The sequence below is a fragment of the Blastococcus sp. SYSU D00669 genome (assembly GCF_054050715.1).
In genome coordinates, this window is sequence record NZ_JBJGZV010000001.1 from 391754 (window position 1) to 448800 (window position 57047).

Here is a 57047-nt window from a genome sequence, read left to right on the forward strand (position 1 = left end):
CGGTGACCCGGGTGCCTGCGCCGAGGCCGGGGCGCTCGCCGCGCGCAACGGGGCGGAGCTGACCGCGTGCGCCGTCGGCGCCGACGCCGTCGTCACGGTCACCGTCGCGGTGCCGGTCCGCCTGGGACCCCTCGGCCTGTTCGCCGCCGAAGGCCGGGCCCGGGCCGGACCGGTCGCCGGCGGGGCGCTCGACTGACCCCGGCCGCTCAGGCCGGCGCGGGGGACAGGTGCTCGTGCACCGCCAGCCACAGACCGCCGTCGCTGCGGGTGAACACGATCGTCTCCCGCTCGTGGAGCTCCTCCTCGCCGCCCGAGGTGGACACCGTGGTCCGCACGGAGTGCGTCAGCACGGCGACGTCCCCGTGCACCTGCACGTGGGTGCCGGTGGTGGTGCACCCGAGCACGCGGAAGCCGTCCTCGGCCTCCCCCCGCTGCGACAGCCGCCGGTGCTCGTCGGTCGAGGACAGCGGCCCGGGCGGACGGCGCACCGGTGGGCGCCGTCGCCCTCGAGCTCGACGCCTGAGCCCGCCGGGTCAGAAGACCAGGTCGTCCTCACCCCGCGCAGCCGGACCCGGCTCGTCCACCGGCCCGTCGTCCTCCCGGCCGCCCTCCTCGGCGGCGGCCAGCTCGTCCAGGACGACGTCGAGCACCCGGACGGCGCCGGCCTTGTCCAGCGGGTCGTTGCCGTTGCCGCACTTGGGCGACTGCACGCACGACGGGCAGCCGCTCTCGCACTCGCAGGTCGCCACGGTCGCGCGGGTGGCCTGCAGCCACCGGCGCAGCACCGCGAAGCCCCGCTCGGCGAAGCCGGCCCCGCCCGGGTGGCCGTCGTAGACGAAGATCGTCGCCGCCCCGGTGTCGGGGTGCAGGGCCGTGGAGAGCCCGCCGAGGTCCCACCGGTCGCAGGTGGCCAGCAGCGGCAGGATGCCGATCGCCGCGTGCTCGGCGGCGTGCAGCGAACCCGGCAGCGAGATCTCGTCGACCCTGGCTCGGTCGACCGCGCGGGAGTCGAGGGTGAACCACACCGCCCGCGTGCGCAGCTGCCGCGGCGGCAGGTCCAGCGGGAACTCGGCGAGCACCTCGCCGGTCACCAGGCGTCGGCGCTGGTAGGCCACCACCTGGTTGGTCACGTCGACCACCCCGGTGTGCGCGGTGACGGTCCCGAGCCGCCGGGTCCGGTCGGTGCTCGCCACGGCCAGGTCGGTCACGTCGCGCGCCACCGTCGTCCACTCCGGGCTCTCGGCGTGCACCACCGCCACCGCGTCGTCGACGTCGAGCTCGTCGACGACGTAGGTCTCGCCGCGGTGCACGTACAGGGCGCCGGTGTGCACCGTCGAGTGGGCGGCGTCGCCGTCCACGGTGCCGAGCAGGCGGCCCGTGTCCCGCTCGATGATCGACACCGGCTCCATGCCGCTGCCGCGGATGTCCACGTCCGGCCGGCCCCGCCCGGCCCAGTACCAGCCCGCCGGCCGGCGGCGCAGCCGGCCCTCGGCGACCAGGGCCTCGAGCTGCGCCTCCGCCGCCGGGCCGCCGAAGTCGGGCAGGTCCTCCGGCCGCAGCGGGAGCTCCGCCGCCGCGCAGCACAGCTGGGGCCCGAGCACGTAGGGGTTGGTGGGGTCGGTGACCGTCGCCTCGATCGGCCGGCCGAACACCGCCCGCGGGTGGTGCGCCAGGTAGTGGTCCAGCGGGTCGTCGCGGGCCACGAAGACGACCAGCGACTCGCGCTGGGCGCGACCGGCCCGCCCGGCCTGCTGCCACATCGAGGCGAGCGTCCCGGGATAGCCCGCCAGCACCACGGCGTCCAGGCCCGCGATGTCGATGCCCAGCTCCAGGGCGTTGGTGGTGGCCACCCCGAGCAGCTCGCCGGACGACAGCAGGCGCTCGAGCTCGCGGCGCTCCTCGGGCAGGTAGCCGCCGCGGTAGGAGTCGACGCGTGGCACCAGGTCGGCGCGGCCGCGCTCGGCCAGCAGGCGGCGGGCCTGCTCGGCCACCGACTCCGCGCTGCGCCGCGACCGGACGAAGGCCAGCGTGCGCGCCCCCTGCTCGACCAGGTCGGCCAGCAGCGACGCGGAGTCCGCGGCGGCCGACCGGCGCAGCGGGGCGCCGTGCTCGCCGGTCCGCTCGGTCAGCGGCGGCTCCCACAGGGCGAAGGTGGCACCCGGCCGCGGCGAGCCGTCCTCGGTCACCGCCCGCACCGGGGCGCCGACCAGCCGGCCGGCCGCCTGGGCCGGGTCGGCGACCGTCGCCGAGGCCAGCACGAACACCGGCTCGCTGCCGTAGCGGCGGCAGATCCGCCGCAGCCGGCGCAGCACGTGGCCGACGTGCGAGCCGAAGACCCCGCGGTAGGCGTGGCACTCGTCGACCACGACGAACGCCAGCCGCCGCAGGGTGCTCGACCACCGCTGGTGGGCCGGCAGGATCCCGCGGTGGAGCATGTCCGGGTTGGTCACGATCCACCGGGAGTGGCGGCGGACCCAGTCCCGCTCCTCGCCCGGGGTGTCGCCGTCGTAGGCGGCGGGGCGCACCGAGGGGTCGGCGAGCGCGGCGACGGCGCCCAGCTGGTCGCGGGCGAGCGCCTTGGTCGGCGCCAGGTACAGCACGCAGGCCCGGTCGTCGGCGGCCAGCCGGGACAGCGCCGGCAGCTGGTAGGCCAGCGACTTGCCCGACGCCGTGCCGGTGGCGACGACGACGTGCTCGCCGGCCCAGGCCAGCTGGGCGGCCTCGACCTGGTGCCGCCATGGCGAGGGGACGCCGCGCTCGGTCAGGCGGGCCCGCAGCTCGTCGGGCACCCACTCGGGCCACTGCCGCGACTGGCTGCGCCGCATCGGCAGCCGGTGGACGTAGGTGACGGGCTGCTCGTCCTCGGACGTGCCGGCCAGGAGGGTTGCCAGCAGGTCCGCCCCGGGAAGAACCTGGTCCGCGCCGGGAGGGGGAGCCGGCCGGACCGGGTGGAGCGTGGTCACCCCACCACTCTCACACCCCGGGGCAACCGCCGGACCGCCGCGCCGGAACCAAATGTGACCAAATCAACACACAGTCGCGGGTTCCTGCACAGCCTGTGACCTCCCTTACACTCACGCGGCGTCCACAGGTCGACGGAGCCCTCCGACGCCCGGGCGTGACCTCCGCCGGCCGGCGCACCGCGCCGGCCCGGCAGCCGACCGCTTGGAGGAATACATGCCCGACAGCTCGCTGTCCGGCGGGGACGTCACCCTGGTGGTGGTCGTCCTCGTCGTCGCCCTGGCCGCACTCGGCTTCGCCGCCTACCTGGTACGGGCGGTGCTCGCGGCCGACCAGGGCACGACGACGATGCGCGACATCGCCCGGGCGGTGCAGGAGGGCGCCGCTGCCTACCTGCGACGGCAGTTCCGGACGCTGGGCGTGTTCGCCGTGATCGTCTTCCTGCTGCTCCTCGCCCTGCCCGTCGCCGAGGGCGGCTGGGGCACCCGGATCGGCCGAGCGCTGTTCTTCCTCGTCGGCGCGCTGTTCTCCGCCGCCGTCGGCTTCATCGGGATGACGCTGGCCACCCGCGGCAACGTCCGGGTCGCCGCCGCGGCCCGCACCGGCGGCTACCGGCCGGCCTTCCGCATCGCGTACCGCACCGGCGGCGTCTGCGGGATGATCACCGTCGGCCTGGGCCTGTTCGGCTCCGCGCTGGCGCTGCTGCTGTTCGACGAGACCGCCCCCGTGGTCCTCGAGGGCTTCGGGTTCGGCGGCGCGCTGCTCGCCATGTTCATGCGCGTCGGCGGCGGCATCTTCACCAAGGCCGCCGACGTCGGGGCCGACCTGGTGGGCAAGGTCGAGGCGGGCATCCCCGAGGACGACCCCCGCAACGCCGCCACCATCGCCGACAACGTGGGCGACAACGTCGGCGACTGCGCCGGCATGGCCGCCGACCTCTTCGAGTCCTACGCCGTCACGCTGGTCGCCGCGTTGATCCTCGGCCAGGTCTTCTTCGGCGCCGTCGGCATGGTGTTCCCGCTGGTCGTCGCCGCGATCGGCGTGATCGCCTCGATCGTCGGCATCCTGGCCAGCAACCCCGGCAAGAGCGACAGCAGCGGCCTGGCCCCGATCAACCGCGGCTTCTTCACCTCCGCCGTCGTCTCGCTGATCCTCGTCGCGGTCGCCTCGTTCACCGTGCTGCCGAGCGTCGCCGACGTCGACCTGGACGTGAGCCCGCAGGTGCTCGGCTTCCTGGCCGTGCTTGCCGGCATCGTGCTGGCGGTGGCGATCCAGCTGCTCACCGGCTACTTCACCGAGACCAGCCGCAAGCCGGTGCGCGACGTCGCGCAGAGCTCCCTCACCGGTCCGGCCACGGTCATCCTCTCGGGCATCTCGCTCGGCCTGGAGTCGGCGGTGTACGCCGCGCTGCTCATCGGCGGCTCGGTCTACGTGGCCTTCCTCATCGGCGGTGGCGCCGCCCTCTACGCGGTGGCCCTGGCCGGCTGCGGCCTGCTCACCACCGCCGGCGTCATCGTCTCGATGGACACCTTCGGGCCGGTGAGCGACAACGCGCAGGGCATCGCAGAGATGTCCGGCGACCTCGACGAGGACGGCGCCCGCACGCTGACCGACCTCGACGCCGTCGGCAACACCACCAAGGCGATCACCAAGGGCATCGCGATCGCGACCGCGGTGCTGGCCGCGACCGCGCTGTTCGGCTCGTACAACGCGCAGATCCTCGACGCCCTCGAGGAGGCCGGGGGCACCCTGGGCAACGCGTTCACGCTGGTGAACCCGCAGAACGTGGTCGGTGCGCTGATCGGCGCGGCGGTGGTCTTCCTCTTCTCGGGCCTGGCGATCAACGCCGTCTCCCGGGCGGCCGGCCGGGTGGTCTTCGAGGTCCGGGAGCAGTTCCGCACCCGGCCCGGGATCATGGACTACAGCGAGCGCCCCGACTACGGCGCCGTCGTCGACATCTGCACCAAGGACTCCCTCCGCGAGCTGGCCACCCCGGGCCTGCTCGCGGTCATGGCGCCGGTGGCGGTCGGGTTCGGCCTCGGCTTCGGGCCGCTGGCGGCCTACCTGGTCGGCGCGATCGCCGCGGGCACGCTCATGGCGGTCTTCCTGGCGAACTCCGGTGGTGCCTGGGACAACGCCAAGAAGATGGTCGAGGACGGTGCCCACGGCGGGAAGGGCAGCGAGGCCCACGCCGCCACGGTCATCGGCGACACGGTCGGCGACCCGTTCAAGGACACCGCCGGCCCGGCGATCAACCCGCTGATCAAGGTCATGAACCTGGTGGCGCTGCTCATCGCCCCCGCGGTGGTCGGCCTGTCGGTCGGGGACGACGCGAACACCGCCGTCCGCGCGGTCATCGCGATCGTGGCGGTCGTGGTCATCGTCGTCGCGGTCGTGATCTCCAAGCGCCGGTCGGTGGTCGTGGGCGGCGCGCCGAGCCAGAACACGGAGAACTCGCTCACCGCCAGCGCTCCCTGATCGGCAGAACCTCCGCACACCGGGATCCTCCGGCCGGCCTCCCGCCGGCCGGGGGGTCCCGGTGCCGGTTGTGGACGCCGTCGTCCGTTGTGGACGACGGCGCACGCGTCCCCGCCGCCCGCTCCTAGCGTCCGCCGCCTCCGGTCCACCCAGGACCGCCGACGACGCCGGAGGCAGGCATGTCCGCGCTCATCTCCGTCCAGCTCGACCGGGTGGAGGCCCTCGCCGCCGAGCTCGCCGCCCTCGCCCGGGCACTGGCCGACGAGACCCCGCTGTGCGGGTCGACGGCGCGCTCGCTCTCGGCCGCGCTGGGCGACCGGGCCGGCTGGTGGGCCGCCGGCGCCGCGCACGGTTTCGCCGGCCTGGCCGACGTCCTGGCCGAGCGGTGCGACGCGATCGCCGCGACGCTCGCCGGCGCCGCCGAGGAGTACCGCCGCCACGACAGGCTGCTCTCGCAGCGCGTGACGGGGCCGGTCGGCTACGCCCCGATCGCCCGGTGAGCGCCCCGTCGCTGGCGGCGGTCGCCGGCTACGACCTCCCGCTGCTGCGCGGGGCCATCGGCACCCTGGACGTCGTGGCCGGGCGGCTGCCCGCCTGGCGGGCGCGGGTCGAGGCGGTCGGCCGCGCCCTGGGGACGGCGGAGTGCTGGTCGGGCCCGGCCGCTCGCGAGGCGGCGCAGGCGGTGGTCGGCCTGTCCTGGGCCGCCACCGCCGTGTCCGCGGCCCTCGCCGACTCGCTCGACTCCTTCGCCGTCCTGCTCGCCGCCGCCGAGACGGCCGGCCCGGACGCGGCGGCGGCGCTCGCGGTCGCTGCGGCGGAGGGCGTCGTCCTCACCGACGACGGGCACGCCTCGGGGCCGGCGGAGGCGGCCGACCGGGTGGGCGCGCTCGCCTCCCGGGCGCTGGCCGCGGCGACCGCGGTCGGGACCGCCGCTGAGGCCGCCGACCGGGCGCTGCTGCCGGTCGGGGTGGTCGACGCGTTCCCGCCGGTCGACTTCGACGGGCTGGTCTCCGGGCTGCCGGCCGGACCGGTGCTGCCACCGGTCCCCCCGGACGCCGGCGCGGCGCGGGCCGCGCGCTGGTGGGCCGCGCTCTCGGCGGCCGAGCAGCAGGCCGCGATCGCCGCGTCGCCCGAGCTCGTGGGGGCGCTCGACGGCGTGCCGGCCTGGGCGCGCGACCGCGCCAACCGGCTGGTGCTCGCCGCCGCGCTCGACTCGCCCGACCCGGACGGGACGGCGACCGCGGTGGCGGCCGAGGTCCGGCGGCAGGAGGCGGCGGGCCGCCCGGTCCAGCTGTGGTCGCTGGACCTGGAGCAGGGGCTGGCCGGCGTGGCCGTCGGCGACCTGGACACCGCCGACGCGGTGGCGGTGCTGGTGCCGGGCATCCTCACGACGCCGGAGGACGACCTCTCCCGCGTGGTCGGGGACGCCGTGGACGTGGTGGCCGCGGCGCAGGCCGCCGCACCCGGGCTGGCCGTGGCCGGGCTGGCCTGGCTCGGCTACCGGACCCCGCACGACCCCCTGTCGATCCTCACCCGCGGCGACGCGCGGCGCGGCGGAGCCGCCCTGGACGACGCGCTGGACGGGCTGGCGGCCGCCCGCGGGGCGCTGGCCGCACCGGCACCGCGCACGACGGTGCTGGCGCACAGCTACGGCACGGTGGTCGTCGACGAGGCGGCGGGGGAGGAGGGGCGGCTGGCCGCCGACGCGCTCGTCCTGCTCGGCAGCCCCGGCCTGGGACGTGCCGCCGGCGAGCTGGAGGCCGCCGAGGTCTACGCGGCCGCGTCCCGCCTCGACCCCGTCTCGTGGTCGGGCTGGTTCGGCGACAGCCCGACCGGGGCCGGGTTCGGCGCCACCACGCTGCGGGCCGACCCCGGCACGCTGCACTGGGAGTACTACGACCGCGACCGCCCCACCCTCGTCGCCGTCGCCGAGGTCGTGGCCGCCACGCCCGGCGAGGCGTGAGCCGGCCCTCAAGGTGGGAAGGAGGTCGTCCGATGGGAACAGCGCACGGGATCGAGCGTTTCCGGGGGTGACGGCACGCCCACGGCGGGTCGCCACCCGGGCTTGCGTCCGAGGGGTGGCCTACCGTGGCCCGCCGAGGGGCGCACCGCGACGCGTCCACCACCGTCGGCGCTCTCGGCGCCCGCACCCCGCACCACCGACAGGAGCACCGTGCCCAGCAGGACCGCGAAGAACGGCCCCAGCACCGCCACCGGGACGAGCACGCCCGCCCGGCGGCGATCCGGCGCGTCCGGGGGCAAGCCGCTGGTGATCGTCGAGTCCCCGACGAAGGCCGGGAAGATCGCCGGTTACCTGGGCAGCGGGTACGTCGTCGAGGCCAGCGTCGGGCACATCCGCGACCTGCCGCGCAACGCCGCCGACGTGCCGGCCGAGCACAAGGGCGCCGCGTGGGCACGGCTCGGCGTCGACGTGGACAACGGCTTCGAGCCGCTGTACGTCGTCAGCCCCGACCGCAGGCAGCAGGTCAGCCGGCTCAAGCAGCTGGTCAAGGACGCCAGCGAGGTCTACCTCGCCACCGATGAGGACCGCGAGGGCGAGGCCATCGCCTGGCACCTGGTCGACACCCTCAAGCCGCGGGTCCCGGTGCGCCGGATGGTCTTCCACGAGATCACCCCGGAGGCCATCACCCGCGCCGTCGCCAACCCGCGGGAGCTCGACACCGCCCTCGTCGACGCCCAGGAGACCCGGCGCATCCTCGACCGGCTCTACGGCTACGAGGTCTCGCCGGTGCTGTGGAAGAAGGTGCTGCCCAAGCTGTCGGCCGGCCGGGTGCAGTCGGTGGCCACCCGCATCGTCGTGGAGCGCGAGCGGGAGCGGATGAACTTCCACGCCGCCGACTACTGGTCCCTGGAGGGCGTCTTCGCCGTCGCCGACCAGCGGGCCGGCGCCGACTCGGGCGAGCCGACGAGCGTCCGGGCCCGCCTGGTCAGCGTCGACGACAGCCGCGTGGCCACCGGCCGCGACTTCGACCCCGCCACCGGCCGGGTGACCGGCGACGTCGTGCACCTCGACGAGGCCGGCGCCCGCGGCCTGGCGGCCCGCCTGGAGGGCCGGCAGGTCACCGTCAGCCGGGTCGACGAGAAGCCGTACCGGCGCCGCCCCTACGCGCCCTTCACCACCTCCACGCTGCAGATGGAGGCCGGCCGCAAGCTCGGCTGGTCCTCGGCGCAGGTGATGCGGGTCGCGCAGCGGCTGTACGAGAACGGCCACATCACCTACATGCGGACCGACTCGACCAACCTCTCGAACGAGGCGATCAACGCCGCCCGCACCCAGGCGCGCGAGCTCTACGGCGACGCCTACGTCCCGGCGGAGGCCCGCCGCTACGCCAAGAAGGCCAAGGGCGCCCAGGAGGCGCACGAGGCGATCCGGCCCGCCGGCGACCACTTCCGCACGCCCGGCCAGCTCGCCTCGCAGCTGGCCCGCGACGAGTTCCGCCTCTACGAGCTGATCTGGCAGCGCACCATCGCCTCCCAGATGGCCGACGCCGTCGGGCAGACCGTGAGCATCCGGCTGGCCGGGCGCAGCAGCACCGACGAGGCGGTGGAGTTCACCGCCAGCGGCCGCACCATCACCTTCCCCGGGTTCCTGCGGGCCTACGTCGAGTCCCGCGACGAGGGCGCCGGCGGCAACGGCGACGACGAGCAGGGCAGCGACGACGCCGAGCGGCGCCTGCCCCGGGTCGAGCGCGGCCAGCGGCTGGACACCCGCGAGCTGGAGCCGAAGGGGCACACGACCACCCCGCCCGCCCGCTACACCGAGCCCAGCCTGGTCGCCCGCCTCGAGGAGCTCGGCATCGGCCGCCCCTCGACGTACGCGTCGATCATGCAGACCATCCAGGACCGCGGGTACGTGTGGAAGAAGGGGTCCGCGCTCGTCCCCTCCTTCGTCGCGTTCGCCGTCGTCAACCTGCTGGAGCAGCACTTCGCCCAGCTGGTCGACTACGACTTCACCGCCTCGCTCGAGGACGAGCTCGACGAGATCGCCAGCGGCAGCCTCGGCCGGGTCGACTGGCTGACCGAGTTCTACTTCGGCGGCGAGGGCCGGCACGCCGGTGGCATCGCCGAGGCCGGCGGCCTCAAGCAGGTCATCGGCCAGCGGCTGGAGGAGATCGATGCCCGCGGGGTGAACTCCATCCCGCTGCGCGCCACCGGGCCGCAGGGCGAGCCGGTCGTCGTCCGCGTCGGCCGCTACGGCCCGTACCTGCAGGCCGGCGGCGAGGACGGGCCGCGGGTCAGCATCCCCGAGGACCTCCCACCCGACGAGCTCACCACCGACAAGGTCGCCGAGCTGCTGGCCGCCCCGAGCGGCGACCGGGAGCTGGGCACCGATCCCGACAGCGGCCACCCGGTCGTGGTCAAGGCCGGCCGCTACGGGCCCTACGTCACCACCGTCGTGCCCGAGGGAAGCAAGGAGTCCCCGCGCACGGCCAGCCTGTTCGCGTCGATGTCGCCGGAGACGGTGACCCTCGACGAGGCGTTGAAGCTGCTCACGCTGCCGCGCACCGTCGGCACCGCGCCCGACGGCGAGGAGATCCAGGCGCTCAACGGCCGGTACGGCCCCTACCTGAAGAAGGGCAGCGACTCCCGGTCGCTCGAGGGCGAGGACAAGCTCTTCACGACCACGCTCGAGGAGGCGCTGGCGATCTTCGCCCAGCCCAAGCAGCGCGGCCGGCGGGCGGCGGCCACGCCGCTCAAGGAGCTCGGCCCCGACCCGGTGACCCAGGGGCAGGTCACCGTGCGCGAGGGCCGCTTCGGCCCCTACGTGACCGACGGCGAGACCAACGCCAGCCTGCGCAAGGGCGACGACGTCGAGGCGATCACCCTCGAGCGGGCGGCCGAGCTGCTCGCCGACCGGCGCGCCCGCGGGCCGGCCACCAAGAAGAAGGCGGCCAAGAAGACCGCGAAGAAGACCACCGCCAAGAAGACGACGGCGAAGAAGGCGACGGCCGGCAAGGCGACGACCGGCAAGGCGACGGCCCCGGTCTCGGCCGGCTGATGACCGGCACCGGGTCGCTCGACCCGGCGAGCTGGCACGGCCGCCGGACGTCGTTCGGCTCGGTGGCCGCCGAGTACGCGGCGCTGCGTCCGGGCTACCCGGCCGACGCGGTCGACTTCCTGCTCGGCGCCCCGCGGCGGGTCCTCGACCTCGGCGCGGGCACCGGGCTGCTCACCGAGCGCCTGGTCGCGGCCGGGCACGAGGTCGTCGCCGTCGACCCGTCGGCGGAGATGCTGGCGCAGCTGACCGCCCGGCTGCCCGACGTCGCCGCGCTGGTCGGCTCGGCGGAGGTGGTCCCCCTGCCCGACCGCGACGTCGACGCCGTCGTCGCCGGGCAGGCCGCGCACTGGTTCGACCCGGTCCCGGCCGCCGCGGAGCTGCGCCGGGTCCTGCGCCCCGGCGGGGTCGTGGGGCTGATCTGGAACACCCGCGACGAACGCGTGCCGTGGGTCGCCGCCCTGGGGGAGCTGCTCGCCGGCGAGGCCCGCGGCCACGAGGCCGACCAGACCGTGGTGGCGGAGTTCGCCGCGGCGCTGCCGGCCACCGTGACCTCCGCCGGGTCGAGCTGGGTGCAGCGGTCGACGCCCGAGGACGTCGTCCGGGGGATCGGCACCCGCAGCTACGTGGCCACCCGGGAGCCCGCGGCCCGCGAGGCCTTCCTCGACCGCGTGCGGCACCTGCTCGCCACCCATCCCGACACCCGCGGGCGCGACGTGCTGGAGCTGCCGTACCGCACGGCGGCGCACCGGCTCATCCCCGGCTGACCGGCGGGGCGGCCCCCTCGGCGATCGCCCGCAGGGCCGCCACGTGGGCCTCGAACGCCGCCCGGCCGGCGGCGCTCAGGCGCAGCCAGGTCCGCGGGCGCTTGCCCAGGTAGCCCTTGCGGACCTCGACGTAGCCGGCCTGCTCCAGGCTGCTCACCGTCTTCGACAGCAGCGAGTCGCTGATCTGCACGCCGTCCCGCACGAACCCGAACTCCGCCTCCTCCGTGGCCGCCAGCGTGGCCACCACCGAGAACCGCACCGGGGCGTGGATGTGCTCGTCGAGGGCGTGCCGGGGGTGGCCGGGCGGGCCGCTCACCGCGGCAGCTCCCGCCAGGCGCCCACCAGGCAGGGAGCGGCGACCAGCAGCGCACCGGCCAGCCAGAACGGCCAGGCCTCCGGCAGCGCCGTCCGGCCGACGGCCAGGCCGACGGCGAAGACCGCCGCCCAGGCGCCCATCGTCAGGCCGAAGCGGTGGGAGAACCCCGGTGGGGCCGAGCGGCGGGCCGCCACGAGCGTCCAGACCGCGCCGGCCACGGCCGCCACGAAGACCACCGTCGCGGCGGCGATCCCCCGGTCGGACCCGGCGAGCGGCTGCGCGACGAAGTAGCCGGCGCTGGCCAGGCCGAGCGTGGTCAGGAAGCCGGCCGTGGCCGGGCCGGTCTCCCGGCGGACCCGGTCGGCGGCGCGGTCGGCCTCGGCGAGCCGGGCCGCGGCGGCCTCGGGGGTGGGGACGGACACGGTCGCCTCCTGACGTCGGTGACGAGAGCATGGCAAGTACTTTCCTGAGCGTCAAGTACTTTCCGGACGGCGGCCGACCATGAACACCCGCCGGAAGGGCAGCACCGTCGTCCCGTCCGGCCGCCGCGGGTAGGCCGACCGCAGCGCGGCGGCGTACTCCGCGGTGAGCGCGGCCGCCGACCCGTCGTCCAGCCGGCCCAGCACCGGTCGCAGCACGGTGCTGCGCACCCAGCCCAGCACGGGATCGGCGCCCTGGAGCACGTGCAGGTACGTCGTCTCCCAGACGTCGGACGCCAGCCCCGCGGCGGTGAGCACCTCCAGGTAGGCGGTGGGGTCGAGGACGGCGTCCGGCCGGGGCGCGACGTCGGCCACCCGGGCGGCCCACCGCGGGTCGGCGCACAGCCCGGCGAGCAGGGTGTGCGTCGGTGCGCGGAAGTTGCCGGGCACCTGCACCGCCAGCTCCCCGCCCGGTGCCAGCAGCCCCGCCCAGGCGGCCAGCAGACCCTCGTGCCCGGGCACCCAGTGCAGGACGGCGTTGCTCAGCAGGACGTCGACCGGGGCGTCCGGCGTCCACTCCCGCACGTCGCCGAGCGCGAAGCGGACCCGACCGCCGACGGCGTGCGCCGACGCGGCGGCGAGCATCTCGGGGGAGGAGTCGATCCCGGTGATCCGGGCGGCCGGCCAGCGGCGGGCCAGAGACGCCGTGAGCGCCCCCTCGCCGCACCCCAGGTCGACGACCTCGCGCGGCCGCTCCGACCGCACCCGGGCCAGCAGCTCGGCGAACGGACGGGCCCGCTCACCGGCGAACCGCAGGTAGGCGGCGGGATCCCAGGTGCCGGGGCCGGCCGGCGGAGAGGCGTCCACCGTGCCGAACCTAACGCCGTCCGACGCCCCGTCGGAGGCGCGAAGTACCCGGAACGGTCGCCGCCGCCCGGTACCGTGAGGCGGCCCAGGGCCAGCTCCGCCCACCTCGACACCCACCGGGAGCCCCCCGATCAGGTCCGATCCGCCCCTCCCGGCGCCGCCGCCCGGCGACGAGCCGCCCGCGCAGCCGGACGAGCGGACCGTCGTCCCCCCGGACGGTCTGCCGCCCGGCGGCACACCCGTGCCCGCGGACGCGCCGATGCCGCTGGCGGACCTGGACACCACGGCGGGCCAGGTTGCTCCCGGTGCCGCGCAGACCGCCCGCGACGCCGCCCCCGACGACCTGGGCGGCGACGCCCTCGGGCTGTTCGCCAAGATCCGCGCCGTCCTGCGGGTGCGGGACTTCCGCCGGCTGTGGGAGTCGATGGCGCTCTCCAGCTTCGGCGACTGGCTGGGCCTGCTGGCCATCACGGCCACCGCGACCTCGCTGGTCGACAGCTTCGCCGGGCAGAACTTCGCGCTCGGCGCGGTGCTGCTGTTCCGGCTGCTGCCGACGATCGTGCTCGGCCCGCTGGCCGGGGCATTCGCCGACCGGTTCGACCGGCGCAAGACGATGGTCGTCACCGACATCCTGCGGTTCGGCCTGTTCGCCTCGATCCCGATCGTCGACAACCTGATCTGGCTGTTCGTCGCCCAGTTCGTCATCGAGGCGCTGAGCATGTTCTGGATCCCGGCGAAGGACGCCGCGGTCCCGAACATGCTCCGCAAGGACCAGATCGAGCCGGCCAACCAGCTCTCGCTGGTCACCACCTACGGGCTCACCCCCGTGGCCGCGGCGATCGTGTTCGCGCTGCTCACCACCCTCGGCGGGTCGATGACCTCGCCGCTGCCGTGGCTCGACGAGACCGACCTCGCGCTGTACCTCAACGCCCTGACGTTCCTGGTCGCGGCGGTCGTGATCTGGAACCTGCCCTCGATCAGCGGCCGCCGGGAGGAGGGCGCCGTCGTCCAGAGGGAGAGCTTCCTCGGCTCGCTGAAGCACGGCTTCTCCTTCGCCGGGCACACCCCGCTGGTCCGCGGCCTGGTCATCGGCATCACCGGGGCCTTCGTCGCCGCCGGCGTGGTCATCGCCACCGCGCAGGCGTTCGCCGCCTCCCTGGGCGGCGGTGAGGCCGCCTACGGCCTGCTGTTCGGCGCCGTCTTCATCGGGCTGGGCCTGGGCATCGGCATCGGCCCGAGCATCGCCCGCGACCTCTCCCGCGAGCGGCTCTTCGGCGTCGCGATCGTCGGCGCCGGGCTGGTCGTGCTGCTGCTCGCGTGGACCTTCACGCTGTGGATCGCGCTGCTGCTCGTCGTCCTCATGGGCTTCTTCGCCGGCATCGCCTACCTGGCCGGGTTCACCCTGCTCGGCACGGAGGTCGACGACGCCGTCCGCGGCCGCACGTTCGCCCTCGTCCAGTCGCTCGTGCGGGCCGCGCTCATCCTGAGCCTCGCCGTGGTGCCCTTCGGGGTCGGCCTGTTCGGCCGCCACGGCGTCGACCTCGGGCCGGTCGAGTTCGAGATCACCGGCGACCGGATCATGCTGTTCGTCGCCGGGCTGCTGGCCGCCCTGGTCGGGGTGGTCGCCTACCGGCAGATGGACGACGGCCGGCCGGTGCCGCTGGTCGCCGACGTCGTCACCGCGCTGCGCCGCGACACCACCGCCCGCCGCCGCCTGGCCAAGGGCGGCGTGCTCATCGCGTTCGAGGGTGGCGAGGGCGCCGGCAAGTCGACGCAGGTCCGCCGCCTCCAGGAGTGGCTGACGCACGAGGGGCTGGTGGCCCGGGCCACCTTCGAGCCCGGCGCGACGCCCTCGGGGGCCGGCATCCGCTCGATCGTGCTCGACCGCGCCCACACCGGCATCTCGCCGCGGTCGGAGGCGCTGCTCTACGCCGCCGACCGCGCCCAGCACGTGCACGACGTGCTGCGGCCCGCGCTCGACGCCGGCGAGGTGGTGATCACCGACCGGTTCGTCGACAGCTCGCTGGCGTACCAGGGGGCCGGGCGCACCATCCCGCTGGAGGACGTCCGCGGTCTGTCCCGCTGGGCGACCCAGGGGCTCGTGCCCGACCTGACCGTGCTGCTCGACCTGCCGCCCGAGGTGGGCCTGGCGCGGGCCCGTGGACGGGCCGCCGCGGACCGCCTCGAGTCCGAGTCGCTGGACTTCCACCAGCGGGTGCGGCAGACCTTCCGGGCGCTGGCCGAGGCCGAGCCCGACCGCTACCTGGTGCTCGACGCCACCCGCGCGCCCGACGAGCTGGCCGCCGCGATCCGCGTGAAGGTGGCCGAGCTGCTCTCCGGGGTGGAGCTGCAGAAGCTGCCCGAGGACCCGCGGCTGCGTCCGCGGGCCGACGCCGTCGAGCACGCCGCCGGCGCGCACCACCCGCACGCCCAGACCGGCTCGACCCCCCAGCTGCACCCGTGAGCGGGGCCGTCGTCGCCGAGGACGTCTGGGCGAGGGTCGTCGGCCAGACCGCCGTCGTCGCGGAGCTGCAGGCCGCCGTCGCCGACCCGGCCGCGATGACCCACGCCTGGCTGTTCACCGGCCCGCCCGGCTCCGGGCGCAGCGTGGCCGCGCGCGCCTTCGCCGCCGCGCTGCAGTGCCCCGACGGCGGCTGCGGGCACTGCCACGCCTGCCGCACCGTGCTGGCCGGCACGCACGCCGACGTGCAGACCGTGGTGCCCGAGGGGCTGTCCATCGGCGTCGCCGAGGTCCGCGAGATCGTGCGCATCGCCGGCCGGGCGCCGTCGCAGGGGCGCTGGCAGATCGTGCTGGTCGAGGACGCCGACCGGATGACCGAGCAGGCGTCGAACACCGTGCTCAAGATGCTCGAGGAGCCGCCCGCGCGCACGGTCTTCCTGCTCTGCGCGCCGAGCCTGCACCCCGACGACGTGAGCGTCACCATCCGCTCCCGGTGCCGCGTGGTCGGCCTGCGCACGCCGCCGGTGGACGCCGTCGCCGACGTGCTGGTGCGGCGGGACGGCGTCGACCCGCCGCTGGCCGCGTGGTCGGCCGCGGCGGCCGGCGGGCACGTGGGCCGCGCCCGGCGGCTGGCCCGCGACGAGGCCGCCCGGCTGGCCCGCAAGGCCGTGCTGGACGTCCCGCTGCGGCTGGTCTCGCTGGCCGCCTGCCTGGACGCCGCCGACGACCTGGTCAGCTCCGCCAAGGAGGAGGCCGACGAGGCGGCCGCCGCGCTCGACGGCGTCGAGACCGAGGCGGTCAAGGCCAGCCTCGGCGTGGGGGCCCGGGGGCCGGGCGTCGCCGCCGCCAGCCGCGGCGCCGGCGTGCTCAAGGAGCTGGAGAAGAAGCAGAAGTCGCGGGCCACCCGCCTGGGCCGCGACTCGCTGGACCGGGCGCTGGTCGACCTCGCCGGGCTCTACCGCGACGCGCTGGTGCTCGCCGCCGGCGCCGGCCAGGCGCCGTCGCTCAACCACCCCGACCGCCGCGCCGACGCCGAGGAGCTCGCCGCCCGCATCGGCGCGGAGGGGGCGCTGCGCCGCATCGACGCGATCCTCGCCTGCCGCCGGGCGCTGGAGCAGAACGTGAAACCGCAGGTGGCGCTGGAGGCGCTGACCGTCGCGCTGCGGCTCCCCGCGTCCTGACCCGCGCCCCTGCGCGGGACGGCCGCGCCGGTGCCGTAAGCTCGGGCCCGCACGTCCGCCGCCTTAGCTCAGTCGGTAGAGCATCTCACTCGTAATGAGAAGGTCGTCGGTTCGATTCCGACAGGCGGCTCTCCCCGCTCCGGCGTCCCGCCGCGCGCCGCTGGCAGGATGCGCCGGTGGACAGAGCCCTGGCCAGCGCCATCGCGCACCGCTGGCACCCGATCGCCGCCCCCGTCTCCGACGAGAACGTCGCGCTGCTGCTCGGCCGGCTCGGCGTCCCCGACGGCGGGCGGGTGCTCGACCTCGGCTGCGGGCTCGGCCACTGGCTGTGCGCCGCCCTCGAGCGCGCGGCGACGGCCACCGGGACCGGCGTCGACACCTCCGCGGTCGCCCTCGACCAGGCCCGTGCCACGGCGGCCGGGCGGGGAGTGGCCGACCGGGTCACCTGGCAGCACGGCGACGCGGCGGCGTGGGACGGCGACCCCGCGGACGCCGTCCTCTGCATCGGCGCCACGCACGCCTTCGGCGGCCTCGGGCCGACGCTGGACGCCGTCCGCCGGCACCTGGTGCCCGGCGGGCGCCTGCTGCTCGGCGACGGCTTCTGGGAGACGCCCCCGGCGCCGCAGGCGCTGGCCGCCCTCGGCGCCGAGCCCGGCGAGCTGCCCGCCATCGGCGACCTGCTGCGCACCGCGCGCGAGCACGGCTTCGAGCCGGGGTTCGGCCACCTCAGCACCGCGGCCGAGTGGGACCGCTACGAGTGGTCGTGGACCGGCGCCCTCACGGCGTGGGCGGTCGAGGAGGCCGACCCCACCGACCGGGAGGACGCCCTCCGGCTGGCCGACGCCCACCGCCGCGAGTGGCTGGAGGGCTACCGCGGTCAGCTCGGCTTCGTCACCGTCGTCCTGCACGACGCGCGCCGCTGAGCCCCCGAGCAGCACGACGGCGGCAGCCACGCGGCGCGAGCCGGTGGGTGCCGACGTCGGAGGTGCTCGCGGCGCGGCCCGGGTGGCCGGGCCGGCCGGCTCAGGTGTGGTAGCCCTCCTTCTCGGCGCGCTCGAGGGAGTTGCGGATCTCCTCCTCGGCGGCCGTCCGGTCCACCCACTCGGCACCCTCCACCGACTTGCCCGGCTCGAGGTCCTTGTAGGTCTCGAAGAAGTGCTGGATCTCCAGCCGGTCGAACTCGGGGACCTCGCTGATGTCGGTGAGGTGGGCCATGCGCGGGTCGGTGGCCGGCACGCAGAGGACCTTGTCGTCCCCGCCCTTCTCGTCGGTCATCCGGAACATCCCGATCGCGCGGCAGGTGATCAGGCAGCCCGGGAACGTGGGCTCGTCGAGGATCACCAGGGCGTCGAGCGGGTCGCCGTCCATGCCCAGGGTGTTCTCGATGTATCCGTAGTCCGCCGGGTAGCGGGTCGAGGTGAACAGCATCCGGTCGAGCCGGATGCGTCCGGTGGCATGGTCCAGCTCGTACTTGTTCCGCTGGCCCTTCGGTATTTCGATCGTCACGTCGAACTGCACGGCAGTTAGTGTGTCCCACGGCGACCCGGTGGATTCGACGCAGGGTCCCTGTGGGGGGTGGGCACCATCGCGTCGAGCGGTTCGACGGTCGTCACGGCGAACTACTCGAGGTTCCGTCGCCGGCTGATCCTGGCCGGTGCGGGCGTCGTCGTCCTGATCGCCGCGGTGGTCGCGACGCTCCTCGTCGTCGTCCGCGACGACGCACCCTCCTCGGCCGTCGCCGAGGCCGCGGCGTCGGCCGTGCTGCCCGAGCTCGGGCAGGGCGCGCCGGTCCTCCCCGAGCTCTCCGCCGACGCCCCGGCGCCCGACCCGGCCGCGCTGTCGGCGACCCTCGCGCCGCTGCTGGCCGACCCGGCGCTGGGCACCGGCGTCTCGGTCGAGGTCGTCGACGCGGCCACCGGCACGAGCCTGTTCGCCCAGGACCCCGGCTCGCCCTCGATCCCCGCCAGCACCGCCAAGCTGCTCACCGCCGTCGCCGCGCTCACCACCCTCGACCCGTCCGACACCCTCGAGACGCGGGTCGTCGCCGGCGCCGCCCCCGGTGAGGTCGTCCTCGTCGGCGGCGGCGACCCGACGCTGTCGCGCACGGCCCCGTCGCAGAGCTACCCCGGCGCGCCCACGATGGCCGACCTGGCCGCGCAGGTGCTGGGCGCGCTGCCCGCCGGCACGGCGGTCACCAGCGTCGTGGTCGACAACTCCCTCTACAGCGGCCCGCTCACCGCCAGCGGCTGGGCGGCCGGCGACGCCCCGTCCAGCTACGCCGCCCCGGTCACCGCCACCGCCGTCGACGGCGCGCGGGTGGCGCCGGGCTCCGACGCCCGCAGCGGCCAGCCCGGCCTCGACGCCGGGGCGGCCCTCGCCGACGCGCTCGGCGCCCCGGGCGCGGGCATCGTGCTCGGCCAGGCCCCCGAGGGCGCCCAGGTCCTGGGCACGGTGCGGTCGGCGCCGATCGCACGCCTGGTCGAGCAGGCGCTGTCGGCGTCGGACAACATGCTCGCCGAGGCGCTGGCCCGGCAGGTGGCGCTCGCCCGCGACCTGCCCGCCAGCTTCGAGGGCTCGGCCGAGGCCGTGATCGGTGCGCTGCGGGACGCCGGTGTCGACGTCACCGGCGTCGAGCTCTCCGACGGCAGCGGGCTCTCCCAGCTGGACCGCCTCCCGGTCGGCCTGCTGACCGCGCTGCTCACCGACGTCGTCGACGGCACGCTGGCCGAGGCCGGCCCCGTCCTGTCCGGGCTCGCCGTCGCCGGCTGGGACGGCACCCTCGCCGACCGCGGGGACGACGACCCCGCGACGGCGCCCGGCGCGGTGCGGGCCAAGACCGGCACCCTGCAGGGCGTCAACGGCCTGGCCGGGACGGTCGTCACCGAGGACGGCCGGCTGCTGACCTTCGCCGTCCTGGCCGACGCCGCCACCGGCAGCGTCCCCAGCGCCGAGGCCGCGCTGGACCGGATCGCCACCGCCCTCGCGGCCTGCGGCTGCGGCTGACGGGAGCCCGTCGGCTCCAGCGCGTACGTTGAGGCGATGACGAGCCCTTCCTCGATGGTCGACTGGGACCTCGCCGGTCGAACCGCCCGCAAGCTGGTCGGCCCCGGTCCCGAGACCACCCGGGAGGAGGCCGCCGCCGTCGTCCGGGAGCTGCACGAGGCGGCGCGCACCGCCGTCGCGCACGTCGAGGGCCTGACCGGGCTCAAGCCCGCGGCGGGCGGCCCGCTGCCGGAGGTCGCCGTCGTCGACCGGCCGGGCTGGATCGACGCGAACACCGCCGGCATGAAGGCGCTGCTCGACCCGCTGGTCGACGCCCTCACCGAGAAGCAGGGCACCCGCCCCGGCCCGATCGCGACCGCGATCGGCTCGCGGGCCACCGGCGTGCAGGCCGGCGGGATCCTCGCCTTCCTCTCCTCGCGCGTGCTCGGCCAGTACGAGGTCTTCGGCACCGGCGGCCGGCTGCTGCTCGTCGCGCCGAACATCGTCGACGCCGAGCGCAAGCTCGGCGTCGACCCGAGCGACTTCCGGCTGTGGGTGTGCCTGCACGAGGTCACCCACCAGCTGCAGTTCACCGGCGTGCCCTGGCTCCAGGGGCACCTGGAGGAGCAGATCGGCGAGTTCGTCGAGGCCACCGACCTCACCCCCGAGGTGCTCCGCGAGCGGCTCACCGACGTGCTCAGGAGCCTGGGCGACGCCGTCCGGGGTGGGGACGGCGAGAGCGAGGGGCTGCTCGCCCTGGTCCGCGACCCGCGCCAGCGCGCCGTCCTCGACCGGGTGACCGCCGTGATGAGCCTGGTGGAGGGGCACGCCGAGTACGTCATGGACGGCGTCGGCCCCGACGTCGTCCCCTCCGTGACGACCCTGCGCAAGCGGTTCGCGCAGCGGCGCAAGGGCCGCGGCCCGTTCGACCGCGTGCTGCGCCGGCTGCTCGGCCTGGAGCAGAAGATGAAGCAGTACGCCGACGGCCGCACGTTCGTCGGCGGCGTGGTCGACCTCGTCGGCATGGACGGGTTCAACCGCGTGTGGGAGGGCCCGGCCAACCTCCCGCTGATCGACGAGCTCACCGCGCCGCAGAAGTGGGTCGACCGGGTGTTCGGTCGCCCCGCGATCACCGCCTGAGGCGCCCGTGAGCGGCCCGAGCCCGGCGGTCGCGCAGCTGCGCACGGCCGTCCGGCCCGGGCTGACCCGCTCGACGGAGCCGGTGCTCGTGGCGTGCAGCGGAGGAGCTGACTCCGTCGCCCTCGCCGCCGCGATCGCCTTCGAGGCGCCCCGCGCCGGCGTCCCGGCCGGCGCGGTGACCGTCGACCACGGGCTGCAGGCCGGCTCGGCCGAGCGCGCGGCCGCCACCGCGGACCTGCTGCGCAAGCTGGGCCTCGAGCCGGTCGCCGTCCTGCCCGTGGCCGTCGGGACGGACGGCGGACCGGAGGCGGCCGCCCGGACCGCCCGGCAGGCGGCCCTCGCCTCGGCCGCGGCCGAGCACGGCGCCCGCGTCGCCCTCGGGCACACGCTCGACGACCAGGCCGAGTCGGTGCTGCTCGGGCTCGGCCGCGGCTCGGGGCCGCGCTCGGTCGCCGGGATGGTGGAGCAGAAGGGGATCTGGTGGCGGCCGCTGCTCGGCGTCCGCCGCGCCACGACCCGGCAGGCCTGCGCCGACCAGGGCCTGCCGGTGTGGGACGACCCGTGGAACACCGACCCCGCGTACACGCGCGCCCGGCTGCGCGGCGAGGCGCTGCCGCTGCTGGAGGAGGTCCTCGGCGGCGGCGTGGCACCGGCGCTGGCCCGCACCGCCGCGCTGCTGCGCGAGGACCTCGACGCCCTCGACGCGCTCGCCGCCGCCGAGGGCGCCCGGCTCACCGGACCGGACGGCCTGGACGCGCACGGCGCGGCCGCGCTGCCGGCAGCGCTGCGCCGCCGGGTGCTGCGCGGCTGGCTGCTGACGGGCGGGGTGCCCGACCTGCAGGCGGTCCACCTGCACGCGGTGGACGCGCTGCTGGTGGCCTGGCGCGGGCAGGGACGGGTCGACCTACCCGGCGGTGCGGGCGTCGTCCGGGCGTCTGGCAGGCTGGTGCTGCGCGCTCCGGGCACCGGCGGAGGCGCTCGCCCGCACCCTCCCGAGGAGCACCGTCCGTGACGAAGCCCGCCTCCGCCCCCGCACCGCTGGGGAACGACCACGGCTACGGCCCCGACATCGACCACGTCCTGCTCACCGAGGAGCAGATCCAGGAGAAGATCGTCGAGCTGGCCGAGCAGGTGGCCGCGGACTACGCCGGCCGGGAGGTCCTGCTGGTCGGCGTGCTCAAGGGCGCCGTCCTGTTCATGAGCGACTTCGCGCGGGCTCTGCGGCTGCCGACGCAGATGGAGTTCATGGCCGTCTCCTCCTACGGCTCGTCCACCAGCTCCTCCGGCGTCGTCCGCATCCTCAAGGACCTCGACCGCGACATCGCCGGCAAGCACGTGCTCGTGCTCGAGGACATCATCGACTCCGGCCTGACGCTGTCCTGGCTGCTCAAGAACCTCGGCGGCCGCCAGCCGGCCTCGCTGGAGGTCTGCGCGCTGCTGCGCAAGCCCGACGCGGTGAAGGTGGAGGTGCCGGTGAAGTACGTCGGCTTCGACATCCCCAACGAGTTCGTCATCGGCTACGGCCTGGACTACGCGGAGCGCTACCGCGACCTGTCCTACATCGCCACGCTGCGCCCGGAGGTCTACTCCGGCTAGCGCGTTCCTCCTCCCGGGTCAAGTTCAGGCGATGCACGGCCCGCGACCAGGTTTTGCGCAGCGTCCCCGGTGTACCGTCGGACCCGACGACGCCGAGCCGTGCGCCGGGGTGCCCGCCCGGGTCGCCGGCGGCGTCCCCGGACGATCAGGAGGGTCGACGGGTAGCCGGGCACCCGGCCGCCCGGTCTCGGTATGGAACGTAAGAAGATCTTCCGCTCCGTGTGGTTCTGGGTCGTGCTCGTCGTCCTGCTGGCGGTCGCGTTCTCGTCCCTGTTCCGCGGCGACGGCGGCTACACCGAGGTGCGCACCTCCACCGCGCTGGAGCAGTTCTCCAGCGGCAACGTCGAGTCGGCGACGATCAACGACAAGGAGCAGACGCTCGACCTCGACCTGCGCAACGCGGTCGACGGCTCCACGAAGATCAGCGCGTCCTACCCGATCGGTGCCTCCGACGACATCTACGACCTGGTGTCGGGCACCGGTGACGGCAACGGCGACGGGGTCAGCTTCACCACGAACGTGACCCAGGAGAGCGTCTTCGTCTCCATCCTGGTCAGCTTCCTGCCCTTCGTGATCCTCCTCCTGCTGCTGTTCTGGCTGTTCAACTCGATGCAGGGCGGCGGCCGGGGCGTCATGGCCTTCGGCAAGTCCAAGGCCAAGGTGGTCAGCAAGGACACCCCGAAGACGACGTTCGCCGACGTCGCCGGCGCCGACGAGGCCGTCGAGGAGCTCCACGAGATCAAGGACTTCCTGCAGAACCCGGTCAAGTTCCAGGCCGTCGGCGCGAAGATCCCCAAGGGCGTGCTGCTGTTCGGCCCGCCCGGGACCGGCAAGACCCTCCTCGCCCGCGCGGTGGCCGGCGAGGCCGGCGTGCCGTTCTTCTCGATCTCCGGCTCGGACTTCGTCGAGATGTTCGTCGGCGTCGGCGCCAGCCGGGTCCGCGACCTGTTCGAGCAGGCCAAGCAGAACGCCCCGGCGATCATCTTCGTCGACGAGATCGACGCCGTCGGCCGGCACCGCGGCGCCGGCATGGGCGGCGGGCACGACGAGCGCGAGCAGACCCTCAACCAGATGCTCGTCGAGATGGACGGCTTCGACGTCAAGGGCGGCGTGATCATGATCGCCGCGACGAACCGGCCCGACATCCTCGACCCCGCGCTGCTGCGCCCGGGCCGCTTCGACCGGCAGATCGCCGTCGACCGGCCCGACCTGGAGGGCCGCAAGCAGATCCTCGCCGTCCACGCCAAGGGCAAGCCGCTCGCCCCCGACGTCGACCTCGAGACCGTCGCCCGGCGCACCCCCGGCTTCACCGGTGCCGACCTGGCCAACGTGCTCAACGAGGCGGCGCTGCTCACCGCCCGCACCAACGGCTCGGTCATCACCGACCCGACGCTCGAGGAGGCGATCGACCGCGTCATCGCCGGCCCGGAGCGCAAGACCCGGGCGATGAGCGAGAAGGAGAAGAAGGTCACCGCCTACCACGAGGGCGGGCACGCCCTCGTGGCGCACGCGCTGCCCAACCTGGACCCGGTGCACAAGGTGACGATCCTGCCGCGCGGCCGCTCCCTGGGGCACACGCTGGTGCTGCCGACCGAGGACAAGTACACCCAGACCCGCTCGGAGATGATCGACACCCTCGCCTACGCGCTGGGCGGCCGGGCGGCCGAGGAGCTGGTGTTCCACGAGCCGACCACCGGCGCGGGCAACGACATCGAGAAGGCCACCGCGATGGCCCGGGCGATGGTCACCCAGTACGGCATGAGCGCCAAGCTCGGCGCGGTGAAGTACGGCCGGGACGACTCCGAGCCGTTCCTCGGCCGCGACATGGGTGGGCACCCGGACTACTCCGAGGCCGTCGCCGCCGACATCGACTCCGAGGTGCGTGCGCTGATCGAGGCCGCGCACGACGAGGCGTGGGAGATCCTCGTCGAGTACCGCCAGGTGCTCGACAACCTCGTGCTCGAGCTGATGGAGAAGGAGACGCTGTCCAAGGAGGACATGGCCCGCATCTGCGCGCCGGTCACCAAGCGTCCCTCGCTCGCCCCGTACAACGGTTTCGGGAAGCGCACGCCGTCCGACCAGCCGCCGGTGCTCACCCCGGCGGAGCGGGCGGAGCAGAACGGGAACGGCCACGTCAGCGGCGACACACCGGTAGGTGACGTGGGCGCCCCCGTCCAGCGATGACGGAGGACAGGCACGGCGGCATCGGCAGCGCGGTCCGGGGCGTCGACCGGCCGCGCGCCGAGGCCGCCGTCCGGGAGCTGCTCATCGCCGTGGGGGAGGACCCCGACCGTCCCGGGCTCAAGGACACCCCCGCCCGGGTGGCCCGGGCCTACACCGAGATCTTCGCCGGCCTCTGGCAGGACCCCGGCGAGGTCCTCGCGACCACCTTCGACGAGGACCACGACGAGCTGGTGCTGGTCAAGGACATCCCCATGTACTCGACCTGCGAGCACCACCTGGTGCCGTTCCACGGGATCGCGCACATCGGCTACATCCCCGGGGACGACGGCCGGGTCACCGGGCTGTCCAAGCTGGCCCGGCTGGTCGAGGTCTACGCCCGGCGTCCGCAGGTGCAGGAGCGGATGACCTCGCAGATCGCCGACGCGCTGTCCGACGTCCTCAAGCCGCGCGGCGTGCTGGTGGTCATCGAGGCCGAGCACCTGTGCATGGCCATGCGCGGCATCCGCAAGCCCGGGTCGCGCACCGTCACCTCGGCGGTGCGGGGCATCTTCCGGGAGAACCCGGCGACGCGCAGCGAGGCGATGAGCCTCGTCCTGGGCCGGTGAGCCGCACCGAGCTCCCGCACCCCGGCCGCTGCGTGGTGATGGGGGTCCTCAACGTCACCCCGGACAGCTTCTCCGACGGCGGCTGCTTCGCCGACCACGACTCCGCCGTCGCCCACGGCCTGGCCATGCACGCCGCCGGCGCCGACTACGTCGACGTGGGCGGGGAGTCCACCCGCCCCGGCGCCGACCGCGTGGACGCCGCCGAGGAGTGCCGGCGCATCCTGCCGGTGATCGCCGACCTCGCCGCCGAGGGCGCGCGGGTCAGCGTCGACACCACCCGCGCCGAGGTCGCCGAGGTCGCCCTCGACGCCGGCGCGGTGCTGGTCAACGACGTGAGCGGCGGCCTGGCCGACTCGGGCATGGCCAAGCTGGTCGCCGACGCCGGCGTGCCGTGGGTGCTCATGCACTGGCGCGGCCACAGCCGGCAGATGTACGCGGCCGCGCAGTACGGCGACGTGGTCACCGAGGTCTGCGCCGAGCTCACCGCCCGGGTGGAGGACGTCGTCGCCGCCGGGGTGGCGCCCGGCCAGCTGGTCCTCGACCCCGGGCTCGGCTTCGCCAAGAACGCCCCGCACAACTGGGCGCTGCTCGCCGGGCTGGACCGCGTCGTCGGGCTGGGCCTGCCGGTGCTGGTCGGCGCCTCCCGCAAGACCTTCCTCGGCCGCCTCCTGGCCGGTCCCGACGGCGAGCCGCGCCCGGCCGAGCAGCGGGACGCGGCCACCCTGGCCACCACCGTGCTCGCCGCCGAGGCCGGCGCCTGGGGCGTGCGCGTGCACGACGCCGCCGCCTCGGTGGACGCCGTGCGCACCGTCGCCGCCGTGCGGGAGGCCCGCCGCCGTGGCTGACGCCCACCCGCCCCGCCGCCCCGACCGCATCACCGTCACCGGCCTCTCCGCGCACGCCCACCACGGCGTCTACGACTGGGAGCGCGAGCGCGGGCAGACCTTCCGCGTCGACGCCGTCCTGGAGCTGGACACCGCGCCGGCCGCCGCCGGTGACGACCTGGGGAAGACGGTCAACTACGCCGAGCTCGCGCAGGAGCTGCACGCCGTCCTCACCGGCGAGCCGGTGGACCTGCTCGAGACGCTGGCCCAGCGGCTGGCCGACGTCTGCCTCGCCGACGCGCTGGTCGACGCCGTCGAGATCACCGTGCACAAGCCCGACGCCGACCTCGGCGTGCCGTTCGACGACGTCACGGTGGCGATCCGCCGCGAGCGCCGGTGAGCCGCGCGGTCCTGTCGCTGGGCGCCAACCTCGGCGACCGGGCCGGCACGCTGCGCGCCGCCTTCACCGCGCTCCAGGACGAGGGCCTGGTGGCCCGCTCGGTGCTCTACGAGACCCCGCCGTGGGGGCCGGTCGAGCAGCCGCCGTACCTCAACGCGATCGCCGTGGTCCGCGGCCCGCGCGACGCCGCCGGCTGGCTCGCGCTGGCGCACGAGCTGGAGCAGGCCGCCGGGCGGACCCGCGAGGTCCGGTGGGGCGCCCGCACGCTCGACGTCGACGTCGTCACGGTCACCGGGGACGACGGCGTGCCGGTGGTCTCCGACGACCCCGCGCTGACCCTGCCCCACCCGCGGGCGCACGAGCGGGCGTTCGTGCTGGTGCCCTGGCTGACCCTCGACCCCACCGCGCAGCTGCCCGGCCACGGCAGCGTGGCCGACGTCGTCGCCGCCCTCCCGCGGGAGGACGTCGAGGCCGTCGTGAAGTGGGAGCACCTCCGTTGAGGCCGGTGAACCGGCGGGACCTGGCCGTCGCGGCGGTGGGGCTGGCCGTCGCCTCCTGGCTCCTGGTGCGCACCTTCTACGGCGACCTGCCGCCGCTGGACTGGTGGCTCGGCGTCCCGCTGGGCGTGCTCGCGGTGGCCGAGGTGCTCGGCGCGCGCACGCTCAAGGCACGCCTCGCCGCCGAGCGGGAGGCGCGCTCGGCGCAGCGGCGCGGGCAGGCGGTGGCCGAGCGCCCCGGCGGGCCGGTGCGGCCGGTGGAGCCGATGCTGGTCGCCCGCCTCGCCGTCCTCGCCCAGGCCAGCGCCTGGGTCGGCGCCGTCTTCGTGGGGGTGTGGGCCGGCGTGCTCGCCCACGTGGCCTCGCAGGTGGGCACGCTGCAGGCAGCCGGCGGGGACACCCTGGCCGCCGTCGTGGGCGTCGTCTCGGCCGCGGCGCTGGTCGGCGCCGGGCTGTGGCTGGAGTCGGTCTGCCGGATCCCGCCCGGCGGCGACGACGGTCCGGGCAGCGGCGTCCGGGCCTGAGCGAGGACCCCTCTGCCCCCCACGCCTCGCACGCTCGGCGCGGGCCCCTGCCGAGGGGCCGTCCGATCACACCGCGCCGGCGGTCTCCGGCTGGACGCCCTCCACCGAGCGGCGCAGCGCGGCGTGCAGCGACGCCGGGGTGAGCACGCCGCAGAACCGGTCGCCGTCGAGCACGGCCACCCAGCCCGCCTCCAGCTGCAGCATCGTCGAGAACGCCGTCTTCAGCGACGCGTCGACCGGCACCCAGGCCTCCATCCGCTTGGCCGCCGTCGCCACGGTGCCGGCACCGGCCGCGCGCTCGGCGGACAACCAGCCGTGCAGGTCGCCGGCGTCGTCGAGGACGACGGCCCACCGCGCCCCGGTCCGCTGCATAGCGGCGCGGGCGTCGGCGAGCCCGTCGGCGACGTGCACCACCGGCGGCTGCTCGAGGTCCTCCAGCGCGATGCCGGTGACGGCCAGCCGCTTGAGCCCGCGGTCGGCGCCGACGAAGTCGGCCACGAAGTCGCTGGCCGGCTTGCCCAGCAGCTCCGCGGGCGAGGCGAACTGCTCGACGTGCCCGCCCTGGCTCATCACCGCGATCCGGTCGCCGAGGCGCACGGCCTCCTCGATGTCGTGGGTGACGAAGACGATCGTCTTGCGGACGTCGGCCTGCAGCCGCAGGAACTCCGACTGCAGCCGCTCGCGCACCACGGGGTCCACGGCCGAGAACGGCTCGTCCATGAGGAGCACCGGCGGGTCGGCGGCCAGGGCCCGGGCGACACCGGCCCGCTGCCGCTGGCCGCCGGAGAGCTGCGCGGGGTAGCGGTCGCCGTAGATGCCGGGGTCGAGGCCCACCGAGTCGAGCAGCGCGTCCACCCGCTCCCGCGTCCGGCGGCGGTCCCAGCCGAGCAGCCGCGGCACGGTGGCGACGTTGGTGCGGATGGTCTGGTGCGGGAAGAGCCCCACGTTCTGGATCACGTAGCCGATGCGGCGGCGGAGCCGGTCGGGGTCGACGCGGGTGACGTCCTCGCCGCCGAGCAGGATGCGGCCGGTCGTCGGCTCGATGATCCGGTTGATCATCTTCATCGTCGTCGTCTTGCCGCACCCCGACGGACCGACCAGGACGGTGAGCTCGCCGGCGGCGAAGGTGAGGTCCAGCTCCGCCACGCCCACGGTCCCGTCGGGGTAGACCTTGCTGACGCCCTCGAGCCTGATCTCCTCGGCCGATCCGCCGCCCGCGGTCGGCGCGGCCGACGACGTCGCGCCGGGGGGTGGGGGCGCAGTAGCGTCCACGAGGTGCCTTTCCAGGTGAGCGCCCGGTGCTGAGCGCGGTGGTGGCGGCCGATGCCGCCCCGAACCCGTGGTTCAGCCCTTCCTACGTGGTGGACAACTGGTCGTCCATTCTGCGGTACCTGGGCGAGCACGTGCGGCTCACCGTCCTGGCGGTGCTGATCGGGGCGCTCATCGCGCTGCCGCTCGCCCTGCTGGCCCGGCGCAGCCGCTGGCTCGCCGGCCCGGTGCTCGGGCTGTCCACGATCATCTACACGATCCCGTCGCTGGCGCTGTTCGCCGTCCTCGCGCCGATCACCGGGCTGTCGTTCAGCACCGTGCTGATCGGGCTGGTGCTCTACTCGCTGGTCATCCTCGTGCGGAACTTCCTGGCCGGGCTGCTCGCCGTCCCCGCCGACGTGCGGGAGGCGGCCCGCGGGATGGGCTACGGGCCGGCGCGGATGTTCGTCCAGGTCGAGCTCCCCCTGGCGCTGCCGTCGTTCATGGCGGGGCTGCGCATCGCCACGGTCTCCACCGTCGCCCTCGCCACGGTCGGCGTGATCGTGGGCCACGGCGGGCTGGGGCAGCTCATCGTCGGGGGCTTCAACGCCAACTTCTACCGGGCGGAGATCGTCACCGGCGCGGTCGGCTGCGTGCTGCTCGCGCTGGTCGCCGACCTGCTGCTCGCCGGGGTCGAGCGGGTGGTCACGCCCTGGTCGCGGGTGCGCGCGTGAACGCCTTCGAGCGGGCCCTCGTCTACCTCAACGACCCGTACAACTGGACGCGGACCAACGGGGTCCTCGAGCTGCTCGTCGAGCACCTCGTCATCTCCGTCGTCGCGGTGCTGCTGGCCATGCTGGTCGGGCTGCCGATCGGGATCGCGCTCGGCCACAGCGGCCGCGGTGGCGGCTTCGTCGTCGCGCTGTCCAACGTCAGCCGCGCCGTGCCCACCCTGGCCCTGCTCACGATCTTCGCCGTGACGCCGATCGGCTTCGGCAACCGGGCCACGACGATCGCGCTGGCCGTCTTCGCCGTCCCGCCGATCCTGACCAACGCCTACGTCGGGTTCCGCGAGGTCGACCGCGACGTGCGCGAGGCGGCCCGGGCCATGGGGATGAACACCCGCCAGGTGATCACCCGCGCCGAGCTGCCGCTGGCGGTGCCCCTGCTCCTGGTCGGCATCCGCACCGCGACGGTGCAGGTCGTCGCGACCGCGGGCCTGGCCGCCCTCGTCGGCGGCGGCGGGCTCGGCCGGATCATCAGCCTGGGCTTCGGTCAGGGCGACTACGGCCAGGTCGTCGCCGGCGCCATCCTCGTGGCCGGGCTGGCCCTGCTCACCGAGCTGCTGCTGGTGGCGGTCTCGTGGGCGGTCACCCCGGGCCAGAAGCGGCTGCCCTTCGCGCCGCGCCGCCGCGTCGCCACGGCCACTCCCGAGCCGACGGCGTCCGGCGTCCCCCTGTGACGCCCGTAACAGATCCACAAAGCCTGCAAAACCGCATTGCCTCGGTGCGGATATCCGGGGTTCGATGACCGGCGCGGGACACCTCCCGCCAGACACGCGTGGCGGTCGACACCCCGGCCGCCCGGGACACAGAAGGCGGCGAGCCATGAAGCGGCGTGCCCGGTACCTCGTTCCACTCGCGCTGGCCTCGGTGCTGGCCACGGCGGCCTGCGGGGAGTCCGGCTCCTCCGGCACCGGGGGCGGCTCGGAGGGGGGTGGCGAGGCCTCCGGCGACGCCTGCGCCCCGGTCGCCGGCGACCAGCTGGTCGTGCTCGAGGACGACCAGCAGCTGCAGAACGCCGACAACGTCATCCCGGCGGTCAACGCCCGGTTCGCCGAGGCCAACCCGGCGGTGCTGCCGGCGCTCGACGCGGTCTCGGCGGCGCTGACCACCGAGGACCTCATCGAGATGAACGCGGCGGTCGACGTCGAGCGGCAGAGCGCCGAGGACGTCGCCGCGGCCTGGGTCGAGGAGAGCGGCGTCACCGACGGCCTCGAGCAGGGCAGCGGGACCGTGGTGGTCGGCGGGGCGAACTTCACCGAGTCGACGATCCTGGCCAACATCTACGCCGGCGTGCTCACCTCGGCCGGGTTCACCGCGTCGGTGCAGGAGGTCGGCGCCCGCGACGTGTACCTGCCGGCGCTGCAGGAGGGCACCCAGATCCAGGCCTTCCCCGAGTACCTGTCCACGGTGACCGAGGCCCTCAACGTGCAGGTCAACGGCCCCGACCCCGAGCCGGTCGCCAGCGGCGACGTCGACGCCACGGTCGAGGCGCTCGGCCCGCTGGCCACCCAGCAGGGCCTGGCCTTCGGCGAGCCCTCCGAGGCGGCCGACCAGAACGCGTTCGCCGTCTCGCAGGCGTTCGCCGACGAGCTCGGCGTCACCACGCTCTCGGAGCTGGCCGAGGCCTGCGGCGACGGCTCGCTCGTGCTGGGTGGCCCGCCGGAGTGCCCGACGCGGCCGTTCTGCCAGCCTGGTCTCGAGGACACCTACGGGCTGGAGTTCGCCGAGTTCACCCCGCTCGACGCCGGTGGCCCGCTGACCAAGGCGGCCATCCAGCAGGGCGAGGTCTCGATCGGTCTCGTGTTCAGCTCCGACGGCGCTCTCGCCCAGCAGTAGGAGGACCCCCGTGCCCCCCACCGCTCGCACGCTCGCGGTGGGGCCCTGCACGGGGGCCGTTCCAGCACGTCACCGGTACCAGCCGCCGGGGGGTAGCTGCTCGCCGGCCTCGACCGGGACGGCGGTGCGGTTGCCCTCCGGCGCCAGGGGGCAGGTCCACCGCGGGTCGTAGGTGCACGACGGGTGGTAGGCGAAGTTCAGGTCCACCACCAGCCGGCCGCCGGCGCCACCGAGGTCGGCGCCCTTGATCGTGTCCAGCAGGTAGCGGCCGCCCCCGTAGGTCGTCCGGCCCGCGCTGCCGTCGCGCAGCGGCACGAACACCCCGCCGCCGTAGCCGCCGAGCCACCAGACGTCGACCGGCCCGAGCGCGCCGAGCGCGACGGTGCCGAGCCGGTCCATCGGCAGCTCGCCCTCCCCGGTGGGCAGCCGCAGGCGCTGTGGCTCGGCCGGTCGCAGCTCCGCCTCGAACCGCAGGGCCGGGTCGTACGGCGTGAAGGGCAGCCCGCCGAACCGCGTCCGCGCCTCGGGGCCGAACGGCGAGTCCGGGTGGCCGGCGAGCAGCTCGTCGCGGCCGTCCCGCCAGGTCCGCCAGCCCCGCTCCGGGTCGGGAGCCGCGCGGGCGGCGGCGTAGAGGCCGGTCACCCGGCGGCGCCAGTCCAGCAGCGACAGCGACATGGCGGCCACTGTGCCCGACGCCGCTGCGCGCCGTCGTCGTCCTCCCGTCCCCGACTACCGTCCGCCGCTACGCTGTCACCATGCGGGGGGACCGGGACGACGACGTCGCCTGGGGGTCCCCTCGGCGGGTCGGCGGCGGTGGGCTCCTGCCCAGGCCGACGCTGCGCACCGCCGGGCTGGTGACCGGTTTCCTGCTCGCCGCGGCGGCCACCGCCGTCGTGTTCCTGACCGACAACCCGCAGTACCTCCGCCTCGCCGTCCTCGCTGCCGCCTGGGCGTTCGTGCTCGCCGCCTTCCTGGCCGGTCGCCGCCGCGCCGAGGCCGCGGCCGCCGCCGCGCGGGAGGACGAGATCCGCCGGGGCTACGAGCAGGAGCTCGACCGCGCGGCCCTCGCGTCCCGCGAGTACGAGCACGAGCTGCGCCGCGAGGCCGAGGAGTCGATGGCCGCGGAGCTGACCGCGCTGCGCGCCGAGCTGGCCGAACTCAGCCTGCTCAAGCACGAGGTGGCCCGCGTCGCACGGCTGGGCACCGACCTGCCGGCGCTCTCGGGCCTGCGGGCCGAGCTGGCCGGCCTGGCGGGCCTGCGCGAGGACGTGGCGCAGCTGACCGCGCTGCGCGCCGACGTCGCCAAGCTCGACGCGCTGCGGGCCGACGTCGCCGCCCTCTCCGCGCTGCGCGACGACCTGGCCCAGCTCGGCGAGCTGCGCGCCGACGTGGGCCGGCTGCGCGCCGAGCTCACCGAGCAGCTCAACGGCGAGATGCTCATCGAGCGGATCATGCTGCGCACCCAGTCCTCCCGGGCGCCCGGCGAGGCCGACGGCCCGCGCACCGTCGAGGCGCCCGCGCCCTGGGAGGGCGACCGCCCGCCGCGCGAGCTCACCGGCGGCTGGCCCGCCGTCCGGCTCGACGGGCTGACCGAGACCCGGCAGGCCGAGCACGTCCGCGTCGACCGCCGGGCCGCGAACGGTCACCCGCGGGAGCAGGCGGCGCCGCGCACGACGGCGTTCCCGCTGAGCACCCCGGCCAGCCCCCGACCGGCGCCGTCCCCGGCGCCGTCCCCGGCGTCCGTGCGGCCGGCGCCGGCGTACTCGCCGCCACCCACCCCGCCCACGCCGCTGGAGTGGCTGGCCGACCGGTCCCTGGTGGAGCCCGCCGACCTGCAGCCGCCGCACCGGTCGCGGCACGCCGCCGCGGAGCCGGACGACGTCCCCGTGCCCCACGAGCGGTCCGCCGCCGTGAGCGACCTGCTGCCGCCGGTGCCGCCGCGGCGCCGGCGCACCGACGAGCCGTTCGACGACCGCACCGCCGAGCGCCCGGCCGCCCCGGTCACGAGCTACGAGCCGGTCGTGCGGCCCTCGCCGTCCCCGCGGCCGCGGCCGACCCCCGCGCCGGCCCCGCCGGTGCCCATGGCCGACGCCGGCGACCTAGTCGGGCACCAGCGGCTGGCGGAGATCCTCGCCGACAACGGCGTGCAGCCGGCGACGGGCGGACGGCGCCGCCGCCGCTACCGGGACGACGACGAGCCGGACGACGTCCTGGCCCGCGTCCTCGGCCGCAACGGGAGCTGAACCGGCTCAGCGCGGGCCGCGCGAGAGCCCCCCGCCGTCGATGACGAGCGTCTGCCCGGTGACCCAGCCGGCGCCGTCGCCGAGCAGGTAGGCGGCGGCCTCGCCGACGTCCTCGGGGACGCCGAGCCGCTTCAGCGGGTAGTTGGCAGCGACCTCGTCCTCGCGGCCCTCGAACAGCGCCCCGGCGAATCGGGTCTTCACCACCGCCGGGGCGACCGCGTTCACCCGCACCGTCGGGCCGAGCTCCACGGCCAGCTGCGTGGTCAGGTTGATCAGCGCGGCCTTGCTGACGCCGTAGGCGGCGATGTTCTCCGACGCCCGCAGCCCGGCCACCGAGGCGACGATCAGCACCGATCCGCCGTGCTCGGCCATCCACTGCCGCCACGCCTCCTGCACCAGGCCGAGCGACGAGACGACGTTGGTGTCGAGCACCTTGCGGAACGCGTCGAGGTCGAGGTCGACCACCGGCCCGTAGACGGGGTTGACGCCGACGTTGCCGACCAGCATGTCCAGGCTGCCGAAGGTCTCGACGGCGGTGCGGACGGCGGTGGCGCGGTGCTCGGCGTCGCCCGCGTGACCCGGGACGGCGACCGCCACGTCGGGACCCCCCAGCGCCGCCACCGCCTCGGCCAGCGCCTCGGGCTTGCGGGCGGTGAGCACCACCCGCGCGCCGCGGTCGACCAGGCTCTGCGCGATCGCGAGGCCGATGCCCCTGCTCGCGCCGGTGACCAGGGCGGTGCGCCCGTCCATGGGGCGGTCGGCTGCTGCCACGTGTCCTCCTCGGTGAGGCCGTCACCGTAGGCAGGGCCCCGGCGTGAGCGAGCCCACACCCCTCCTGCGTTGCACCGGGCCGGACGCGGTCACACACTCGCCATCGGCACCTCACCTGCGTGACACATCCGGTTGCAGCAGGGCCGGCGCCACCGCACGGCCAGCGACACCCCGAGGGGCCACGACGGCTGAACCGCCTGAAGGGTCTCGAAGCCCGATCAGTCCGGTACCCGGCAGGGACTGGAACGGAAGGTGCACCATGCCTGCTGCCCGCAGGAACCCCCGCGCCGCCGGCCTCGCGCCCGCGGCCAGCGCCCCGGCCCGCCTCCGCGTGGGCGTCGTCGGCGCCGGCCGGGTCGGCGCCGTCCTCGGTGCCGCGCTCGAAGCCGCAGGTCATGACGTCATCGCGGCCGCCGGTCTCTCCTCCGCCTCCGCCGAGCGGGCCGCGCGCCTGCTGCCCGGCGTGCCCCTCCTGCCCACCGACGAGGTGGTCGCCGCCAGCGACCTCGTCGTCCTCGCGGTGCCCGACGACACCCTGCCCGGCCTGGTCGCCGGCCTCGCCGAGACCGGTGTCTGGCGGCGCGGGCAGCTCACCTTCCACACGTCCGGCGCGCACGGCCTCGCCGTCCTCGCGCCGGCGCAGCTCGCGGGCGTGCTGCCGCTCGCGCTGCACCCGGCCATGACCTTCACCGGCGCGCCGGAGGACGTCGACCGGCTGACCGGCACCCCCTTCGGGGTGACCAGCCGGCCCGAGCACCGGGCGGTCGCCGAGACCCTCGTCCTGGAGATGGGCGGCGAGCCGTTCTACGTCGCCGAGGAGGACCGGCGGCTCTACCACGCGGCCCTCGTCACCGGCGCCAACCACCTGGTGACCCTGGTCGCCGAGGCCGCCGACCTGCTGCGCGCCGCCGGCGTCGGGGAGCCCGGCCGGGTGCTCACCCCGCTGCTCACCGCGGCGCTGGACAACGGCCTGCGCCGCGGCGACCGCGGGCTCACCGGCCCGGTCAGCCGCGGCGACGTCGGCACCGTGGCCGACCACCTGGACACCCTCAACGAGCGCGCCCCGGCGTCGGTCGCCGCCTACGTCGCCATGGCGCAGCGCACCACCGAGCGGGCGCTGGCCGCCGGCCGGCTCAAGCGCCACGAGGGCGCGCCGCTGCTCGACCTGCTCTACGACGCGGCCGACACCTCGAGCTCGAGGTGAGCACCCTCGTGACCCCCGCCGTCGCCGAGTCGGTCGCCGACCTGCGCCGGCTCCGGGACCGGCTGCCCGCACCCGTCGTCCTGGTGCCCACCATGGGCGCCCTGCACGAGGGTCACCGCACGCTCGTCCGCGCCGCGAAGCGGTACGGCGGCAGCGTCGTCGTCTCCGTCTTCGTCAACCCGACCCAGTTCGGCCCCGGCGAGGACTTCGACCGCTACCCGCGCACCTGGGACGCCGACCTGGCCGCGCTCGCCGAGGAGGGCGCCGACGCCGTCTTCCACCCCGGGGTGGACGAGGTCTACCCGCCCGGCTCGGTCGGGGTGACCGTGCAGCCCGGGCCGCTGGGGTCGGTGCTGGAGGGCGCCGTCCGCCCCGGGCACTTCGCCGGGGTGCTGACCGTCGTCGCCAAGCTGTTCGGGCTGGTCCGCCCCGACGTCGCCGTCTTCGGCGAGAAGGACTACCAGCAGCTCACGCTCATCCGGGCGATGGCCCGGGAGCTCGCGCTCGGCGTCGAGGTGGTCGGCGTGCCGACGGTCCGCGAGGACGACGGGATGGCGCTGTCCAGCCGCAACCGCTACCTGTCCCCGGAGGAGCGCACGCGCGCCGCCGCCCTCTCGCAGGCCCTCCGCGCCGGGGCCGACGCCGGGCCGCGCGGGGCTGCGGCGGCCCTGGCCGCCGCCCGCGAGGTGCTCGCCACCGCGCCGGAGCTCGTCCTCGACTACCTCGAGCTGACCGACCCCGACCTCGGCCCGGCCCCCGCGGCCGGCCCGGCCCGCCTGCTGGTCGCCGCCCGGGCCGGCAGCACCCGACTGATCGACAACCTCGCAGTGACGCTGGGAGACGCCCGATGATGCGCACGATGCTCAAGTCCAAGATCCACCGCGCGACGGTGACCCAGGCCGACCTGCACTACGTCGGCTCGGTGACCATCGACGAGGACCTGCTGGACGCCGCCGACCTGCTCCCCGGCGAGCAGGTGGCCATCGTCGACGTCACCAACGGCGCCCGCCTGGAGACCTACGTCATCCCGGGCGAGCGGGGCAGCGGCGTGATCGGGATCAACGGCGCCGCCGCGCACCTCGTGCACCCCGGCGACCTGGTGATCATGATCAGCTACGGGGTCATGGACGAGACCGAGGCCAAGAGCTACATCCCCAAGGTCGTGCACGTCGACGGCGCCAACCGCATCGTCGAGCTCGGGGGCGACCCCGCCGCGCCCGCCCCGGGGGTGCTCGGGCAGGTGCGGGGCGACACGATCAAGGGGTGACCACCCTCACGGCCACCGGGCTGCCGCTGCGCCTCACCGCCCCCGCCCCGGGGTGGGAGCTCACCGCCGACGTCTGCGTCGTCGGCTCCGGGGTGGCCGGGCTCTGCGTCGCGCTGCACGCGCGGGCGGCCGGCCTGTCGGTCGCCGTCGTCACCAAGGTCCTGGTGGACGACGGGTCGACCCGGTGGGCGCAGGGCGGCATCGCCGCCGTCCTCGACCCCGCCGACAGCCCTGAGGCGCACGCCCGCGACACCCACGTCGCCGGGGTCGGGCTGTGCGAGCCGGCGGCGGTCGACGCGCTGGTGCACGAGGGCCCGGAGCGGCTGCGCCAGCTCATCGGCTGGGGGGCGGCGTTCGACCGCGATCCCGCCGGCCACCTGCTGCTCACCCGCGAGGGCGGGCACTCGGCCAACCGGATCGTGCACGCCGGCGGCGACGCCACCGGCGCCGAGGTGATGCGCGCGCTGGTCAGCGCGGTGCACGCCGACCCGGGCATCACGCTGGTCGAGCACGCGATGGTGCTCGACCTCCTGCGCGACGCCGACGGCCGGGCCGCCGGCGTCACCCTGCACGTGCTGGGGGAGGGCACCGAGGACGGCGTCGGCGCCGTCCGTGCCCGCGCGGTCGTGCTGGCCACCGGCGGGATGGGGCAGGTCTACGCGGCGACCACCAACCCGTCGGTCTCCACCGGGGACGGCGTCGCGCTCGGCCTGCGCGCCGGCGCGGTCGCCACGGACCTGGAGTTCGTGCAGTTCCACCCGACCGCGCTCTACCGCGGGCCCGGCGCGCGCGGCCGGCAGCCGCTGGTCAGCGAGGCGCTGCGCGGCGAGGGCGCGGTGCTGCTCGACGGGGCGGGACGGCGGTTCATGAACGACGTCCACCCGATGGCCGAGCTCGCGCCGCGCGACGTCGTCGCCAAGGCGATCACCCGGGTGCAGCTGCGCGACGGGGTGCCGCACGTCTGGCTCGACGCCCGGCACGTGCCCGACCTGGTCGACCGCTTCCCGACGATCGTCGCCAGCTGCCGCGCGGCCGGGATCGACCCGGTCACCGAGCTGGTCCCGGTCACCCCCGCGGCGCACTACGCCTCCGGCGGCCTGGCCACCGACCTGTCCGGGCGGACGACGGTGCCGGGCCTCTACGCCTGCGGCGAGGTGGCCTGCACCGGCGTGCACGGGGCGAACCGGCTGGCGTCGAACTCGCTGCTCGAGGGCCTGGTGTTCGCCGCGCGCATCGGGGAGTCGCTGGCCTGCGAGCTGCCGACGCCCGAACCGGCCCGCGAGGAGGCGCCGGCGTCGGCCGGGCTGCTCGACCCGGCCGGCCGCGACCGCGTCACCGGCACGATGTCGCAGCACGTCGGCGCGCTGCGCACCGGGGACGGGCTGGCGTCGGCCGTGGACACCCTGGCGGAGCTCGCCGCCGGCCTCGGCCCGCTGCCGCCGGGCGTGCAGAGCTGGGAGGCCACCGACCTGCTCACCGTCGCCGGCGCGCTGGCCGCCGCGGCCGCCGCCCGGGAGGAGACCCGCGGCTGCCACTGGCGGGAGGACCACCCCGACACCGAGGAGGACTGGCGGGTGCACCTCGACGTCCGGCTCGACGACGCCGGCCTGCTGCAGCTGACCCGGCGTCCGGTCGGCACCCCGGTGGGGGGTGGCTGGTGAGCGACGACCCGGCGGACCTGACCGGTACCGGGCTGTCCGAGGCGTGGGTGGCCGAGCTGGTCGAGCGCACCCTCGCCGAGGACCTCACCGGCGGCGCGCCGCTGCCCGGCCCGCCCGACCTCGCCGTCTCCTACGACGTCACCAGCGCCGCCACCGTGCCGCCGGCGCAGCCGGGCACCGCCGACCTGGTCGCCCGCGCCGCCGGCGTGGTCGCGGGCCTGCCCGTGGCGGCCCGGGTGTTCCTCCGGCTGGCCCCCGGCGCCACGCTCACCGCGTCGGCGTCCGACGGCGACCGGGTGGAGCGGGGCGACGTCCTGCTCACCGTGCGCGGACCCGTCCGGGCGCTGCTGGCCGCCGAGCGCAGCGCCCTCAACATCGCCAGCCGGGCCAGCGGCATCGCCACGCACACCCGCGCCTGGGCCGACGCGATCGCCGGCACCGGGGCGCAGGTGCTCGACACCCGCAAGACCACCCCGGGTCTGCGGCCGCTGGAGAAGTACGCGGTGCGCTGCGGTGGCGGCACCAACAAGCGGATGGGTCTCTACGACGTCGCGATGATCAAGGACAACCACGTGGCGGCGGCCGGCTCGGTGGCCGCGGCGGTGGCCGCCGTCCGGGAGCGCGCGCCGCGGGTGACCGTGCAGGTCGAGGTGGACACCCCGGCGCAGGCGGTCGAGGCGGTCGAGGCCGGTGCCGGCTTCCTGCTCTGCGACAACATGCCCCCGGCCGTGCTGCGCGAGGTCGTCGCCCTGGTCGGCGACCGGGCGGAGCTGGAGGCCACCGGCGGCCTGACCCTGGCCGTCGCGCGCGAGGTGGCGGAGACCGGCGTCGACTACCTGTCGGTGGGCGCCCTGACGCACAGCTCGCCGATCCTCGACCTGGCCCTCGACCTCCGGGCGGGCTGAGCGGTGCTGCTCTGCGTCGACGTCGGCAACAGCCAGACCGTGCTCGCCACCTTCGACGGCGAGCACCGGGTCGGCTGCTGGCGGGTCACCACGCACCCCCGCGCCACCGCCGACGAGCTGCGCATGACCTGGCGCGGGCTGCTCCGCGACGCCGAGATCACCGGCGTCGCCGCCTGCTCCACCGTGCCGGCCCTGCTGCCGTCGCTGCGGCAGCTGCTGGACTCCCTCGAGGTCCCGGTCGTGCTCATCGGCCCGGGCGTGCGCACCGGCGTGCCGCTGCACGTGGACAACCCGCGGGAGGTCGGCGCCGACCGGGTGGTGACCGCGCTGGCCGCGCACGAGCTGTTCGGCCGCTGGCCCGACGGGCGCGGCCGGCCGGTCGTCGTCGTCGACTTCGGCACCTCCACCAACGTCGACGCCGTCGGGCCGGACGGGCAGTTCCTCGGCGGCGCGCTGGCGCCCGGCGTCGAGGTGAGCCTCGACGCGCTGGCCTCCCGGGCGGCGCAGCTGCGCTCGGTCGAGCTGACCGTGCCGCCGCAGGCGATCGGCAAGAACACCGTCGCCGCGCTGCAGTCCGGGCTGGTGCTCGGGTTCGCGGGCCTGGTCGACGGGCTGGTGGCGCGGATCGCCGCCGAGATCGTGGCCCAGTTCGGCGCCGCGCCGGTCGTCATCGCCACCGGCGGCCTCTCACCGCTGGTCGTGGACAGCTGCCGCTCGATCGGCGAGCGCGAGCCCGACCTGACCGTGCACGGGCTGCGGCTGGCGTTCGAGCGGCATCAGGGGGCGGGACGGCGTCCGGCCTCCCCGTAGGCTGTCGGGCGTCATGACCGAGGAACTGCCTGGCCCGCCCGACGACGAGCTCCCCGAACAGCTGCGCGTGCGCCGCGCCAAGCTGGACCGGCTCCGCGAGTCCGGGACCGACCCCTACCCGGTGGCCGTGCCCCGCACGGCCACGCTGGCCGAGGTGCGGGAGAAGCACCCCGACCTCGAGCCGGACACGATGACCGGCGAGCGGGCCGGCGTCACGGGGCGGGTGATCTTCGTCCGCAACACCGGCAAGCTGTGCTTCGCGACGCTGCGCGAGGGCGACGCCGAGCTGCAGGTCATGCTCTCCCTCGACAGGGTCGGCGAGGAGCCGCTCGCCGCGTGGAAGGCCGACGTCGACCTCGGCGACCACGTCTTCGTCGAGGGCGAGATCGGGACGTCGCGGCGCGGCGAGCTGTCGGTCTTCGCCGACCGCTGGCAGCTGACCGCCAAGGCGCTGCGCCCGCTGCCGGTGGCGCACAAGCCGATGAGCGAGGAGCTGCGGGTCCGGCGGCGCTACGTCGACCTCATCGTCCGCGACGAGGCGCGGCGCACGGTGCGCCAGCGGGCGACGGTGATGGCCGCGCTGCGGGCGGGGCTCACCGCCCGCGGCTACCTCGAGGTCGAGACGCCGATGCTGCAGACGGTGCACGGCGGCGCCGCGGCCCGGCCGTTCCGCACCCACATGAACGCCTTCGACCTCGACCTGTACCTGCGCATCGCGCCGGAGCTGTTCCTCAAGCGGTGCATCGTCGGTGGGCTGGACCGGGTCTTCGAGATCAACCGGAACTTCCGCAACGAGGGCGCCGACAGCTCGCACTCGCCCGAGTTCGCGATGCTCGAGTGCTACCAGGCCTACGCCGACTACCAGGTGATGGCCACGCTCACCCGCGAGCTGGTCCAGGAGTCCGCCGAGGCCCTGTTCGGCGACCACGTGGCCCGCCACCACGACGGCACCGAGATCGACCTGTCGGGGGAGTGGCCGCAGGTGCCGCTCTACACCGCGGTGTCGCAGGCGCTCGGCGAGGAGGTCACGCCCGGAACGCCGGTCGAGCGGCTGCGCGAGCTCGCCGAGCGGCACGACGTCGGCGTCGACCCGAAGTGGGTGCCGGGCAAGGTCGTCGAGGAGATCTTCGAGGCGCTGGTCCAGCACACGCTGCAGGAGCCGACCTTCGTCATCGACTACCCGGTCGACACCTCGCCGCTGACCCGGGCCCACCGGAGCACGCCGGGCCTGGCCGAGAAGTGGGATCTCTACATCGCCGGGGTGGAGCGGGCGACGGCCTACTCCGAGCTGGTCGACCCGGTGGTGCAGCGCGAGCGGTTCACCGCCCAGGCGGCGCTGGCCGCGGCCGGCGACCCCGAGGCGATGGTGCTCGACGAGGACTTCCTCGAGGCGCTCGAGTACGGCATGCCGCCCACCGGCGGGATGGGCATGGGGATGGACCGGCTGATGATGACCCTCACCGGTCTGGGCATCCGCGAGACCATCCTTTTCCCACTCGTCCGTCCGATTTCCTCCTGAGGCTTCCGCAACTGGTTGCGAACGCAACGGTCCATTTGCGTCCCTAAAGTGTGAGGGCGCGTTGCGCTATTGGTTTCCCGGTGGCAGTCGTGGTGAAATGGATCCGCACGGGGAACCGGGCGGAATTGTCGCCCGGACCACACGGATGAATCGAGGAAACTGAATGGCTCGCAAGGTTCAGGTGATCCTGAGCGACGACCTCGACGAGAATCTCTCCGCGGACGAGACCGTCAGCTTTGCCCTGGACGGCACGAACTACGAGATCGACCTCTCCGAGAAGAACGCCAAGGAACTGCGCGACGTGTTCTCGCGCTACGTCCAGGCGGCGCGCAAGGTCGGCCGTGCGGGCCGCGCCTCGGGCGGGGGCCGGTCGCGTGCCACCGGCGGTGGCCGGATGGACCGCGAGCAGGCCGGGGCGATCCGTGACTGGGCGCGCAAGAACGGGCACCAGGTCAGCGACCGCGGCCGCATCCCGGCCAGCGTCGTGGAGGCCTACGAAGCCGCGCACTGAGGCATCTGCAGTTCCTGCGCCGGCCCGGTTCCCCGAAAGGGAGCCGGGCCGTCGTCGTTCCCGGGCCTACCGAGGGGTAGGCGGTGCGGACGGGAACGGGTGGGACGGCGGGCGGCGTGTCCGCTGACGGCGTAACCAGGTCGGAACACCCCTGCGCCAGCATCGGTTGGACCGGGCAGCCACCCACCGCCCCACGCCTCCGGGCCGACGGGACGGCGTGGTCCGTGACTACAGTGGAATGACCGGTGCGCCAGCGCGCCGACTCCAGTCGGATGTTCCGTCCGGACACCCGGAGGAACCAGCCGGACCAGCCGGTCAGAGGAGAAGCAGCAGATGTTCGAACGGTTCACCGACCGAGCCCGCCGAGTCGTCGTCCTGGCCCAGGAAGAGGCCCGGATGCTCAACCACAACTACATCGGCACCGAGCACATCCTCCTGGGCCTGATCCACGAGGGCGAAGGTGTCGCGGCCAAGGCGCTCGAGTCCCTCGGCATCTCGCTGGAGGGCGTCCGCCAGCAGGTGGAGGAGATCATCGGTCAGGGCCAGCAGGCCCCGTCCGGGCACATCCCCTTCACCCCGCGGGCCAAGAAGGTGCTGGAGCTGTCGCTGCGCGAGGCGCTGCAGCTCGGCCACAACTACATCGGCACCGAGCACATCCTGCTCGGCCTGATCCGCGAGGGCGAGGGCGTGGCCGCCCAGGTCCTCGTGAAGCTGGGCGCCGACCTCAACCGCGTCCGCCAGCAGGTCATCCAGCTGCTGAGCGGCTACCAGGGCAAGGAGCCGGCCGCCGCCGGCGGGCCCGCCGAGGGCACGCCGTCGACCTCGCTGGTCCTCGACCAGTTCGGCCGCAACCTGACCCAGGCCGCGCGCGACTCCAAGCTCGACCCGGTGATCGGGCGGGCCAAGGAGATCGAGCGGGTCATGCAGGTCCTCTCGCGGCGGACCAAGAACAACCCCGTCCTCATCGGCGAGCCCGGCGTCGGCAAGACCGCCGTCGTCGAGGGCCTGGCCCAGGCGATCGTCAAGGGCGAGGTCCCCGAGACGCTGAAGGACAAGCAGCTCTACACCCTCGACCTCGGCGCCCTCGTCGCCGGTTCCCGCTACCGCGGTGACTTCGAGGAGCGGCTGAAGAAGGTCCTCAAGGAGATCCGCACCCGCGGCGACATCATTCTGTTCATCGACGAGATCCACACCCTCGTCGGGGCGGGCGCCGCGGAGGGCGCGATCGACGCCGCCAGCATCCTCAAGCCGATGCTGGCCCGCGGTGAGCTGCAGACCATCGGCGCCACCACGCTCGACGAGTACCGCAAGCACCTCGAGAAGGACGCCGCCCTCGAGCGGCGCTTCCAGCCGATCCAGGTGGGCGAGCCGACGCTGACCCACACGATCGAGATTCTCAAGGGCCTGCGCGACCGCTACGAGGCGCACCACCGGATCAGCATCACCGACGGCGCCCTCGTCGCCGCCGCGACGCTGGCCGACCGGTACATCTCCGACCGCTTCCTGCCGGACAAGGCGATCGACCTGATCGACGAGGCCGGTGCCCGGATGCGGATCAAGCGGATGACCGCCCCGCCGGACCTGCGCGAGTTCGACGACCGGATCGCCGGCATCCGCCGCGAGAAGGAGTCGGCGATCGACGCGCAGGACTTCGAGAAGGCCGCGTCGCTGCGCGACAAGGAGAAGCAGCTCCTGGCCGAGAAGGCCGAGCGCGAGAAGGCGTGGAAGGCCGGCGACATGGACGTCGTCGCCGAGGTCGACGACGAGCAGATCGCCGAGGTGCTGGCCAACTGGACCGGGATCCCCGTCTTCAAGCTCACCGAGGAGGAGACCACCCGTCTGCTCCGCATGGAGGACGAGCTGCACAAGCGGATCATCGGCCAGGAAGAGGCGATCAAGAGCGTCAGCCAGGCCATCCGGCGCACGCGTGCGGGCCTCAAGGACCCGCGCCGTCCGGGCGGTTCGTTCATCTTCGCCGGCCCCTCGGGTGTCGGTAAGACCGAGCTGGCGAAGGCGCTCGCGAACTTCCTCTTCGGTGAGGACGACGCGCTCATCCAGATCGACATGGGTGAGTTCCACGACCGCTTCACCGTTTCCCGGCTCGTCGGTGCGCCTCCCGGGTACGTCGGTTACGACGAGGGTGGCCAGCTGACCGAGAAGGTGCGGCGCAAGCCGTTCTCGGTGGTTCTCTTCGACGAGATCGAGAAGGCGCACGCGGACGTGTTCAACACGCTCCTGCAGGTGCTGGAGGACGGTCGACTCACCGATGGTCAGGGCCGCATCGTGGACTTCAAGAACACGATCCTGATCCTCACGACCAACCTCGGTACCCGTGACATCTCGAAGGCGGTCGGCCTCGGTTTCCAGGCCGGGAACGACACGCAGTCGAACTACGAGCGCATGAAGGTGCGGGTCCACGACGAGCTCAAGCAGCACTTCCGGCCCGAGTTCCTCAACCGCATCGACGACATCGTCGTGTTCCACCAGCTGACCGAGGCCGAGATCATCCAGATCGTCGACCTCATGCTCGCCCGCGTGGAGAGCCAGCTGTCGAACAAGGACATGGCGCTCGAGGTCACCGAGAACGCGAAGAAGCTGCTCGCGCACCGCGGCTTCGACCCGGTGCTGGGCGCCCGGCCGCTGCGCCGGACGATCCAGCGCGAGATCGAGGACGCGCTGAGCGAGAAGATCCTCTACGGCGAGCTGGCCGCCGGCCAGATCGTGGTGGTCGACGTCGACGAGGCGGAGGGCGCGCAGCAGAAGTTCACCTTCCGCGGCGAGGCCAAGCCGATCGACCTGCCCGACACCCCGCCGGTCGCCCTCTCGGGCGGCGACGAGGAGGGTCCGGCCGCCGCCCAGGCGGAATGAGAAACACCCCGTCCTCCTCACCCCTCGCACGCTCGGGGTGAGCCTCTGGACGGGGCCGCGCAGAGGCCGCTCCACCCGCACGGGTGGGGCGGCCTCTGCCGTTCCCGGGCCGAGATAGCGCCGCGCCGGGCGGTCTGCGAGCCGCCGGGATGGCAGTTGGGGCACGGGACACGCGCGAACACGCCGGCAGGGCGTGCACGGAACGCCTTCTCGGCACCGAGAGGGGCGCCGGGCCGTCACCCGCGCGGTGTGGTCGCCGCCTGCACGGCACACCGCGAGGGGGACGACCACCCGACGATGGGCGCCGCGCCGGGCGGTCTGCGAGCCGCCGGGATGGCAGTTGGTGCACGGGACACGCGCGAACACGCCGGCAGGGCGTGCACGGAACGCCTTTTCGGCACGCGCCGCGGCGGGGTCAGGCCTGCGGCAGGGTGAACCGGCCGTCGGGGGTCTGCTCGACCAGGCCGTCGACGAGCAGCGAGTCCAGGCAGCGCGAGCGCTGGACGGCGTCGTCCCAGGCGGCGTCCAGCTCGGCCGCCTCCACCGGGTGCGCGGCCGCGCGGAGCACGTCCAGCAGCCGCCCGCGCACCTGCCGGTCGGTGCCGGCGAACTTCTGCACCCGCCGCGCCGGCCCGTCGTGCGCCGGGTACCCGGCCAACCGCCAGGCGCAGCGGTCCCGCACCGGGCACGCGGGGCAGCGGGGCGTGCCGGCCACGCAGACCAGCGCCCCCAGCTCCATGGCCGCGACCGAGAACCGCACCGCCCGAGCCGGGTCGGTCGGGGCCAGCTCGGCGACGTCGGTCAGGTCGGCGGCGCGCGCGTTGCCCGCCTCCGCCCTGCCGTGCACGAGGCGGGCGACCACCCGGCGCACGTTGGTGTCGACCACCGGCTGCGGCCGGCCGTGGCCAAAGCAGGCCACCGCCCGCGCGGTGTAGGTGCCGATCCCCGGCAGCGCCTCGAGCGCGGCGACGTCGTCGGGCACGGTCCCGCCGTGCCGCTCGGTCAGCGCCACCGCCGTCTCCCGCAGGCGGAGCGCCCGGCGCGGGTAGCCCAGCTTGCCCCAGGCGCGGATGACCTCGGCCGGCGTGGCCGCCGCCAGGGCTGCCGGCGTGGGCCAGCGGGAGATCCACTCCTGCCACACCGGCTCCACGCGGGCGACCGGCGTCTGCTGCAGCATCACCTCGCTGACCAGCACCGCCCACGCGTCCACGCCAGGCCGGCGCCAGGGCAGATCCCGGGCCGCGGTGGCGTACCAGTCGACGATGACCTCACCGGTCTCGCTGAGGCTGCCCACGACTCCCCAGTCTGCCGTCCGCGCTGAGCGGCGTGCCGAGCCGGTCGGCGGAGGCGCCGCCGTTTACCGTCGGCGCGTGTTGCACCCGGTGGGCCCGCTCCCGGCTGCCGTCTACTGGCGGCGCCGGGCGCTGGTGCTCACCCTCCTGGTCTCGGTCCTCGGCGGCGGTGGCTGGGTCGGCCACGCCCTGGCCACCGGCCGGTTCGACGAGGGGACGACGACGGCGTCCTCGACCCGTCCGGCCCCCTCGGAGCCGCCCGAGCCGGCGCTGGAGCAGGTCGTCCCCTCGTCGGTGAGCGTGCTCCTCCCCGGCACGACCCCGATCGCACCGCAGGAGACCGGCGCACCGGCGGCCCCGGAGGCGTGCGCCGACGCCGTCCTCGCGGTCGAGGTCCGGACACCCGGAACCGCCCCGGCCGGCGCGCAGGCCACCTTCGAGCTCGTCGTCACCAACACGCAGGCGACGCCGTGCGTCCGCCCGCTCGACAAGCAGCTGCAGGAGATCGTGCTCCTCGACGCCGCCGGCGCGCGGCTGTGGGGCAGCAACGACTGCATCCCCGAGACCAGCAGCGACCTGCGCACGCTGGCTCCGGGCGAGGCGGTGTCGTTCCCCGTCGTGTGGAGCGGGCTGACCAGCGAGCCGACCTGCACGGCGCCGCGGGTCCCCCCGCCGCCGGGCAGCTACGTGGTGCGGGCCCGCATGGACACCGCGATCAGCCCCGATGCCGGGCTCGTGCTCGCCTAGCTGTAGCGGTCGAGGATCGACGTCTCGGCGAGCCGGGAGAGGCCCTCGCGGATGCCGCGCGCCCGGGCCTCGCCGACGCCCTCGACGGCCAGCAGGTCCTCGATGGTGGCGGCGAGCAGCTTCTGCAGCCCGCCGAAGTGGTCGACCAGCCGGTCGATGATCCCGGCCGGCAGCCGCGGGACGCGCGCCAGGAGCCGGTAGCCGCGCGGGCTCACGGGGGAGTCCAGCGCGTCGGGGGAGGTGGGCAGCCCGTAGCAGCGGGCCACGGCGGAGAGGTCGAGCAGCTCGGTGGCCGACAGCGCGCGCAGGTCGGTGAGGACCTGGTCGATCGTCCGGGGCCGGCGGCCGCCGCCGGGCAGGTAGTCGCGGACCAGCAGGCCGCGGTCCTCCTCGACGCCGGCGAGCATCTCGTCGAGCTGCAGGGCCAGCAGGCGCCCGTCGGTGCCCAGCTCGACGACGAAGCCCTCGATCTCGTCGGCGATCCGGCGGACCATCTCCAGCCGCTGGCTGACGCTCATCGCGTCCCGGACGGTGACGAGGTCCTCGATCTCGAGCGCCGACAGCGTGCTGGCGACCTCGTCGAGGCGCAGCTTGTAGCGCTCCAGCGCGGCCAGCGCCTGGTTGGCCCGCGCCAGGATCGTGGTCGGGTGCTCCAGGGTGTAGCGGCGCCCGGCGACGTACACCGAGATGATGTGCATCGACTGGCTCACCGAGATCACCGGGAAGCCGGTCTGGACCGCCACCCGCTCCGCCGTGCGGTGCCGGGTGCCCGACTCCTCGGTGGGGATGGTCGGGTCGGGCATGAGGTGCACGCCGGCGCGGACGATGCGCGTGCCGTCGTAGGAGACGATCACCGCGCCGTCCATCTTGGCCAGCTCGCGCAGCCGCGTGGCCGACAGCGCCACGTCGAGGGCGAACCCGCCGGTGCACAGGGACTCGACCACGCGGTCGTACCCGAGCACGATGAGGGCGCCGGTGCGGCCGGCCAGGATGCGCTCGAGGCCGTCGCGCAGCGCGGTGCCGGGGGCGATGCGGCCGAGGAGCTCGCGCAGTGCGACCTCGGGGTCCACAGCGGCTGGCACGAGCGCTCCTGACGGGTCGAGACGGTGCGGCGGCTGAGTCTACGTGGCCCGCGACGGGGAAGTCGGGCTCGGGATCGCGGACGGCGCGTGCTCACCCACCGAACAGCCGCGCGAACGCGGCGCCGAGGTCGGGCACCTCGACCAGGCGCATCCCCGGTGGGGCGGTGCCGGCGTCCTCGGGGACGAGCGCGACGGTGTACCCCTGGCGTGCCGCCTCGGCCAGCCGCCGGCCCGTGCCGCCCACCCGGCGGATCTCGCCGGAGAGGCCGACCTCGCCCAGCGCGACCAGACCAGGCGGGAGCGGCTGGTCCTTCGCCGCCGACGCGATGGCGAGGGCCAGCGCGAGGTCGGCGGCCGGCTCGGCGATGCGCACCCCGCCCACCGACGCGGCGAAGACGTCGGCCTCGGCCAGGCGCACCCCGCCGCGGCGCTCGACGACGGCGTTGACCATCGCCACCCGCTGCGAGTCCAGGCCGCTGACCGCCCGCCGGGGCGACCCACCCCCGGCCGACGTGGCCACCAGCGACTGCACCTCCGCCAGCAGCGGCCGGCTGCCCTCGAGCGTCACCGTGACGCAACTGCCCGGCACCGGCACCGCGCGGCGGGAGACGAACAGCGCCGACGGGTCGGGGACCCCGACCACCCCGGCGTCGCCGATCTCGAAGCAGCCGATCTCGTCGGCCGGCCCGAACCGGTTCTTGGTCGCCCGGATCAGCCGCAGGGTGGAGTGCCGCTCGCCGTCGAAGGAGATGACGACGTCGACCAGGTGCTCGAGGGCCCGCGGCCCGGCGACGTTGCCGTCCTTGGTGACGTGGCCGACCAGGATCGTCGTCATGCCGCGGGCCTTGGCGACGCCGGTCAGCGCGCCGGCCACCGCGCGCACCTGGGTGGCGCCGCCGTCGGTCCCGTCGACCGCGGGGGAGCGGACGGTCTGCACGCTGTCGAGGACCAGCAGGGTGGGGTCGACGTCCTCGACGTGCGCGAGGACGGCGGACAGCTCGGTCTCGGCGGCCAGGTAGAGCTGCTCGTGCAGGGCGCCGATGCGCTCGGCCCGCAGCCGCACCTGCGCGGCGGACTCCTCGCCGGAGACCACGAGCGCGGGGCCGTTGGCGGCGGCGACCCGCTGGGCCACCTCGAGCAGCAGCGTGGACTTGCCCACCCCCGGCTCGCCGGCGACCAGCAGGACCGCGCCGGGCACCAGCCCGCCGCCCAGCACGCGGTCGAACTCGGGGATGCCGGTCGGCTGGGCCCTCGCGCCCTCCAGCTGCACCTCGGCGATCGGGCGGGCGGGCGCGGTGACCGGCCCGGCGCTGACCGAGCGCAGGGGTGAGGACGAGGCGCTGCCGACCTCCTGCAGGGTGCCCCACGCCTGGCACTCGGGGCAGCGCCCGACCCACTTGGCCGAGGCGTACCCGCACTCGGTGCAGCGGTGGGCGGGGCGGGACTTCACTCCGGCGGGGGGCACCGGCCGACGGTAACCGCGGCCGCCGACAGTCTCGGGGACGTCGGGGGCGGGGCGTCAGCCCTCGCCCTCGCCACCCTCCTCGCGCTGCGTGGCGATGCCTCCGCTGACCTCGGTGTTCTCCTCTTCGCCCTCGTTCTCCTCGTGGTGGAAGTCGAAGGCCTCGCCGCGCTCCTCGGCCTCGTCGGGGGCGGCCACGGGGACGTCGAGGGTGACCTCGCCGGCCTCCGCGAAGGTGAACGTCAGCTCGACGGTCTGCGACGGCAGGAGCTCCTCGCCGAGGTCGACCAGGGTGACGGTCTGCGAGTTCTCGCCCAGGTAGACCACCGAGTCGGCGGGGATCGTGATCCCCTCGCCCGCGCCGGTGGTCGTCCCGTCGTCCGGGGCGGGGGCCCCGGTGCCCGACGCGGAGCCGGTGAGGCGGATCCGGGAGAAGGAGGTGCTGCTGATCTCGGTGAGCGTGTCCTCCTGGTCACCGTCGTTGACGATGGCCATGCGGAGCTCGGCGTCGTCACCGGGGGAGTAGCTGCCCGCGTTCGGGTAGGCCAGCTCGACGGCGCGCAGCTCGATCTCGCCGATCTGCGCCGACGGGCCCACCTTGTCGCGCAGCTGCGTGGCGGTCTGGTTGACCTGACCGGCGCTGCACGCGGAGAGCGCCATCGGCGAAACGAGCAGGACACCCACCGTGGCGGCGCGCAGTGCGCGGTTCACAGCCGTCGACCTCCCAGGCCTACGCCCCCGTCCCGGGCCGGGGCCGGAGGGGGCTGATCGCAGTTCTCGAGTCGCGCTGAGAGTAACGGTCCACCCAGGATGTCCGCCTGGAGGTGAGGCGGTGGGCGGGAGCGCGCGTCCCAGCGCAATGGACCCGGCGCTGGGGCCCTACCCCGCACGCGCGCCGGCCACCCGTCGGTGGTGCTTCGCCGACCAGCTCGGCCCGCACTTCCTCGACCGGCCCGACCAGCCGGTCCTGCTCGTCGAGTCGCGCGCGGTGTTCTCCCGCCGCCGGTTCCACCGGCAGAAGGCGCACCTCGTGCTCTCGGCCCTCCGCCACCGCGCCGCGGAGCTGGGCGACCAGGCGCGGCTGGTCCGGGCGCGGACGTACGGGGAGGCCCTCGACCGCTGCGCCGAGCCGCTGTCGGTCTGCGCGCCGACCACCTGGGGCAGCCGCGACCTGGTGCTCCGCCGCCCCGGGCTGACCGTCGTGGCACCCCGCGGGTTCGTCACCACGCACGCGGAGTTCGCCGTGTGGGCCGAGGGCCGGGGACGGCGCCGGCTGCTGATGGAGGACTTCTACCGGGACAGCCGCCGCCGGACCGGGGTGCTCATGGAGGGCGCCGAGCCGGTCGGGGGCAGCTGGAACCTCGACCACGACAACCGCGAGCCACCACCCGCCGACGGCGACGTCGGGGTCCCCGAGCCCTGGTGGCCCGAGGAGGACGAGATCGACGAGCAGGTGCGCGCCGCCCTCGACCGGTGGGCGGTCGAGGGCGACGTCGCGTTCGTGGGGGACGACGGACCGCGGCTGTTCCCCGTGACGCGGCAGGAGGCGCTGCTGCGCCTGGAGCAGTTCCTCGACGAGCGGCTGGGCACGTTCGGCCCGTACGAGGACGCCATGCTCTCCGGCGACCGCTGGATGGCGCACTCGCTGATCAGCCCGGCGCTGAACCTGGGACTCCTCGACCCGCTCGAGGTCGTGCACGCCGCCGAGGACCGCTACCGCCGGTCGCTCGCCGAGGGCGACCCGCTGCCGCTGAGCAGCGTCGAGGGCCTCGTGCGCCAGGTGATGGGCTGGCGGGACTACGTCTGGCACATGTACTGGCACCTGGGGCGCGGGTACCGCGACGCCAACGCGCTCGCGGCGCACCAGCGGGTGCCGGACTGGATGGCGGAGCTCGACGACGGCGCGGTCGACGCCGCCTGCCCGTCCGACGTCCTCGGCAACCTCCGCCGCGACGGGTGGGTGCACCACATCCCGCGGCTGATGGTGCTCGGCAACTACGCGCTGCAGCGGGGATCGACCCGCGCGAGCTGGCGGACTGGTTCCACCGCACCTTCCTCGACGGATACGACTGGGTGATGGTCGCCGACGTCGTCGGCATGAGCCAGCACGCCGACGGCGGAGCGCTCGTCACCAAGCCCTACGCCGCCGGCGGGGCCTACATCGACCGCATGAGCGACTACTGCGGCGGCTGCGTCTACTCCCCGCGCCGCCGGCTCGGCGAGGACGCGTGCCCCTTCACCGCCGGCTACTGGGCCTTCCTCGAGCGCAACCGCGCCCTGCTGTCCGCCAACCAGCGCATGCGCCGATCGCTGCAGGGCCTGGACCGGCTCGGCGACCTCCTGCCGGTGGTGGAGCAGGAGCGCCTGCGCGGCACCGCCGCCCCGTAACCGGTCACCCGGGCGGGCGACCGGCCCTCCGGTTCGGCGCTCGGCCTGCCGATGAGGGAGGGACGGGCCGGACGAGCGAGGAGAGCGGGTGCCGACAGGTCTGCCGTTCGACGACGTGCTCGCCGCTGCCCAGGCCGGTGCCGCGTGGGCCTTCGAGGTGCTCTACCGCGACCTCGCGCCCGCGGTCACCGGCTACCTCCGGCTGCACGGCGCCGCGGAGCCCGACGACCTGGCCAGCGAGACGTTCATCGGCGTCTTCACCGGTCTGGCCGGGTTCTCCGGCGACGAGTCGGGGCTGCGGTCGTGGGTCTTCACGATCGCCCACCGGCGGCTGCTCGACGACTGGCGGCGGCGCAGCCGCCGACCGCAGGTGGTCGACGAGCCGGGGGACCTCTCGGCCTCCCTGGGCGGGGACGTCGAGGACGACGCGCTGGTCCGCATCGGCGCCGACACCGTCCAGCGGCTGTGCGGCGAGCTCCCCGCCGACCAGCGCTCGGTCCTGCTCCTGCGGATCCTCGCCGACCTCACCGTCGAGCAGGTCGGCGAGGTGCTCGGCAAGTCCGTCCCCTCGGTCAAGGCGCTGCAGCGGCGCGGCCTGCGCACGCTGCGCGAACGGCTCGAGGCGGAGAACTCCTCCGAACGGGTGCCCACCGCCGCGCACCCCTCCGGGCCTCTCCGGCGATGACGAGGGTGAGATGACCACAGCAGCCGACGACCGCGCCGTCGAGGAGGCCTTCGAGGCCTACCTCGCCGGCCGACCCGTTCCCGAGCAGGGGGCCGGACTGGCCGCCTTCGCGGACGCGGTGCGCTCGAGCACGTCCCGGCCGGGACGTCCGAACGCGGCCCTCGCCGACCTGCTGGCCACTGGTCTCCTCACCGACCAGCCCAGCCCGTCGCGCGCGACGGCGCCTCGCACCCGGAGACGCATCACCATGTTCTTCCCCGCCCTCCTCGCCAAGATCGCCTCGGCCGGCGCCGTCGCCCAGGTGGCCACCGGCGCGGGCATCGCCCTCGTGGCCTTCACCGGCGCCGGCACCGCCGGCGTCCTCCCGGACCCCCTCCAGCACGGCTTCGCCACGGTCGCCGAGACCGTCGGCATCACCGGGGTGGACGACCCGCGGGAGGAGAGCACCCGAGAGGACCGGACCTCCGTCCAGGACCCCGCGCTCACCGAGGGAACCGGCACGACGACCGGGACCGAGGCCACGACCGCGCTCGACGGCGGCACCGGGGACGTCGCCGAGACCCCGGTCGCCCCGCCGACGACCCCGGAGCAGTGGGCCGAGGAGGGCCCGCGCCCCGACCAGTCGTTCGGCGACTGGGTCAGCTACGGCGCGACCCGGGGCTGGGCCACCGGTGAGGCCGTCCGCGAGCACGCGCGCAACAAGGGCGAGCGCGTGCCGGAGGAGTACGCGGAGACGCCGGTCGAGACCCCCGAGGAGACGGTGACCGAGCCGCAGCCGGAGACCGCCGAGTCGTCGACGCCCGACACCGGTCGCGGCAACGGCAACGGCAACGCCGGCGGGAACGGCAACGGCGGCGGCAACGGCGGCGGGAACGGGAACGGCCGCGGCAACCGCTGACCGCTAGGCGACCGACGCGCCGCCGACCAGCAGCAGGACGACGTCCAGCACGGTCAGCAGCATCACCGCCGGGAACGCCGCCCGCCGCCACCGCGGCGACCCGGCGAGCGCCGCCACGACGACGGCGGGCAGGGCCAGCACCACGCCGGCCCAGCCCGCCGTCGTCGGCGCTCCGGGCGGTCCCAGCACGAGCAGCAGCGTCGCGGCGCCGAGCAGCACCGCGCCGGTGACCGCGGACGCGGTCGCGCCGATCCGGTGCGGCAGGCCGCGGACGCCGGTGGCGAGGTCGTCCTCGAGGTCGGGGGCGACGTTGGCGAGGTGCGCCGCGCCGCCCAGCGCCGCCCCGGAGGCGACCAGCCACCACGGCGCGGCCGGGGTGCCCGGGGCCGCGGCGACCACGCCCGCGGGCAGCGCGCCGAACCCGACGAGGTACGGCACGGCCGAGGCGGCGGTGCGCTTGAGCCCGGCGTTGTAGGCCCAGCCGCTGGCCACGAGCAGCAGCAGGAGCAGACCGGGCACCACGCCGAGCAGCAGCGAGAGGACGACGGCCAGCGCGGCCGCCGCGAGCGCCGCCACGCGCAGCGTCGACGGGGCGACGGCGCCCTGCACGACCGGCTTGTCGGGTCGCGCGACGGCCTGGTCGCGGTCGGCGTCGAGCCAGTCGTTGCTCCACCCGATCGACGCCTGACCTGCGAGGACGGCGGCGCACAGCAGCACCGCGCGGCCGCCGCCGACCCCCGCGGCGACCCCCAGCAGGGTGGCCACGAGGGTCACCGCGACCGTGGGTCCGGCGTGCGTGGCGAGCACCAGGCCACGGGCCCGGGTGAACCCACCAGGCACACCAGTCACGCGCTTGTCAACCCCCTCCGGTTACTTCATCTGCCTTCTGACCTGCAGATTTACGGCCTTCGCCCGATCCGCCCGTCAGTCTTCCGTGGTAGCCTGGAAACAGCGAAAGGGGTCACACACACATGGGCTTCACTGTCGGCGAGACCGTCGTCTACCCGCACCACGGGGCCGCGCTCATCGAGGCCATCGAGAAGCGCGTCATCAAGGGTGAAGAGAAGGCCTACCTCGTGCTGAAGGTCGCCCAGGGCGACCTGACCGTGCGCGTGCCGGCCGACAACGCAGAGATCGTCGGCGTCCGCGACGTCGTCGGCCAGGAGGGTCTCAACCGGGTCTTCGAGGTGTTGCGCGCCCCGCACACCGAGGAGCCGACGAACTGGTCGCGCCGGTACAAGGCCAACCTCGAGAAGCTGGCCTCGGGCGACGTCAACAAGGTCGCCGAGGTCGTCCGCGACCTGTGGCGCCGCGACAAGGACCGCGGTCTCTCCGCCGGCGAGAAGCGCATGCTCTCCAAGGCGCGCCAGATCCTGGTCAGCGAGCTGGCGCTCGCCGAGGGCACCAACGAGGACAAGGCCGAGGTGCTCCTCGACGAGGTCCTCGCCAGCTGAGCTCGACCCCGAGCTCCGCAGCACACCTCCAGACCGCTCCCGTGCACGCTGTCGGCATCGTCGCAGCGGCCGGGAGCGGTCTGCGTCTGGGGGCGGACCGGCCGAAGGCGCTGGTCCCCCTCAGCGGCCGGCCGCTGGTCTGCTGGGCGGTCGACACCCTGCGCGCCGGCGGCGTCGCCGAGGTGGTGGTCGCCGTCCCGCCGGGGGAGCGGGACGCCTGCGCCGCCGTCCTCCCGCCCGGGGTCCGGCTGGTCGCCGGCGGTGCCAGCCGCACCGCCTCGGTGCGGGCCGCCCTGGCCGCCGCCGGCGAGCGGGCCGACGCCGTCCTGGTGCACGACGCCGCCCGGCCGCTGACCCCGCCGGCCGTCGTGGCCCGCGTCCTCGCCGCGCTCGCGGCCGGGTCGCGCGCCGTCGTCCCGGTCCTGCCCGTCGTGGACACCACCGTCGTGGTCGACGACGACGGCGTCGTCACCGACGCGGTGCCCCGCGGCCCGCTGCGCCGGGTGCAGACCCCGCAGGGCTTCGACCGGGGCACGCTGGTGGCGGCCTACGCCGACCTCCCGGACGACGCCGACCTCACCGACGACGCCGCGGTGGTCCGCGCGCGCGGCGTCCCCGTGCACACCGTCGACGGCGACGAGCGCGCCGCCAAGGTGACCGTGGCGCACGACCTCGCGGTGGCCGAACTCCAGGTGCGGGCGTGACCGGGCTGCCGCGCGTCGGCATCGGCACCGATGTCCACCCGATCGAGGCCGGCCGCCCGTGCTTCCTCGCCGGCCTGGAGTGGCCCGGGGCCGACGGCTGCGCCGGCCACTCCGACGGCGACGTCGCCGCGCACGCGCTCACCGACGCGGTGCTCTCCGCCGCCGGACTGGGCGACATCGGCGGCCTGCTCGGCACCGACGACCCGCGCTGGGCGGGGGCGTCGGGCACCACGGTCCTCGAGCACGTCCGCGCGACGCTGGCCGCCGCGGGCTGGCGGGTGGGCAACGCCGCCGTGCAGCTCATCGCGCCCACCCCCAAGGTGGGCCCGCGGCGGGCCGAGGCCGAGGCGGCGCTGTCGGCCGCGCTGGGCGCACCGGTGAGCGTGAGCGCCACGACCACCGACGGCCTCGGGCTCACCGGACGCGGCGAGGGCCGGGCCGCGGTGGCGACCGCGCTGGTGGTCAGGGCTGACGGCACGGAGCGGTCCGTAGACTCCGAGCGGTGAGCCTCCGCCTGTACGACACGGCCACCCGAGCCGTGCGCGACTTCACGCCCCTGCGTGCGGGACGGGCCTCCATGTACGTCTGCGGGCTGACCGTCCAGGGGCCGCCGCACCTCGGGCACGTGCGCGCCGCGCTGGTCTTCGACGTCCTGCGCCGCTGGCTGGAGCGCGGCCACGGGTTCGACGTCACGCTGGTCCGCAACGTCACCGACATCGACGACAAGATCCTCGCCAAGGCCGCCGAGCACGGCGTGCCGTGGTGGGCGTGGGCCTACGAGAACGAGCGGGCCTGCACCCGCGCCTACGACGTCCTCGGCGTGCGGCCGCCCACCTACGAGCCGCGGGCCACCGGCCACGTGCCCGACATGGTGCAGCTCATGCACCGGCTGATCGACAGCGGTCACGCCTACGCCGCCGACGGCGACGTCTACTTCGACGTCCGCTCCTTCCCCGAGTACGGCGCGCTCACCGGGCAGAAGCTCGACGACCTGCAGGCCGCCGACGACGTCGTCGACGCCGACCGCAAGCGCGACCCGCGCGACTTCGCGCTGTGGAAGGCGCACAAGGAGGGCGAGCCGGAGACCGCCTCGTGGCCCACCCCGTGGGGCCGCGGCCGGCCGGGCTGGCACCTGGAGTGCTCGGCGATGGCCGGGCGCTACCTCGGCGCGGACTTCGACATCCACGGCGGCGGGCTGGACCTGCGCTTCCCGCACCACGAGAACGAGCAGGCGCAGTCGCGGGCGGCCGGGGACGGCTTCGCCCGCTACTGGGTGCACAACGGCTGGGTGACCCTCGGCGGCGAGAAGATGAGCAAGTCGCTGGGCAACACGGCGCTGGTCGACGAGGTGGTCAAGCGGGTGCGGCCGGTCGAGCTGCGCTACTACCTCGCGACCCCGCACTACCGGTCGACGATCGAGTTCACCGAGCCCGCGCTGCACGAGGCCGCCGGTGGCTACCAGCGCATCGAGTCCTTCGTCCGCCGCGC

Annotated in this window: 55 protein-coding genes and 1 tRNA gene (2 of these 56 running past the window's edge); 42 read left to right on the plus strand and 14 right to left on the minus strand. The window is 75.2% G+C overall.

Features of this window, described 5'->3' with window-relative positions:
* A protein-coding gene (locus ACI8AF_RS01910; protein WP_456537961.1) for an Rv3654c family TadE-like protein crosses the window boundary here: on the plus strand, window positions 1-196 show its 3' portion. The gene continues 173 nt to the left of window position 1, outside the view; the window shows 196 of its 369 coding nt (coding positions 174-369); the start codon falls outside the window, past its left edge; it ends in the stop codon at window positions 194-196.
* A 10-nt stretch (window positions 197-206) separates the two neighbouring features.
* Here ACI8AF_RS01910 and ACI8AF_RS01915 read toward each other — a convergent pair whose 3' ends face one another.
* Complete coding sequence (locus tag ACI8AF_RS01915; RefSeq protein WP_456537962.1) at window positions 207-488, minus strand: YybH family protein; 282 nt, start codon at window positions 486-488, stop codon at window positions 207-209.
* Between the two features lie 45 nt (window positions 489-533).
* Window positions 534-2963 (minus strand): DEAD/DEAH box helicase, encoded by a 2430-nt coding sequence (locus ACI8AF_RS01920; protein ID WP_456537963.1) that lies wholly within the window; start codon window positions 2961-2963, stop codon window positions 534-536.
* A 214-nt stretch (window positions 2964-3177) separates the two neighbouring features.
* Between ACI8AF_RS01920 and ACI8AF_RS01925 the strand changes: the two genes are divergently transcribed.
* The 5 genes from ACI8AF_RS01925 (at window position 3178) to ACI8AF_RS01945 (ending at window position 11223) form a co-directional block, all read left to right on the plus strand.
* Entirely contained in the window at window positions 3178-5439 is a 2262-nt protein-coding gene (locus tag ACI8AF_RS01925; protein ID WP_456537964.1) for a sodium-translocating pyrophosphatase, read from the plus strand.
* A 179-nt stretch (window positions 5440-5618) separates the two neighbouring features.
* Window positions 5619-5939: a hypothetical protein gene (locus ACI8AF_RS01930; RefSeq protein WP_456537965.1), complete on the plus strand. Its 321-nt coding sequence runs from the start codon at window positions 5619-5621 to the stop codon at window positions 5937-5939.
* Window positions 5936-7402 carry an alpha/beta hydrolase gene (locus ACI8AF_RS01935; protein WP_456537966.1) on the plus strand — a complete coding sequence of 489 codons (1467 nt, stop codon included), beginning with the start codon at window positions 5936-5938 and terminating at the stop codon, window positions 7400-7402. The genes ACI8AF_RS01930 and ACI8AF_RS01935 overlap by 4 nt, the downstream gene beginning before the upstream one ends.
* 210 nt (window positions 7403-7612) lie before the next feature.
* A complete protein-coding gene (gene topA, locus ACI8AF_RS01940; protein WP_456537967.1) occupies window positions 7613-10459 on the plus strand; it encodes a type I DNA topoisomerase in 2847 nt (948 codons plus the stop codon).
* Complete coding sequence (locus tag ACI8AF_RS01945) at window positions 10459-11223, plus strand: class I SAM-dependent methyltransferase (protein WP_456537968.1); 765 nt, start codon at window positions 10459-10461, stop codon at window positions 11221-11223. Before topA ends, ACI8AF_RS01945 begins: the two co-directional genes overlap by 1 nt.
* On the opposite strand, the gene ACI8AF_RS01950 is transcribed toward ACI8AF_RS01945, so the two are convergent.
* From ACI8AF_RS01950 to ACI8AF_RS01960, 3 genes are read right to left on the minus strand one after another with little or no spacing between them, the layout of a single operon-like run.
* A complete protein-coding gene (locus ACI8AF_RS01950; RefSeq protein WP_456537969.1) occupies window positions 11210-11539 on the minus strand; it encodes a winged helix-turn-helix domain-containing protein in 330 nt (109 codons plus the stop codon). The two genes, ACI8AF_RS01945 and ACI8AF_RS01950, sit on opposite strands and share 14 nt — an antisense overlap.
* Window positions 11536-11961 carry a hypothetical protein gene (locus tag ACI8AF_RS01955; protein ID WP_456537970.1) on the minus strand — a complete coding sequence of 142 codons (426 nt, stop codon included), beginning with the start codon at window positions 11959-11961 and terminating at the stop codon, window positions 11536-11538. Before ACI8AF_RS01955 ends, ACI8AF_RS01950 begins: the two co-directional genes overlap by 4 nt.
* Before the next feature lie 51 nt (window positions 11962-12012).
* Window positions 12013-12825, minus strand: a complete 813-nt coding sequence (locus tag ACI8AF_RS01960; RefSeq protein ID WP_456537971.1) for a trans-aconitate 2-methyltransferase — start codon at window positions 12823-12825, stop codon at window positions 12013-12015.
* A gap of 259 nt (window positions 12826-13084) precedes the next feature.
* On the opposite strand from ACI8AF_RS01960, the gene tmk reads away from it, so the two are divergent.
* The 4 genes from tmk (at window position 13085) to ACI8AF_RS01980 (ending at window position 17390) form a co-directional block, all read left to right on the plus strand.
* The gene (tmk, locus tag ACI8AF_RS01965) at window positions 13085-15289 is read left to right on the plus strand and encodes a dTMP kinase (protein ID WP_456537972.1); all 2205 of its coding nucleotides are present in this window, start codon (window positions 13085-13087) and stop codon (window positions 15287-15289) included.
* On the plus strand, window positions 15286-16467 hold the full coding sequence (locus ACI8AF_RS01970; RefSeq protein WP_456537973.1) for a DNA polymerase III subunit delta': 1182 nt from the start codon (window positions 15286-15288) through the stop codon (window positions 16465-16467). Before tmk ends, ACI8AF_RS01970 begins: the two co-directional genes overlap by 4 nt.
* A gap of 57 nt (window positions 16468-16524) precedes the next feature.
* Window positions 16525-16597 (plus strand) — tRNA-Thr (locus ACI8AF_RS01975).
* A gap of 46 nt (window positions 16598-16643) precedes the next feature.
* Window positions 16644-17390: an SAM-dependent methyltransferase gene (locus ACI8AF_RS01980; protein WP_456537974.1), complete on the plus strand. Its 747-nt coding sequence runs from the start codon at window positions 16644-16646 to the stop codon at window positions 17388-17390.
* Between the two features lie 100 nt (window positions 17391-17490).
* Here ACI8AF_RS01980 and ACI8AF_RS01985 read toward each other — a convergent pair whose 3' ends face one another.
* The gene (locus ACI8AF_RS01985) at window positions 17491-17985 is read right to left on the minus strand and encodes an inorganic diphosphatase (protein ID WP_456537975.1); all 495 of its coding nucleotides are present in this window, start codon (window positions 17983-17985) and stop codon (window positions 17491-17493) included.
* Window positions 17986-18042: 57 nt separating this feature from the next.
* Here ACI8AF_RS01985 and dacB point away from each other — a divergent pair, with 57 nt between their 5' ends.
* The 10 genes from dacB to ACI8AF_RS02035 all read left to right on the plus strand — a co-directional run bounded on the left by dacB (window position 18043) and on the right by ACI8AF_RS02035 (window position 27219).
* Window positions 18043-19470 carry a D-alanyl-D-alanine carboxypeptidase/D-alanyl-D-alanine endopeptidase gene (gene dacB, locus ACI8AF_RS01990; RefSeq protein WP_456537976.1) on the plus strand — a complete coding sequence of 476 codons (1428 nt, stop codon included), beginning with the start codon at window positions 18043-18045 and terminating at the stop codon, window positions 19468-19470.
* Window positions 19471-19506: 36 nt separating this feature from the next.
* A complete protein-coding gene (locus ACI8AF_RS01995) occupies window positions 19507-20589 on the plus strand; it encodes a zinc-dependent metalloprotease (protein WP_456537977.1) in 1083 nt (360 codons plus the stop codon).
* A 7-nt stretch (window positions 20590-20596) separates the two neighbouring features.
* Window positions 20597-21601: a tRNA lysidine(34) synthetase TilS gene (gene tilS / locus ACI8AF_RS02000; protein WP_456537978.1), complete on the plus strand. Its 1005-nt coding sequence runs from the start codon at window positions 20597-20599 to the stop codon at window positions 21599-21601.
* Window positions 21598-22185: a hypoxanthine phosphoribosyltransferase gene (gene hpt / locus ACI8AF_RS02005; protein WP_456537979.1), complete on the plus strand. Its 588-nt coding sequence runs from the start codon at window positions 21598-21600 to the stop codon at window positions 22183-22185. Before tilS ends, hpt begins: the two co-directional genes overlap by 4 nt.
* A 192-nt stretch (window positions 22186-22377) precedes the next feature.
* A complete protein-coding gene (gene ftsH, locus ACI8AF_RS02010; protein WP_456537980.1) occupies window positions 22378-24369 on the plus strand; it encodes an ATP-dependent zinc metalloprotease FtsH in 1992 nt (663 codons plus the stop codon).
* Window positions 24366-24974: a GTP cyclohydrolase I FolE gene (gene folE / locus ACI8AF_RS02015; RefSeq protein WP_456537981.1), complete on the plus strand. Its 609-nt coding sequence runs from the start codon at window positions 24366-24368 to the stop codon at window positions 24972-24974. Before ftsH ends, folE begins: the two co-directional genes overlap by 4 nt.
* Complete coding sequence (gene folP / locus ACI8AF_RS02020; RefSeq protein ID WP_456537982.1) at window positions 24971-25819, plus strand: dihydropteroate synthase; 849 nt, start codon at window positions 24971-24973, stop codon at window positions 25817-25819. Before folE ends, folP begins: the two co-directional genes overlap by 4 nt.
* Window positions 25812-26198, plus strand: a complete 387-nt coding sequence (folB, locus tag ACI8AF_RS02025) for a dihydroneopterin aldolase (RefSeq protein WP_456537983.1) — start codon at window positions 25812-25814, stop codon at window positions 26196-26198. The genes folP and folB overlap by 8 nt, the downstream gene beginning before the upstream one ends.
* A complete protein-coding gene (gene folK, locus ACI8AF_RS02030) occupies window positions 26195-26698 on the plus strand; it encodes a 2-amino-4-hydroxy-6-hydroxymethyldihydropteridine diphosphokinase (RefSeq protein ID WP_456537984.1) in 504 nt (167 codons plus the stop codon). The genes folB and folK overlap by 4 nt, the downstream gene beginning before the upstream one ends.
* Before the next feature lie 5 nt (window positions 26699-26703).
* Window positions 26704-27219 (plus strand): DUF3180 domain-containing protein, encoded by a 516-nt coding sequence (locus ACI8AF_RS02035; RefSeq protein WP_456537985.1) that lies wholly within the window; start codon window positions 26704-26706, stop codon window positions 27217-27219.
* Window positions 27220-27285: 66 nt separating this feature from the next.
* On the opposite strand, the gene ACI8AF_RS02040 is transcribed toward ACI8AF_RS02035, so the two are convergent.
* On the minus strand, window positions 27286-28491 hold the full coding sequence (locus ACI8AF_RS02040) for an ABC transporter ATP-binding protein (protein WP_456537986.1): 1206 nt from the start codon (window positions 28489-28491) through the stop codon (window positions 27286-27288).
* 26 nt (window positions 28492-28517) lie between these two features.
* Here ACI8AF_RS02040 and ACI8AF_RS02045 point away from each other — a divergent pair, with 26 nt between their 5' ends.
* The 3 genes from ACI8AF_RS02045 to ACI8AF_RS02055 all read left to right on the plus strand — a co-directional run bounded on the left by ACI8AF_RS02045 (window position 28518) and on the right by ACI8AF_RS02055 (window position 31088).
* A complete protein-coding gene (locus tag ACI8AF_RS02045) occupies window positions 28518-29201 on the plus strand; it encodes an ABC transporter permease (protein ID WP_456537987.1) in 684 nt (227 codons plus the stop codon).
* Complete coding sequence (locus tag ACI8AF_RS02050) at window positions 29198-29929, plus strand: ABC transporter permease (protein ID WP_456537988.1); 732 nt, start codon at window positions 29198-29200, stop codon at window positions 29927-29929. The genes ACI8AF_RS02045 and ACI8AF_RS02050 overlap by 4 nt, the downstream gene beginning before the upstream one ends.
* Before the next feature lie 145 nt (window positions 29930-30074).
* The gene (locus tag ACI8AF_RS02055; protein WP_456537989.1) at window positions 30075-31088 is read left to right on the plus strand and encodes a glycine betaine ABC transporter substrate-binding protein; all 1014 of its coding nucleotides are present in this window, start codon (window positions 30075-30077) and stop codon (window positions 31086-31088) included.
* 69 nt (window positions 31089-31157) lie between these two features.
* On the opposite strand, the gene ACI8AF_RS02060 is transcribed toward ACI8AF_RS02055, so the two are convergent.
* Window positions 31158-31763, minus strand: coding sequence for a DUF1684 domain-containing protein (locus ACI8AF_RS02060; protein ID WP_456537990.1), 606 nt, complete (start codon window positions 31761-31763; stop codon window positions 31158-31160).
* An 80-nt stretch (window positions 31764-31843) separates the two neighbouring features.
* Between ACI8AF_RS02060 and ACI8AF_RS02065 the strand changes: the two genes are divergently transcribed.
* Entirely contained in the window at window positions 31844-33331 is a 1488-nt protein-coding gene (locus ACI8AF_RS02065) for a DUF6779 domain-containing protein (protein ID WP_456537991.1), read from the plus strand.
* A gap of 6 nt (window positions 33332-33337) precedes the next feature.
* Here ACI8AF_RS02065 and ACI8AF_RS02070 read toward each other — a convergent pair whose 3' ends face one another.
* Window positions 33338-34102 (minus strand): SDR family oxidoreductase, encoded by a 765-nt coding sequence (locus ACI8AF_RS02070; protein WP_456537992.1) that lies wholly within the window; start codon window positions 34100-34102, stop codon window positions 33338-33340.
* A gap of 259 nt (window positions 34103-34361) precedes the next feature.
* On the opposite strand from ACI8AF_RS02070, the gene ACI8AF_RS02075 reads away from it, so the two are divergent.
* The 9 genes from ACI8AF_RS02075 (at window position 34362) to ACI8AF_RS02115 (ending at window position 44847) form a co-directional block, all read left to right on the plus strand.
* Window positions 34362-35306: a Rossmann-like and DUF2520 domain-containing protein gene (locus ACI8AF_RS02075; protein ID WP_456537993.1), complete on the plus strand. Its 945-nt coding sequence runs from the start codon at window positions 34362-34364 to the stop codon at window positions 35304-35306.
* Entirely contained in the window at window positions 35303-36157 is an 855-nt protein-coding gene (panC, locus tag ACI8AF_RS02080) for a pantoate--beta-alanine ligase (RefSeq protein WP_456537994.1), read from the plus strand. Before ACI8AF_RS02075 ends, panC begins: the two co-directional genes overlap by 4 nt.
* Before the next feature lie 8 nt (window positions 36158-36165).
* Complete coding sequence (gene panD / locus ACI8AF_RS02085; protein WP_456537995.1) at window positions 36166-36573, plus strand: aspartate 1-decarboxylase; 408 nt, start codon at window positions 36166-36168, stop codon at window positions 36571-36573.
* The gene (locus ACI8AF_RS02090; protein WP_456537996.1) at window positions 36570-38234 is read left to right on the plus strand and encodes an L-aspartate oxidase; all 1665 of its coding nucleotides are present in this window, start codon (window positions 36570-36572) and stop codon (window positions 38232-38234) included. The genes panD and ACI8AF_RS02090 overlap by 4 nt, the downstream gene beginning before the upstream one ends.
* On the plus strand, window positions 38231-39139 hold the full coding sequence (gene nadC, locus ACI8AF_RS02095) for a carboxylating nicotinate-nucleotide diphosphorylase (protein ID WP_456537997.1): 909 nt from the start codon (window positions 38231-38233) through the stop codon (window positions 39137-39139). Before ACI8AF_RS02090 ends, nadC begins: the two co-directional genes overlap by 4 nt.
* 3 nt (window positions 39140-39142) lie before the next feature.
* A complete protein-coding gene (locus tag ACI8AF_RS02100) occupies window positions 39143-39949 on the plus strand; it encodes a type III pantothenate kinase (protein WP_456537998.1) in 807 nt (268 codons plus the stop codon).
* A 13-nt stretch (window positions 39950-39962) separates the two neighbouring features.
* Window positions 39963-41468, plus strand: a complete 1506-nt coding sequence (gene lysS, locus ACI8AF_RS02105) for a lysine--tRNA ligase (RefSeq protein ID WP_456537999.1) — start codon at window positions 39963-39965, stop codon at window positions 41466-41468.
* A gap of 163 nt (window positions 41469-41631) precedes the next feature.
* A complete protein-coding gene (locus ACI8AF_RS02110; RefSeq protein ID WP_456538000.1) occupies window positions 41632-41979 on the plus strand; it encodes a histone-like nucleoid-structuring protein Lsr2 in 348 nt (115 codons plus the stop codon).
* Window positions 41980-42312: 333 nt separating this feature from the next.
* Window positions 42313-44847 (plus strand): ATP-dependent Clp protease ATP-binding subunit, encoded by a 2535-nt coding sequence (locus ACI8AF_RS02115; RefSeq protein ID WP_456538001.1) that lies wholly within the window; start codon window positions 42313-42315, stop codon window positions 44845-44847.
* Between the two features lie 415 nt (window positions 44848-45262).
* Here the strand turns inward: ACI8AF_RS02115 and ACI8AF_RS02120 are convergent, their stop codons facing one another.
* Window positions 45263-46141 (minus strand): A/G-specific adenine glycosylase, encoded by an 879-nt coding sequence (locus ACI8AF_RS02120; protein WP_456538002.1) that lies wholly within the window; start codon window positions 46139-46141, stop codon window positions 45263-45265.
* 76 nt (window positions 46142-46217) lie between these two features.
* Here ACI8AF_RS02120 and ACI8AF_RS02125 point away from each other — a divergent pair, with 76 nt between their 5' ends.
* Window positions 46218-46886, plus strand: a complete 669-nt coding sequence (locus tag ACI8AF_RS02125) for a MucR family transcriptional regulator (RefSeq protein ID WP_456538003.1) — start codon at window positions 46218-46220, stop codon at window positions 46884-46886.
* Here ACI8AF_RS02125 and disA read toward each other — a convergent pair.
* The 3 genes from disA to ACI8AF_RS02140 all read right to left on the minus strand — a co-directional run bounded on the left by disA (window position 46883) and on the right by ACI8AF_RS02140 (window position 50141).
* Window positions 46883-47968, minus strand: a complete 1086-nt coding sequence (gene disA / locus ACI8AF_RS02130) for a DNA integrity scanning diadenylate cyclase DisA (RefSeq protein ID WP_456538004.1) — start codon at window positions 47966-47968, stop codon at window positions 46883-46885. The genes ACI8AF_RS02125 and disA overlap by 4 nt on opposite strands.
* Window positions 47969-48059: 91 nt before the next feature.
* Window positions 48060-49433: a DNA repair protein RadA gene (gene radA / locus ACI8AF_RS02135; protein WP_456538005.1), complete on the minus strand. Its 1374-nt coding sequence runs from the start codon at window positions 49431-49433 to the stop codon at window positions 48060-48062.
* Window positions 49434-49487: 54 nt separating this feature from the next.
* Window positions 49488-50141: a copper chaperone PCu(A)C gene (locus tag ACI8AF_RS02140; RefSeq protein ID WP_456538006.1), complete on the minus strand. Its 654-nt coding sequence runs from the start codon at window positions 50139-50141 to the stop codon at window positions 49488-49490.
* A 121-nt stretch (window positions 50142-50262) separates the two neighbouring features.
* Between ACI8AF_RS02140 and ACI8AF_RS02145 the strand changes: the two genes are divergently transcribed.
* The 4 genes from ACI8AF_RS02145 (at window position 50263) to ACI8AF_RS02160 (ending at window position 53401) form a co-directional block, all read left to right on the plus strand.
* A complete protein-coding gene (locus ACI8AF_RS02145) occupies window positions 50263-51507 on the plus strand; it encodes a cryptochrome/photolyase family protein (RefSeq protein ID WP_456538007.1) in 1245 nt (414 codons plus the stop codon).
* A complete protein-coding gene (locus ACI8AF_RS02150) occupies window positions 51507-51818 on the plus strand; it encodes a hypothetical protein (RefSeq protein WP_456538008.1) in 312 nt (103 codons plus the stop codon). The genes ACI8AF_RS02145 and ACI8AF_RS02150 overlap by 1 nt, the downstream gene beginning before the upstream one ends.
* An 88-nt stretch (window positions 51819-51906) precedes the next feature.
* Entirely contained in the window at window positions 51907-52503 is a 597-nt protein-coding gene (locus tag ACI8AF_RS02155) for an RNA polymerase sigma factor (RefSeq protein ID WP_456538009.1), read from the plus strand.
* Between the two features lie 10 nt (window positions 52504-52513).
* Window positions 52514-53401, plus strand: a complete 888-nt coding sequence (locus ACI8AF_RS02160) for a hypothetical protein (protein WP_456538010.1) — start codon at window positions 52514-52516, stop codon at window positions 53399-53401.
* A gap of 3 nt (window positions 53402-53404) precedes the next feature.
* On the opposite strand, the gene ACI8AF_RS02165 is transcribed toward ACI8AF_RS02160, so the two are convergent.
* The gene (locus ACI8AF_RS02165; RefSeq protein WP_456538011.1) at window positions 53405-54250 is read right to left on the minus strand and encodes a UbiA family prenyltransferase; all 846 of its coding nucleotides are present in this window, start codon (window positions 54248-54250) and stop codon (window positions 53405-53407) included.
* Window positions 54251-54372: 122 nt separating this feature from the next.
* Here ACI8AF_RS02165 and ACI8AF_RS02170 point away from each other — a divergent pair, with 122 nt between their 5' ends.
* The 4 genes in view from ACI8AF_RS02170 to cysS are tightly spaced (at most 41 nt apart) and all read left to right on the plus strand, a layout consistent with a single transcriptional unit that may run on beyond the window.
* A complete protein-coding gene (locus ACI8AF_RS02170) occupies window positions 54373-54855 on the plus strand; it encodes a CarD family transcriptional regulator (RefSeq protein ID WP_097206868.1) in 483 nt (160 codons plus the stop codon).
* Between the two features lie 41 nt (window positions 54856-54896).
* The gene (gene ispD / locus ACI8AF_RS02175; protein ID WP_456538012.1) at window positions 54897-55559 is read left to right on the plus strand and encodes a 2-C-methyl-D-erythritol 4-phosphate cytidylyltransferase; all 663 of its coding nucleotides are present in this window, start codon (window positions 54897-54899) and stop codon (window positions 55557-55559) included.
* Window positions 55556-56065, plus strand: a complete 510-nt coding sequence (ispF, locus tag ACI8AF_RS02180; protein WP_456538013.1) for a 2-C-methyl-D-erythritol 2,4-cyclodiphosphate synthase — start codon at window positions 55556-55558, stop codon at window positions 56063-56065. The genes ispD and ispF overlap by 4 nt, the downstream gene beginning before the upstream one ends.
* On the plus strand, window positions 56062-57047 hold the 5' portion of the coding sequence (gene cysS / locus ACI8AF_RS02185) for a cysteine--tRNA ligase (RefSeq protein ID WP_456538014.1). Its footprint extends 415 nt past the window's final position; only the first 986 of its 1401 coding nucleotides appear in the window; the start codon lies at window positions 56062-56064; its stop codon lies beyond the right edge, outside the window. The genes ispF and cysS overlap by 4 nt, the downstream gene beginning before the upstream one ends.

Bases quoted from the DNA above. Each gene is read 5' to 3' on its own strand.
- ACI8AF_RS01925 (WP_456537964.1), top strand. From the start codon at position 3,178: ATGCCCGACAGCTCGCTGTCCGGCGGGGACGTCACCCTGGTGGTGGTC.
- ACI8AF_RS01930 (WP_456537965.1), top strand. From the start codon at position 5,619: ATGTCCGCGCTCATCTCCGTCCAGCTCGACCGGGTGGAGGCCCTCGCC.
- ACI8AF_RS01945 (WP_456537968.1), top strand. From the start codon at position 10,459: ATGACCGGCACCGGGTCGCTCGACCCGGCGAGCTGGCACGGCCGCCGG.
- tmk (WP_456537972.1), top strand. From the start codon at position 13,085: ATGCCGCTGGCGGACCTGGACACCACGGCGGGCCAGGTTGCTCCCGGT.
- ACI8AF_RS01995 (WP_456537977.1), top strand. From the start codon at position 19,507: ATGACGAGCCCTTCCTCGATGGTCGACTGGGACCTCGCCGGTCGAACC.
- ftsH (WP_456537980.1), top strand. From the start codon at position 22,378: ATGGAACGTAAGAAGATCTTCCGCTCCGTGTGGTTCTGGGTCGTGCTC.
- folE (WP_456537981.1), top strand. From the start codon at position 24,366: ATGACGGAGGACAGGCACGGCGGCATCGGCAGCGCGGTCCGGGGCGTC.
- ACI8AF_RS02055 (WP_456537989.1), top strand. From the start codon at position 30,075: ATGAAGCGGCGTGCCCGGTACCTCGTTCCACTCGCGCTGGCCTCGGTG.
- ACI8AF_RS02060 (WP_456537990.1), bottom strand. From the start codon at position 31,763: ATGTCGCTGTCGCTGCTGGACTGGCGCCGCCGGGTGACCGGCCTCTAC.
- ACI8AF_RS02065 (WP_456537991.1), top strand. From the start codon at position 31,844: ATGCGGGGGGACCGGGACGACGACGTCGCCTGGGGGTCCCCTCGGCGG.
- ACI8AF_RS02075 (WP_456537993.1), top strand. From the start codon at position 34,362: ATGCCTGCTGCCCGCAGGAACCCCCGCGCCGCCGGCCTCGCGCCCGCG.
- panD (WP_456537995.1), top strand. From the start codon at position 36,166: ATGCTCAAGTCCAAGATCCACCGCGCGACGGTGACCCAGGCCGACCTG.
- lysS (WP_456537999.1), top strand. From the start codon at position 39,963: ATGACCGAGGAACTGCCTGGCCCGCCCGACGACGAGCTCCCCGAACAG.
- ACI8AF_RS02110 (WP_456538000.1), top strand. From the start codon at position 41,632: ATGGCTCGCAAGGTTCAGGTGATCCTGAGCGACGACCTCGACGAGAAT.
- ACI8AF_RS02115 (WP_456538001.1), top strand. From the start codon at position 42,313: ATGTTCGAACGGTTCACCGACCGAGCCCGCCGAGTCGTCGTCCTGGCC.
- ACI8AF_RS02150 (WP_456538008.1), top strand. From the start codon at position 51,507: ATGGTCGCCGACGTCGTCGGCATGAGCCAGCACGCCGACGGCGGAGCG.
- ACI8AF_RS02160 (WP_456538010.1), top strand. From the start codon at position 52,514: ATGACCACAGCAGCCGACGACCGCGCCGTCGAGGAGGCCTTCGAGGCC.
- ACI8AF_RS02170 (WP_097206868.1), top strand. From the start codon at position 54,373: ATGGGCTTCACTGTCGGCGAGACCGTCGTCTACCCGCACCACGGGGCC.